The sequence below is a fragment of the Streptacidiphilus albus JL83 genome (assembly GCF_000744705.1).
In the GTDB taxonomy this organism is placed as follows: domain Bacteria; phylum Actinomycetota; class Actinomycetes; order Streptomycetales; family Streptomycetaceae; genus Streptacidiphilus; species Streptacidiphilus albus.
The window spans coordinates 55644-111800 of the sequence record NZ_JQML01000001.1; the positions used below are offsets into that span (position 1 = coordinate 55644).

Genomic DNA, 56157 nt, shown 5'->3' on the forward strand with positions numbered 1-56157 from the left:
CGACCGCCGGATCGACGCCCTCACCGCCGCCGGGTGCCGACGGATCTTCGCCGACAAGAGGTCCGGCAAGGACGACCACCGCGCCGAGCTGACGGCCTGCCACGCCTTCCTCCAGCCCGGCGACACCCTGGTGGTGCCCGCACTCGACCGCTACGGCCGCTCACTGAAGGACCTCGTGAACATGGTCGGCGAGCTACGGGGCCAAGGGATCGGCTTCTCCTCGCTGCACGAGCGCCTGGACACCACCACCCCCGGCGGCCGGCTCGTCTTCCACGTCTTCGCCGCCCTGGCCGAGTTCATCCGCGGGCTCATCGTCTCCGGCACCCGCGAGGGCCTGGACGCCGCCCGCGCACGCGGCCGCGTCGGCGGACGCCCCAGCGTCGCCACCCCCGAGATCATCCGAGCGGCGCGCGACATGCTCCCCAACCCCGAGAACTCGATCACCTCGATCGCCAAGCTCCTCGGCATCAGCCCCGGCACCCTCTACAACCACATCCCCGACCTGCAGGAACTCCGCACTGCCAGCCGCGTTCCGAAGCAGCTCACCTCAGGCTGAACTCCCGCTACTGCTCGTCCCGATCCGCCCCGCAGGCCTTGTCGTGACGGGCCGCTCCGATGTGGGTAGAGGGGACCGTGGGGCCGGAGCTGCCGGTCTCACCACGATCAGGAGGATCTGCCATGCCCCCCCAGCAGCGGTGCCGCACAACTGTTCGTCGACTCCAACTACGGTGGCGCGTCCATGACTCTGGGCGAAGCCAACGACAACATCCAGCACCTGGGCCAGGCAGACAGCGTCGGCAACGATCCAGTATCAGTGGCATCGGCTGCCACGTTATCGACCATCCCACCGATCACTGATCACCATCTCAGTCCTCAAAGACAGGCACTTACGAGTGAACACGCGCTCGCCGCGAACTGCTCGACAGGATCCGGCCACGGGCAGTGCCGCCCGCCCTACCGGGCCTCGGCCGGCTCGACCAGGCGGGCACGCACGCCGTCACGCGCGCAGAGCAGGGAAAGCGGCACTTCGAACGACACGGCCGGGAGGCCGGGGGGAGTGGTTACTGCTTGGTCTCCCCCGGGCGGCGGCGGTTCCAGAGTGCCACCGCCGAAGCGGCCGCGACGAGGAGTCCTGCCCAGCACATCCAGCGGGAGGCCTGCGTCTGGTCGAACGCGATGAGTGCCTCCGCGCTGCCGACGGCGTAGACGAGAAATACGCCCCAGCGTATCTGCTGCTGCGTGGTCACGAAATTACCTGCTCTCCTGCTTCGACTGCGCGAACTCTCCGCAGTCTACCCGACGGGAAGTCGGCGAACCGAATGCTCGATCGCACGGATTCCTCTGCGACGGCGCCGGCCGCGACCGCATTCTAAGGCGGCCGGCGCCGTGGAAACTGTGATAGGGCGAAAATCCCTAGTTGGTTTCCTGCGAGAACCCGGCGACTGAGGAGCGGATCGGAAACTTGACGGTGGAGGTCTGCCCCACCGGCTTCCAGGGGCCGTAGAGCTTGACCCGGATATCGTGCTGGTTCCCCTGGCCTCGTATATCGTCGCACGACAGGACCGATCGGTGATGGTTTACCATCTTTGCCCCCTTCACCTGCGGACCGATGATCATCGTGCAGGTCGAGGCGACCACCCCTCGACCCCAGTCCAACTTGATGTCGAGGCTGCACTTAGCCTGCGTCGCGGCGAGTGCCTCGCCCGGAAGCGCCAGCGTGAGGAACCCTCCCAGGAGCGGCGCCGTCATGACGGCGGCGATCATCCTTCGATTCCGCAGTGCCGACGACGAACGTCCAGCAGTATTCATTGAAATTATCCCCTGACCTGACAACGGCGAGATTCCCACCTGCCCCCCGTAGGACCGGCAATCGAGGTCGGCCGCCATCGTTCTTCTTCGCGTCGCCAGTTCGGCGCGCAGACAGGAAGATATCCGCTCCTGGATGTCCGGCGTTAATTCCGCGTCGCCCGATCAGGGTGCTTGGCGGCCCGCTAGCAGGGTGCTGACCCGGCTCAATCTCCCTGCGCTTCGGGGGAATTGCGGTTCAGATTCCCTCATGCGGCCAGGAAATGGCCTTGACCGACCGGCGTGAAAGGCAGGAATCCTGTCCTGAAAAGCTCGTAAACACGATCGTGCTGTGGCCTTCTTGAGGCGTCGCCAGTAGCAGATGATCGTGCAGCCCGGTGGGACGGAGGCGTAGTGGAGGTCGAGGTGGCGTTCCCAGCGGCCAGGCACGCCAGCAGGTCTCGGTCAGGTCGGCCCCTGCCAGGCGGGTTCCGCACAGGAGTGTCCCGGCCAGGTCGACTCCGAGGACCAGCGCACCCCAGAGCAAGGCAGTCCTGGCCCGCTGCCCGGAACGCGAAGCCACCGCTCGTCCGTGCCTTCGGCACCCTGCTCGCTACAGGCACCGACCGACTGGACACCGATGGTCACCTCGCATCTGACGGCGGGGGTCTACGGCCAGCTCCGGGCGGCGGTTGACCGCCAGCTGCTGCAGCGGGTCTGCGCCCGGCTCACGGGCCCGCTGCGAGGGCCCGCCCGAGCAGGGATCGGCCGGGCACCGATGGCTCGCTAGTGCGGTGACCGGGTGACTTCGCCGGGTTGTGGGTTGTGCAACGGAGAGGAGGGGGCATCCGCCCCAGCGGATGCCTTTCTCGCTGCGGATGCGGGCGCGTTCGCGGCGTTGGGCGGCGAGGACGTCGGGGTGGCGGGCGTGGGTGTTGCGCCATCGCAGGTAGGCGTGCAGGGCACGGGTCTGGGCGGTGTGGTTCGGGTGGTGGAGCAGTTCAGCCAGGCCGCCGATCTCATGCAGACGGACCCAGGCACCGCGGCCCGCATCCTCGACGAAAGCCTGCCCGGGAGAACCCCGCCCTTCTGGCGCAGGAGGAGCAGATCCGCCTGCACACCCTGCTGATGGCCTTCCTGGCCGAGTTCCTCATCAGCGCGCACGGAGCCCACTGGACCTGGACCGGCGACACGGCATCTCCCGGGCGTGGCCGCTGGGGCGTCTCCGGCCTCACTCACCCCCTGGGACACCAGGCTGCGCCAGTCGACGTGGCCGGCCTCGTTGGCAGCGCCCTTGCTACAGGCTCGACGATCAGTTTGACGGCCCTGATCAACGAGGCAGAGCGCAAGCCATGGGAGGTGCCAACGACGCCGATGCCCGGTCAAGGCAGGCGCATGCTCGGACCCGTCGGATTCAGCATTGCGACTTCCCGTTACTGGGGCGTCGTGCCCGAAGGGGCCCCGCCGATCGGCGGGGTACGGACAACCGAAGTGCGGGGTTGTCGCGGTGATCGATTCCGGGAGAGGATCACCGGACGACAAGGCGTGCCGTTGCGGCAGATACCGGGGGTATCGACGGCACCAGGCGCACGCGGGCATCCGGCGGCAAAGCGGCGCCCGTTGTCGATCCGGGGACCACGGCATTCGGGGGGCTGGTATGGACGTTTTCAACGGGGTGGGCGCTTTCGGCACGGTCTTCGGACTGGTGGGCCTCGCCTTCACAGCGATCGCCGTCATCATGATCGTCAGGATCCTGCGCAGAGCCGGCACGACCGGTGCCGCGCTGCGCAGCGGACTGGTGGCCGAGGGGCGCGTGCTCGACGTCTACCAGGCGCTCGAGGGACGCCACGACCACCGCCTCACGGTCCGACACGCCATCATCGGCTTTCGGGCGGCAAACGGGCAGGACTACCGGATCGACGACTCGTCCGGGCAACCACGGATCGTCGGCGACCACGTGCCGGTCAAGTACCTGCCCGGCAGCCCGGATCGGGGCGTCCCTGCCGACGCGCGGGGAGCAGGCACCGGTGGGATGCCAGCCGTCGTGCCGGTCATCATCCTCAGCGTCTTCGGGCTGATGGGCCTCTTCTTCGCGCTGATCGGCTTCGGCCTGGCCGGGATCGGCTTCTCGGTCGGCACCTCGACGCTTCCCACCTCCAACTTCCCGACCGGCTTCCCGAGCGCCGGCGGGTGAACAGCATTGCGGCATCAGCTACTGCGGTTTCAGCACCGGTTCGGCAGAATCACGTTGTCGCCGCGGGTCCGGTCCGGCCGGGTGCGCGGACGCCCGGTCCCGGTGCGGGCCACGTTCAGTGCCTGCACGAGCGGGGTGAACATCGGGCTGTCACCACGCCGGCCGGGCGAGGTCGGCCAGACCAGGGGTCGGCAGCGGTCGTCGGCCAGCAGGTGGACCTTGCTGGTCAGTCCGCCCCGGGAGCGTCCCAGGGCCTCGCGGCCCTCTCTGTCCACGCGTGTTCCGCCCCTTTTTTGGGGGTGGCCGGCCGGCGGAGCATGCCGGGCCCCGGCTGCGTGCTGGTGGGCCCGGCAGGTGGTGGAGTCTGCGTTGACCACCCACGAGCCGTCCGTGCCCCGGGCTGTGGCGTCCACACCGACCTGCAGGGCGCGCAGAATGTTCGACCAGGCGCCGTCGGCCGACCAGCAGCGGTGGCGTTCGTACAAGGTCTGCCATGATCCGTGGTGTTCGGGCAGGTCATGCCGGGGAATCCCGGTTCGCGTCCGGGAGAGCACCCCGTTGACCACGGTGCGATGGTCGGCCCACCGCCCGCCTGGAGCACCGGTCCCCGGCCGGTCCCGCACCGCGCGGACGGCATGGACACCAGCTCGCTGCCCGCGGACTACCAAGCCCGGGGTGTTCCCCAGGAGGGCTTCCCAGGCTGGTCCCGGGTGCTGGAGACGGCAGCTCGGAGTCTGCGCTGGGCATGGGGCCGGGCCTCAGGTCTTGTCCGTGCAGTCTCCGTGGGGTCAGCGGTCGCCCTCGTGGGGACTCTCATCTCATGTCAGCTCCCGGCATGTTGTGATCTTGATCGGTTCCGCCAGGAGTGATTCCACCGCGGCGGCGAGGTGCTGGGAGTGCGCGCTTCGGAAGTGGCGCTGGAGGTCTTCGGTGTGTCGCCACCGCTCGATGGCGATGAATTCCTCCGGGGTTTCGATGCTCTGCTGGATGGAGTAGTGCAGGCTTCCCTCCTCGTTCCGGGTGGGTTCGATGACCGCCTGGAGCAGTTGTGCGAGTTCTGCCTCCTTGCCCGCCCTGGCGACGACCCGGCCCACAACCGTTACTTCACTCATCGGCTTCGCCTCTCTCGGTGTTCCGTTTGCGTGTTGTTCCGTTCGGATGGACGCTCTCCGCCCTTCCTGGCGGACCGGCTCTTCAGGTTCTCCGCTGTCGCCGTCCGACCGCGGGGGTGTGTCCATGGGCAGCGCCGATGGGGAGTGCGGGGAAGACCATGAACGGGTCGTCGAACAGGGAGGAGAGCCGTCGATCGGCGGTGTCGAGCAGACCGTGGTCCTGGAACGACGGTGCGAGGCGGGCGAGCGTGAGCGCGTAGAAGCCGCGTTTTCCACCGGAGACGAGGGGGTGTCGCCGCTGGTGGGTGATGCCCTCCAGACCCTGGGCGGCGAGGAGCACCGGGAGGGTGCTGCCGAGTTCGGGGTGTGCTCCGGCGAGTGTCATCAGCCGGTGCACCGCGGTTGCGAACTCCAGGAAGGCTGTGGCCGCCCTTCTGTCCGGGGCGTGTTTGGCGGCGATGGCGAGTGTCTCGCGACTGACGTCGATCGCTTCGGCGAAGAGCTGCCCGTGTGGTGCCAGCGAGGGGATCAGCCGGGCCAGGACGGATTCGGGGTCCGGCAGATGCTCCAGTACGGATCTGGCGTGGATCAGATCCCAGGAACCTGGTGGCAGAGGGCCTGCGGTGACGTCGTGTTCGATCACTTCGACCCCGGGATGTGCGATGTTCCTCAGAAATCGCGGATCGCTGTCGGTTGCCACCACTCTTCCGGTCTCTCCGGCGAGAGATGCCAGGAGACGGGCGATACTGCCCGCTCCCGCGCCGACTTCGAGGCATGACCACCCGGGCGCCGGGTTCAGCCGGGTGAGGATCTCCTCGGTTCCGGGGTCGTAGACCTGCTCGATCGTGCGCAGGCGGTCGAATTCGAGATCCGCTCGGGCGGCTGAATCCAGAACGTAGGGGGCGGGTTGCGGACGGTCCGGGTCGGTCATGGTCTGCCTCTCTGGTTCCTCCGGGCCCGACGAGCGGTGCAGGGCCGCCGACGCGAGCACGAGCAGCCCGGATCAGGGTCCCGCCGGTCATCCGACATGTATGCCGAGTGAGCGAAGATGGCTGGTCACCTCACTTGGAGTCTCGGTAGCCAGCGAGATGTATCCGTCCGGTCGTACGAGGAACAGGCCGTGCGGTGCGTACGCGCGGGAGGCGAACCCCGCGGGGTCCGAGACGTCGTGGCCGACGCGCACCACGCGGATCACCGCGGGACCCCGGGCGCTGACAGGCTGGATGGGCGCACTTCCGAAGGAAAGAAGGGTGAAGTGGGGTCCGCGGAAGAGGTCGAAGAGACGTACCGGGGCTCCGCCACGGTCGGTACAAGGGGCGTCCGGAGCGCGGTCCCCCGCGTGGAGGGCTTCCTCGACGAGAGCGGGGCGCATCTCCGCGTTGGGTGGAACACCCCGGTATCCGAGTGCCAGATGGTGCGTGGTGCGGTCACGGCGCGCGGCCAGCTCCCTGACCCGACCCGCCCCTTGGTGGATGCGGGTGCTCACTCCCAGCACCTCCGCCGCAGCGGGCCGGCGCTCCGCCTCGTAGGAGTCCAGGAGCGAGGGTGCTGCCTGGCCGGTTGCCGCGAGCGCCAGTTTCCAGCCCAGGTTGTAGGCGTCCTGGATGCTCGCGTTGATGCCCTGGCCGCCCGCCGGGGAATGAACATGCGCGGAGTCACCGGCCAGGAACACCCGGCCGACCCGGAAGTGCTCCGCCAGCGCTGCTCGTGCCCGGAAGACCGATGACCACAGCACCTTCCGCACCGGCACTCCCGTGCGGGCAGCCACCAGTTCGCGGACCCGCTCGGGAGCGGGGTCGGGGGTTCCCGTCGCGAACCGTGCGATGACCTGGAAGTAGTCCGTTCTGGCGACGGGACAGATCGCGGTCATGATGCCGACCGCGTCACCCCAGGTGTGCCAGTGCTCGCGGTCCAGTCCGGGAATATCGGCATCGGCCACGAGCAGCGGCCGGGTGTCCACGTCTTCGCGGTCGAACCTCACACCCAGGATTTTCCGTACGGTGCTGCCGCCCCCGTCTGCCCCGACCAGGTAGTCGGCCGCGATCTCCCGCGTACCTCCGTCGGTCCGGACAACCTGGGCCAGCACGCCGGCCTCGTCCTGGGAGAATCCGTCGAGCCGCGCTCCGAACTCGACACGGTGGCCCAGATGCAGCAGTCGCTCGCGAAGCAGTTCCTGGGTACGCGACTGAGGAAGCATCAGGGGCTCGGCATAGGGCGTGGCCCCGGTGGGCTCGCCACGGGCGATGACGTCCCACTCCCTGACGATCCTTCCCTCCTCCCAGGCCACCATCGGCGGCAGCGGCGCTCCCTCCGCCTGTACGGAGTCGATGATTCCGAGGTCGTCGAAGATCTCCAGGGTGCGCGGCTGGAGACCCTTGCCCCGTGATCCCGGAAAGGGACCCGCGCCGGCGTCGATGATCCGGAAGTCGACGTGCCGACGGGCCAGTTCCACCGCCAGGACCAGTCCGGCAGGTCCTCCTCCGGCAATCAGAACAGATGTGTGGTGGCGATTACTGTCCACGGCATGTCCCCTTTCCGGTCCTCCGTCATCGTGATGTGGAGGAGGTCGCTGCCGGCTGTACGCGGTTTCCCCCTTCTGGCGGTTCAGGCAGCCAGGAGCCGTCCTTCCACGGTGGGATCGAAGGTGAGGGTGAGTGATTCGGGGCCGCGGGAGTAGAAGCCGGTCTCTTCGTAGGAGGCGTCCTCGGGGAAGCCGATGTTCTCCATGAGGGCCAGCAGCATCGTCACGACCGTCTCCAGTTCCCTGCGCGCGAATGCGGCCCCGACGCACGAGTGCATGCCCGCGCCGAACCCGAAGTGGGTAGCGGCGGCGGTGAAGGACCGTTCGGGACCGAGGTCGGTGCGCTGGAGGTCGAAGGTGTCGGGCCGTTCGAAGACACGCGGGTCGCGGTTGGCGGCGGCGAGCATGCACCAGACCATGGTCTCGGCGGGTATGGCGACACCGGAGATCTCGACGTTCTCCGCTGTCCTGCGGGGGATCAGTTGCACCGGCGGTGTGTAACGGAGCGTCTCCGCGATGGCGTTGGTCACCAGTCCGGGATCGCCGCGGACCAGGGCCATCTGATCGGGGTGGGTGATCAGATGCCGGAACAGCAGGGCCAGTGTCTTGTCCGCCGGTTCGGTCGCGGCGAGGAGCACGTTGTGGCACAGAGCGGTGACCTCGTGCAGGCTCATCCTCCCGCTCTCGTACTCCGTGTGGCACATCAGCGAGATCACATCCTGGCCGGGGTTCTCGCGCCGTTCCTTGATGAAGGGCCGCAGATAGTCCTCCAGCCGGCGGGCGCACTGGACGCAATGCCGGTATCGCTCCTCGGTCAGAGTGACGCTCGTCACGAATTCGGCCACGCCCTGGAACCAGGAGTGCACATTCCGCCAGTTGTCCTTGGGCAGTCCAAGACTGTCCAGCGCGACCCAGATCGCCAGCTGCTGTCCGAAGTCCTTCACCAGGTCGAACCGGCCGCGCCGCAGATGGGGGCGGATGAGCTGCTCCACGTTGCGGCGGATGAGCGGGATCTGGTCTTCCAGCATCGGCCCGGTGTATCCGCGGATCATTGTCCGGTGTTTGGCGGTGTGTTCGGCGCCGGTCATCTGTGCCAGGACGCGACCGCGCATGACCGGCTCGGCCCGTTCCCGTAAGGCTTGGGTGGTGAAGGTCTGGTCCTCGGTCAGAACCCGGCGAACGTCTTCGTGCCGGCTCAGGAAGTAGGCACCGATGCCGGGTTCGTAGTGGACGGGGTCGTTCTCCCGCAGCTGGGGATACCAGGCGTACGGGTCCCGGGCGAACTTGTCGGACAGGACGCTGATGATGCGGGCAGTCGGATGCATGGTGTTCTCCTCTCATCGGGTTGGCCGTCACCAGGCCACGGGCAGACAGGCGGGACGGATGAACGTCAGATCATTTCTCCAGGGAATCTCGTGTTCATCCACGGCCAGGCGCAGTTGTGGGAAGCGCTCGAACAGGGCGGGGCAGACGATGGTGAGAACCAGCCTGCTGAGGGCGTCGTCTGCCAGGGGGCCAGGATCCGTGCGAAGGTCTGTGGACCCGGCGTCCGGACGATGGATGTCGAATTTCGCCGGGGTGGGGTAGTGCTCCTCGTCCCAGGCCGCGCCGAGGGGCGAGGCGCATACCGCGTCTCGGGCCTTGATCAGGGTGCCGTGTAGTTCCAGGTCTCTGAGCGCGATATGGGTGGGGCCGAGCACCGTGCCCGGGTGGTAGCGGCGGAGTTCCCCGGCTGCCGCCCGCCACAGCACTGGATCGCGCAGGCACTCCCGTAGCGGTTTGGGGTGGAGCAGGAGAGTGAACGGTCCGGTCAGCAATGCCGAGAAGAGTGACCTCGCGCACCGGACGAGCAAGCCTGTCACCACGGTGTGCGACGGTTCAGTGTCGGCCTCCCGCTGTTCGCGGGCTTTAAAGGGCGTACCGGCGGCATTACCGCGGACGGGGCCATCCCGGAGGTGCTCTGTGAGCGAGTGCAGGACCGGGTGCCCGACAGCCGAATTTCCTGTCGGCTCTTCCTGGATCAGAAGGTTCCGCAATTCCTGGGGATCGAATGACAGCCCGAAGACATCGCGGCACACGGCGGCTGTTAGCGGCGCTGCCAGTTTTTCCAGCAGATCGGCAGGGTTGTTCCCGGTTTCCATGGCGTCCAGGACGAGACCCGTCTGTTTCACGATCGAGGCCCGGTGGGATTCCACCGCCCACGTCGCGCAATACTCGGCGCCCGGCTGCCCGGCCCGCGAGCGCGCTGCCCCGCTGATCCCGGCCGGAGGGGGAAGTGCTTCAGCGGCATCGCTCAGCCGCACGAGGTCCGGGTCGGTGAATACTCGAAGGATGTCGTCCCGGCGGGAGATCATCCACAGCCGGGATCCGCCCGGAAGCTCGACCGGGCAGACCGGCTGCCGTCGGCGTGCCCAGTGGATCACGGGCGGAGGCGTGCCCAGGGGGCCCAGCACGAAGGGAAACCTCAACGGTATTTCCGGTGTCCTCGCCGGCATCGGGAGCTGCCTGAGCTGCCTCATCACGAACCACCCGGCAGTACAGGCTCGGCCACCACGAACCCCTGTTGTGCAGCTGACCGCAGCCCGGTCGCCGGACCGGCGAGCAGGGCTGCGGCGAGCTCGATCCGCCGGTGGTAGACGAACACCGAAGAAGCCACGTCAAAGATCGACGGGCTGTCCACGATCAGCGGCAACTCTGCGATCGGATAAGTGACGCAGGCGTCGATCTGCTCCTCACCGGGCTCCGTATCCGCGATGGACCGGACCGCTCCCCGGGCAACCGCCCGGCAGGCCGCCCTGAGGGCGGGATCGACTCGGTATGCCGCTCTGGCCCGCTCACGCAACGCCACGTACTCGGGTCGGCTCATCAGCTGAGTCCAGGTATGGACGCGCCGTTCCGGCGTGGACACACCGGCACGCGACAGCGCCAGCACCGCGGGATTCCTGAGCTGGTTCACAGCTCGCCGCACACGCCCCACTGCCTCCAGCGGCCTGACGCCCGCAGCGGTGAGGGTATGTGCCGCCTCGAATCCGGGAACGAGAACGTCGACCCTCGTGAAATGTCCGGCTGCCCACTGGACCAACGCCTCCACCCGGCATGGTGTGTAGTAGCCGTTGAACGGGCTCAGACCCACGACGCAGTGGTCGGAGGCATCGGCGATCCGACGGCAATTCTCGCTCTGTGGTCGAATCAGGAAATCCACGGTCACCATCGCTGACCTGCATCTGTATGCCACGTTCTCATGCCAGTACCTTTCCCGGTCGCCAGGTCTGAAAGTCCGCCATGAAGTGGGCGGCCCGAAGAGAGAAGGCCGTCACGCCAGAATTCACACCGAATTCTCTGCCCGAACGGCTCAGGTCATTTTGAGACGAAACCTGTCTTCTCGTCACGGCAGCCCTGCGGGCGGCGCCAATACAACTCGACGGTCGAGCCGTGCGCATCACCCGTGATCACTCCGCAGTGCGCCGACGCCTCCTCGCCGCGCTGCTACACACTACAGGATGTTATGAACATTCGATAGCCCTTATTGCTGTATTAGTTTGGGCCCGGGAGGCCGCCCTCGATGGGCAGTGGAAATCGTTATTGCGTTCTTTGATGACATTTAGTTCGAATACAATTTCCCTCGGCTGCATTTCGAGCCCGTCGGCACGATCCTCGCCATCCACGGATCTTCCTCACCGAGGTCCGCTCGGCTCGGCGGCACCACCCGCACGTCGGCAACCGTGTGGTGATGTCGACGCCTACGCCTGGGGCCTCGCGCCTTGGCACCGGCCGTGCGTGCTGCCCACCGCGCCCCCGATGGCCAGGCCACTTCGGCCCCGACCTCCCCGGGTTGTTCGCGGAACACACCCTCGGCGACGACATCTTCGCCATTCGTGGCGACGGCAGGCACACCGTGCCGCGCTTCCCCGAATGCCGGCCCTTGGGCCGGCTGGTACTCACCGCCTCCGGCGGCTGCAGCGTCGTCCCCACGAAGGAGCGCTTGTGGCCGCTGTCGCTCCGCAACCCGTGACGATCTGCCGCTGATCACAGACGTCCACGCGTTCGGGGTCGCCCGCCCCGAACGCGGGATCGCCTTACCGACTGCTCCGGCTGAGCACCGGAGAACACGCATGCGGCTCGTGCGTGCCCTGATCGTGGCGATCGACACCGCGATCTCCCGCCCGCGGACGATCACCAGAGCACGATCAAGCCCGTGACCTGCCCGAGCACCCTGCCCCTGCACCACGCCGGCGCCCGTGACCTGTGGATTTCAGGATGGAATCAGCTCACTGGGCATTCGTCAGTTCATGCCGACCCACCATGACTGGGCTCATGCCCGGAGCAGCAGTAGCTCCACCATCCGGACAAGAGCCGTCAGACACGGCCCAGGCCCGTATTCCGCGCCCTGAGGATCGTCAAGTCTCCTCGCAGTGACTGGGCTTGATCCGTTTTGACGGACACCTGAGCTCAGGTGCTTCGGTCCACTTGCTCCCCCTCCCTGGCCGGCCTGGTCCGCGGCCTCCGCCGGGGCTTCGCAGCCGCCACCGCCGACCTCGCCCTGGAGTGAATTCCGGCCGAGTCCAGGGAAACCTGAATCGCACCAAACGGATCAAGAAGAGATGGGTATGGTCGCGCGGGCTTCGACCTCCTCCGCCCGCAGATCCTCCACGCCGACTGACCGGACCCCTGGTCATCGCTCCGTATCAAGCGGATCAGAACCACTCCTACTGTCCCTTGACAGTGGCCGATCAGGCAGCGGCGGCAGGGGCAGCAGCGGCAGGGGTCGACGGCCTCGCGTCGGGCAGCCGTCAAGTGTTCCCTTTCAGCTTCTGGGCTTTGCGAGTGGGGCTCGCGGGTCAGGGACCTTTGAGTGAGGGGCGGTGGGGCAGTTGGTCAGAGGCTGCGGGCGGTGATGTCGCCCTGGTTGGTGGTGGCGTGGATGTGGAGTTCGGTGGCGCCGTCGTTCTTGAGGCTGTTGGTGACGCGGCCCTGGGTGGTGCCGGCGTTCAGGGAGGCCGAGACGTCCTTGGCGGCGCCGACCGAGATGCTGCCCGTCTGGGTGCGGAGCGCGACCCGGCCGCGGGTGGCTTCGGCGATTCGGATGTCGCCCCTGGCGGTGCTGATGTCGGCGGGGCCGCCCAGTCGGCCGACCTCGACGTCGCCGTCGACGGCGGCGAGGTGCAGGCCGGCGGCCTCGTCGATCTTGATCTGGCGGTACGCGCCCTCGAAGGCGATCTCGCCGAGGCGGCCGACGGCCCGCAGTTCGGTGCTGGCCGCCTTCGCCTCGATCCGGGAGCCGGCGGGCAGTTGGACGGTCACCTCGATGGATCCGGTCGGGCCGAAGTACTGGTTCTTCGTCGGGACCCCGATCCGCAGGACTCCGTCGGTGTATTCGACCGTGGTCTGCTCGGCGGCCTTGACGTCGCGGCTCTTGGAGGCGTCCGCGGGCAGGACCTCGACCGTGGTGTCGGCCCGGTCGGCGGCGATGAGCTGGACGCGCCCGGAGGGGATGTCGAGGACGGCGGCGATCGGGGCGGGGGTGGCGAACTTCTGCATGATGCTCTCCTGCGAGTCTGCGGCCTGCTGGCCCGGTGTTGCTGACATGGGAAACGCTACGTTGCATTCCAATGTCCAGCAACAAGCTTGTTGCGCGAAAAGGCCATCGCTGCTGGTGAATGGCGCTAAATCGTTGCACTGGCGCTGAAGGTCAATGCAATGCCCCGTCCTTGCGTGTTGCAATGGACTGAGAGTGAACGCTATGCACGGGGCATCGCCGACGCACGACACACGACGCACCGACACACCGATGCACGAAGGACGTCGACCCGCCGGAGGCCGCTACGAAAGCATCCGTCAGCAAAGGACCAACGAGAAGGTGGTCACTGCCAACCGCAGCGTCTGGGCGACTCCTTCTGGCCTGTACCGCTAGACCCCGTTGGCCCCCTGCATCCGGGCGCAGGGGGCCAACACTGCAGGTCCAGCGACAGCTGAGCGACAATCGCACCATGGTCTTGGTGGGCCATCGGCGCGACCCGGGATGGGGTGGGGGATGCGGCATCCGGTGGAGATGTGGCTCGACGATGTGTGGGCACGGACCGTGCTCGTCCAAGTCCTTGGTGGAGGGGAAGGCCACTGCCCTCTGGAAGACCGGCCGATACTGGGCTGGATTGAGGATCCGGAAGCCCTGTCGGAACTGCGTGTGCTGTCGACTACTGGGTCGTTCACTGGCGATGTCTGTCGGTGCCTGGGCAGCTTGACCCTCAGCCTGCACGACGCCGATGGAGGGGCGGTCGGGCATGCGAGCCTGCACGGCCTGGACACAGTCGCGTGGGCCCGTGCTCGTTTCGGGGACGACTTGGAGGTCGCCGACCCGGTGGGTCTGGCGCTGCTGCTGTCCCGGTACGGGGCGTCACGTTGGCTGACCCGTTCTTCCTCGCGTCTCGCGCGGGTCCTCGGGCTCCAGGAGGGCCGACCGCAATTCCGTCAGGCCGGCCATGGCAGAGCCGGAGCTGACCTGCTGGCCGTCCGTCAGGTCCCCGTTGCGCTGCGGCCCGCGTTGGCCAGGGTTTCCGGGCAGGAGGCGGCGGATCTGCCCGAGGAGCAGGTGGACGAGCTCCGGCAGGAACTGGTGAGGGCTTGTCCGAATCCCGACGCCCGCAGTTTGGCTCTGCTTGCCTGGCTCGGGAGCCTGCCCGAGCCGATGGAGGCGGAGTTCGGGGAAGGCGTTCTGGTCCGGCGGCTGCTGGAAGGCCCGTCCCCGCTGGCTTCGGCGAGTGGCTGGCGCCAACCTCTGGAGGGGATGGTCGCCCTGGGTGTGATGCGTTGGGCCGGAAGCCAGTCGCAGGAGTTTCCCCTGGCGGACCTTCTGGAGCCTTGCCTGCGCACGCTTTTGGGCTGATCGCCAGGCAACCCCTGTGCGGCCCTGTGCCAGGGACCTGCCTGTGCAGTTGTGCCCGCACCGATCCGGGCACAACCAGGCGGTCTTGTCCGATGGCAGCGCGATCCACAACGGCATGGGCCGATGGGTCTGCGCTGCGTGCGGTTCGCGCAGGATCGTCGAGCTTCTCACGCCAGCTGACGAGGTCTTCGCGTACTCGGCCGGTGTTGGGGCCCGGGCGGCGCTCGGACCGGGTGCGGCGCGGGGGCGGCGGGCCCGGGACCGGGGCGTACCCGGCGCGGCCCGGTCGGGAACGGCCCGGCGGCGGGCGCCTGTCTTCCGCACCCCCGGGCGGGCCGGGCCCAGCGGTCCGGGCACGGCCCTCCCACACCCGGGGGCGCTGCCGCCCACGCCACCGCGAACGGGCGCCCCGCTGTTCCGGCCCGCACCACCCACGACAGCTTCGCCACGGGGAAACGGCTCATCGCCCGGCGTTCGAGAACCCGCAGCGGCCACCCGTCCGCCGCCACCCACCGGGCCCCGACCGCGCCGGGTCCCTGGTGGAACCCGTCCTGGGGCTTCGCCGGGAAGCAGCAGACCCGGGTGATCACGAACGATGACGACGCGGCGTCACCGCCCCCGGCAGCAGCCTCCCCGCAGCAACAGCAAGGCAGCAACAGCAAGATCGATCGGCGATCCGACCGTCGGCCGCGCACGCGGGTCCGCTCAGTTGGTGCGTGTGGGCTTGAAGGTGAGCGAGACCAGGACGGTCAGCACGGAGATGACGGCCGCGGTGGCCATCGCCGCCGTGGTGCCGCTGGTGATCGCGGTGGCCGGGTGTGCACGGGAGGCGCTGCCGGCGATGGTGACCAGTACCGCCAGGCCCAGGGTGACCCCGGTCTGCTGCAGGGTCTGCATGGTGCCGCCGGCCGCGCCGGCGTCCTCGGGCCTGACGGTGGCCATGATGACGACCATCAGCGGGCTGAACGCCAGGCCCATGCCGAGGCCCATCAGCAGCATCGGGGCCAGCAGGTCGGCGAAGTAGCTGCTGTGCTGGCCGACCTGGGTGAACCCGATCAGGCCGCTCAGCATCAGCACGGTGCCGAGAACGGCCATCGGCTTGGGGCCGAAGCGCGGGAGGAGGCGGGGAACCAGCCGCGACATGGTGAACACCAGTGCGGCCATCGGCAGGAAGGCGAAGCCGGTGCGGACCGGGCTGTAGTGCAGCACGTCCTGGAGGTACTGGGTGAGGAAGAAGAAGGTGCCCATGCCGGCGGCCGGACCCAGCAGGTAGTTGGCGTAGGCGGCGGCCCGGTTGCGGTCCTTGAACAGGTGCAGCGGCAGCAGCGGGTGTTCGGCGCGGAGCTGCAGCAGCAGGAACCCGGCCAGCAGTACCACCCCGGCGGTGATGGGTGCCACGGTGGCGGTGTTGCCCCAGCCGTTGGAGGCGGCGTGGATCAGGCCGTAGACCAGTGATCCGATGCCGGCGGTGGCGGCGATCGCGCCGAATACGTCGAGCTGGGTCTCGTGCCGCGGCGGCTGCTTCAGGTACCGCGGGGCCAGGAGGGTGGCGACGGCGCCGAACGGGACGTTGATGAACATCACCCAGCGCCAGTCGAGTGCTTCGGTGAGCATGCCGCCGAGGATCAGGCCGAGGGAGAAGCCGGCCGAGGACATGCCCGCGAACAGCGACAGCGCCCGCACGCGCGCCTTGGGGTCGGTGAAGGTGCTGTTGAGCAGCGCGATCGCGCTGGGACCCGCCGCCGCGGCGCCGACGCCCTGCAGCACCCGGGTGATCAGCAGCCAGGACGCCGAGGTGGCCAGGCCGCCGGCCAGTGAGGCGAGCGTGAACAGGGCTATGCCGAGGGTGAACAGGCGCCGCCGCCCGACGAGGTCGCCGAGGCGTCCGCCGAGGAGCAGCAGTCCGCCGAAGGTGAGGGTGTAGGAGTCCAGTACCCAGGCGAGCGAGGAGGAGGTGAAGTGCAGCCCGGTGGCGATCCGGGGCAGTGCCACGTTCATCACGGTGGCGTCGATCATGAGCATGAGCTGTGCGGAGAGGATGACGGCGAGGGCGATTCCTGGCCTCGACCTGGGCTGCGCCTGGTGTGTTCGGGTGTCGTGGCCGTGGGTTTCACCACCAGTGGCGGTGGCGGCACCGCTGGCGGCGGTGGTGGCGGTGGGCGCGACGGTTGTCTGCGGCTGGGCCTGCTGGGGCATGGCGAGATCCAAACTGGCGGGAGGCGATGAAATGGAGGTACTCTCCGGTTGATGACACGACGACTATACGGAGACTGTCTCCGTTTGGCAATGGAGACTGTCTCCGTTTGATGAGGAGTCACGGATGCGAGCGGACGCCCGACGCAACTACGACGCGCTGGTGGCCGCCGCCCGCGGCCTCTTCCTCGAACAGGGCTGCGACGCCCCGCTGGACGAGGTCGCGAAGCGGGCCGGCGTGGGCGCCGGCACTCTCTACCGCCACTTCCCCTCCCGGCTGGACCTGCTCTCCGCGGTGTACGTCTCGGACATCGAGGAGTTCTGCGACCGCGTCGAGAAGCAGACCCAGGACCTCGGGCCCGGCCCCGCGCTCAGCCACTACATGGACCTGCAGCTGGAGTCCGGCATGCACAACGGCGGCATGCGCAAGGCCATCAGGGACATGCTGGACGAGGGACTGACCCACCCGCCGGCACTGACCGCGTGCAAGGCCCGGATGACCGACATCGCGGCGACCCTGCTCGACTCGGCGAAGGCCGCGGGCGCGGCCAGGCCCGAGGTCGACGCGACGTCCCTGGTCAAACTGATCCACGGGATCAACATGTCCTGCGAGACGACCCCGGACCTGGCCGAGGCCATGATGGACGTGGTGCGCGCCGGAGTACTCCGCGAGCCGCAGCAGCAGGAGCCGTAGCGTACCCGTCGTCGCAGGTCACCGGCGGCCTGGCCCCGGCCCCGCCCTCTCGGGCCGGCCAGGTAGCCTGCGGGGACGCACGGCCAGGACGACCGAGGGACCACCATGATCAAGCCCGCCACCTTCTTCGGCACTCCCTGGTGGGCAGGCGTCCTCTGGGTGCGCGGCGACGAGGAATGGATCACCGTCCGCGGTCTCCTTCGCAAGCGGCGCGTTGCCCTCGACCGAGTCGTCGCCGTCCCGCGCGGACAGACCATCCTGTGGTGCGACCCGCACGGGCGGATGCGCCGCCGGGGCATCTGGTTCCTCGGACCGGGGCGTGCCGGCACCGGAAGCGACCCGAACTACGCGCAGCGCCACGGGCTGGAGCAGTGGTTCCTCGGCGCCCTGAAGGATCAGCACGGCGGCGGCAAGCGATCCGCGCAGCACCACAGCGAGGACCTGCTTCGCGCCGAACTCCAGGTCGCCCTGCGCGGCGAGCAGTGGGCCGGCCGGCACCACGAGGACCTGTACAGGCTCTGGTCGCGCCGCGCCGCAGTCCTGCAGGCCGAACTCGACCGGCGCAACCGGCAGCGCTGACCGACGCGTGTGCCCGTCGGCCCGTCGGCCCGGCCGCAGCGCCCCGGTGCCGGGCATCCCCACCGGGCGGAGAGGACCAAGCCGGTGCCACACGAGCCCGGCCCGGTTCGGAGCCGCGTCGCACGCAGGGCGCCCCCGGGGGGCTCACCCGGGCCCGCAGCACGGCGCGTGTCCCGGTCGCGTCGTGCCCCGGCTACGGCCGCCGGGGCACGGGCGGTAGCGCCCTGCGCCACGGCGGCCGATCCCGCCGAGCGGCGGCAGCCCTATGCTGACGGTCCACATGGCCGAGGGGACAACCGGGGGACAAGCAGTGCTGATATCGGAGCCGCAGCAGCACGGATACGTACCGCCGCCGTCGCCCGGCACGGGCATCGCGCTGCTCTGCGTCGGACTGGCCATCGCGCTGGCCGCCATCGCCGCCGTGGCCGGCCAGCGGTGGAGCAGGGGCTCCGGGCACGCGGACCGGCAGACCGGGCGCACAGGCCGCTGGTTCGTCGGACTCGGGATCGCGCTGGCGTGCATGGGCGCGGGGCTGCTCGGCATCCGGTACTGGGCCGACCAGGGCGTCACCGACGGCCTGCAGGAGGCAGGGCGACAGGTGATCGGGCAGGCCGTTCAGGCGGCACAGGAATGCGGGACGCTGCCGACCATGGGGCCGATCCCCATGCCCGGCGGCGGGGTGATGACGCCGCCACCGTGCCGCACGAATCCGCGTGGGGCCTTCGCGGGCTCCGGCCTGGACGCGCCGGAGCCGATCGTCAACTCCCACGGCGTCTACGGCGTGCGGCTGGCCGACTCGTACGCCACCAGCGGGCAGGTCCAGATCACCGACACCGACACCGGCCGGACCGTGTGCGTGACGCTCCCGGCCACCACCGCCGGCAGCGGCGGCATCACCAACGGCCCGTGCACAAGCTGACCGGCGAGAACGTCCCCACGGCCGGGAGGCGGGCCGACACCGGCCCACCCCGCACCGGCCGGCCCGGCCGGGTCACTGCCGCCCTGCCTCGCCGTCCCGGTGGCCGTGGCGGACGCGGGTACGGGCGATGCACTCCACGTCGATCTGGTCGGCGGCGTCGCGCAGCGCCGCAGTGAGCAGTTGGAGCGTGTCCCGGTCCAGGACCGGCTGCTCGCCGTCGTGGCCCCAGTCCTGCCACTGGCCGGCCAGGCCGCGCAGCAGGTCGGTGACCTGCTGCGCGGGGATGTAGAGGGTGCCGTCGTCGTCACGCGCGACCCCCAGCCGCATCTCGGGCGGGGTCCGCGTCACCGGTCCGCTCCCCCGGGCGGCGACGGGCGGGGTGGTTCCAGGCGGCGGGCGCAGCGGTAGGCGCAGCGGCGGGGATGCCGCGAGCGGGCCGGCGCCGATTCCTGCTCCGGACGCGGGATGCCGGTGCCGGGCTGCTTCAAGGCGGGCCTGGGCATGACTGCGCTCCTACGGATGTGGAGGACGCAAAGCGTCCCCCTGCTCCGTAGGGCTCCGCTCCGTCCGTGCGGGCCGGATCCCGTCGATGCTATCCACCCGCCGTCGGTGCCGGGGATTCGCCGTCCGCCGGGGACGCGGTGGCGCCCGCCCCGGCGGGTCCCGCACCGTCGGCCTCCCGGCTGCCGGTGCCTGCGTCCCTGACCGTGCGGGGACGCGGGGCCGGGTTCCGACCAGGTCGACGGCCGGCCCGGTGACGGCTCGTCAGGCCGCTCGGCCGGTTCGGGCCCGGCGCCGGGTTCGACGGATCAGGCGGCCCCGGCGGACAGCCGTGTCCGATCGGCTCAAGCCGCGGCCGGCCGTCCCCGCGACGTCCTACTCCTCCGGTTCCCAGGCGCGGAGCAGGTCGATCAGCCCTGCGTCCCCGTCCACGCGCAAGGTGCCGGCCGGGAGGCGGTCGTAGCAGAAGAGGACCAGCTCACCGGCCGTGCCGTGGACGGAGGCGCCTACTGCGTCCGGGGCCTGGCCGGCCGTGGTGCCGGGTGCCGGCACACGGGTGGCGCGCGCGCCGTCGCCGTCGACCGTCAGGCGCCAGGAGCGGCCCTCGGCGGCGTGGAAGTCGAAGGACGTGGGCTCGTGCGGCCATGGACTGGGCGTCGCGCAGACGGTGAGGAGGAACTCCTCGACGCCGTCGAGGGCCGCCTCGGCCGGCAGCGGCTGCGGCGCGCCCACGGCGGCCTGGGCGTCGTAGGCGTGCACCGAGGTCTCCTGGACCCGGTGCCGGGCGATGCCGCCGGCGCTCTGCGGTGACTGCGATGCGGGCCACCACGTCCAGCAACCACTGTCCGGTCCTGCCTGGCGCAGGGCGCCCAGCAGCAGCTGCGTCGACGCGGCCAGCCACGCCACCAGGGCCTCGCGTTCCCGCGGCAGCACGAGGGCGGCGCGCGCGGCGGCAGCCTCGGCCGGGGGCCGTCGGCGGGCCCCGCACCGACGACCGCGGCCCAGAAGCGGTCTCCCCCGCCCAGGTGCTCCACCAGGTCGAACAGCGTCCACTCGGGGCAGGTCGGCACCCGCGCGTCGAGACTGGGCGCGGCGGCGACCGCGGCACGGAAGGCGGTCGACCGTTCATCGATCAGTCGCAGCAGGTCGGGGAACTCAAGATTCTTTTGCACGCCGGATGTCTATCACCGTGCTCCGGCCGCCGGACAGCGATTTTCACCATCCCCACCGGCAGGCCCTGCCGACGCCGCCCTCCCGGGCGACCAACCGGCCCCGGCCCCAGGAGAACCGGCCGAGCCCGGACCGGCGCGGACCGGGCTGCGCCGGGACGCCTCAGGCCGCGGTGGTCACCGGAGCGGCGGCCGGGGCGGACACCGGGGCGGCGGTCTTGATCCGCAGCGCGCGGACGTCGCGCACCGCGAGCATGGCGACCGTGCAGCCGAGGATCACCGCGGCGGACCCGAACAGTGCGGCGTGCACGCCGATCGCGGCGCCGAGCGGGCCGACGGTCGCCTGGGCCAGTGGGACGGCCACGAAGGAGCCGAGCGCGTCGTAGGAGTAGACACGCGCCAGCCGGTCCTGGGGAATCTCCTGCTGCAGGGAGGTCTCCCAGGCGATGCCGCCCTGTTCCACGCCCACGCCGGCCAGGAAGTTCACCCCGGCCAGGACCGCCACGGGCATCCCCAGGGCCAGCGCGAAGGGCAGCAGGGCGCAGCCCGCCATGCACACCACCCCGACCAGCAGCGGCCGTTGCGGGCGCAGCCGCAGCCCGAGCACACCGCCGACCAGCATCCCGGCGGTCTCAGCGGCCAGCACCAGCCCCCAACCGGCGCCGCCGAAGGACTTCTCGGCGATGGCCGGGCCCAGCACTCCCACGGCGCCCGAGTACGCGGCGTTGAGGAAGCAGAACGTGGCCACGATCGTCCACACCCAGCGCCGGGCGACGAACTCCCGCCAGCCGACCCGCAGTTCGTGCAGCATGCCGGTGCCCGCCGCCCCGGGCGGGGCGTCCTGGGCGGGCGCCGCCGTGGGCCCGACCCGGACGCCGGCGAAGAGCAGGCCCGAGAGGGCGAAGGTCGTCGCGTCGATCGCCAGGCCCCAGCCCGGACCGGCGGCGGCCACCACGGCGCCGCCGAGCGCAGCCCCGCCGATCATGGCGCCGTTCGCGGCCATCCTGTTGAGCGCGTTGGCCTGGCGGCGCAGCTCGTCCGGCACGGTCTGCGGCAGCAGTGCGGAGGAGGCGGGCATCGCGAAGGCGGCGAACGTTCCGTTGCAGGCCGACAGCGCCAGGATCCACGGGACGGTCGCGTGATGGGTCAGGACGAGCGCAGCCAGCGCTCCCTGGCTGGCCGCGCTGAGCACGCTCGACCCGACCAGCACCAGGCGGCGCGGCAGCCGGTCGGCCAGGACACCGCCGAAGAGCACGAACGCCACGTTGAAGAGCGAGCGCACCGCGACCACCAGGCCGAGCTGCGTCGGCGAGCCGGTGGTCCGCAGCACCGCGAAGGCCAGCGCGATCGGCGCGCCCCCGTTGCCCAGCATCGCCGCGGCACGGCCCAGGGCGAGCCGTCGGAAGGGGGCAAGGCGCAGCGGGGCCAGGATGGTTGACATCCGGACTGTCTACCGACCCGGTGACCGCGCGGGCAACGGATTTTCGTCGACTGCGGCAGCGGCCCGGCAGTGCGGCAGTGCGGCGGCGCGGGCCGGCGACAGGACGTCGACGCCGCGGACGGGGCTGCGCCGGGAGGCCGCTGGTCAACCCCCGAACGCAGCACCGCCGTGGAGCGCTCCCTGCCCCGGCCCCCGTCAACCCTTCGGGCCCGCCCGGTCAGCCGGGGAGCGGGAGCACTGCCGGGGAGTCCCGACGCAGCTGCTTGATCCGGATGCGGCCCGACCGCGGATGGCCGACGACGGTCACGGTGGGGGCCGCGAGGTCCGGCTGCCCGGCCGCCTTGTTGACGATGTGGGCGGTGTTGGTGCTCGACGCGTCGACACGCACCGCCCAGCCGCGCGGGACGATCAACCGGATGCTGTCCGATCCGCACACCGCCTCGACGGTCACATCCCGGTGCACGCAGACGGCCTGGGTGAAGTCGATCGTGATGTTCAGCATCGTGCACTCGGCGACGATCCGCCGAGGAACGGTCCACTGTCCGCTCTGCTCGATGCTGCCCAGGCGGGTCTTGAGACGGAGCACCTCGGTATCCGGCCCCGCCCCGCCCAACCGCTCCCCCAAGTCCGCGACCAGTTCGTCGAGTTCGCGGTACGTCCTGGCGCCGTACGCCAGGCCGAGCCGCTCGTCCAGCTCCACGAGGTCGATACGGCCGTCGCCTGCGGCACTGCGCAGTCTCTCGGCCACCGCCTCCCGGTCTGCGTCCCCCGCACGTGCTTCCGCTGCGCGGTCCTGTGTCATCCCCACCGGCCGCTGTTCGCTCTTGGCCATGGATCGACTCCAGGGCACAGACGATCTCCAAAAGACGGGCCCTGGCCGGCTCTCTCCCCGTCCCGCGCCAGGTCCGGCGGTCAGGAGGGGATGGACTGGGGGCACTGCGGCAGGCCGTTGTGGAACGCGGCGGCGCCGTCGACGTAAGGGGCGAAGGTCCACGCCGTCTCGTCGTTGAAGTACGCCGCGTTCGGAGTCCCCGGGCCGTTGTAGTCCACCTCGACGGTGTCGTACCAGACGTCGCCGTAGTCGCCGATGCTCTGCCCGGCCTGCCAGCACATGGCCCAGACCGCGTTGCCGTAGCCCGGGACCACGTCGGTGCCCACCTTGCGGGCGCCCGAGGTGGCCGCCGCGTAGATACCGACGCCGTGAACCGTGCTGAGCACGACCTTGGTCGCCGGATAGGCGGCGGCCGGCCCGGTGGCACAGGCCAGCCCCCCGGCTGCGAGAACCCCGACCAACACCGTCCGCGCGCCACGCCGTCCCAACGAGAAACGCATCATCTTCCCCCGAAACTCGCGGGCACCGACCCCGGTGCCCTGGCATGCCGATTGTGCCAGCCGGCCCCGGCGTCCGCGCCGGATTCGCCGATCGGCCCCGTCCGGACCGACCCGCCGGGCCGGGGGCCGGCCCGAGGCCGGGCCGGGGTCAGCGGCGGAGGGCCCGGCGGGCGAGCCAGTTGCCGAGGAACTGGCCGACCTGGACGATGATGATGATCGTCGCCACCGTGATGTAGACGATGGGCCAGTTGTAGCGCTGCGAGCCGTAGGTGATCGCGAAGTCGCCGAGGCCGCCGCCGCCGAAGAGGCCGGCCTGGGCGGACATGTCGACCACGGCGATGAAGATGAAGGTGTAGCCGAGGACCAGCGGGCCCAGTGCCTCGGGGATCAGCACCGTCAGCAGGATCCCGACCGGTCGGGCCCCGGCCGCGCGGGCGGCCTCGACCACGCCGGGGTCGACGGTCAGCAGGTTCTGCTCGACGATCCGACTGATGGCGAACGCCGCCGACAGCGACAGCGCGAAGGTGACCGCATTGGTGCCGATGGTGGTGCCGATGGTGTGCAGCATCAGCGGCTGGATGGCGGTGATGAAGATGACGAACGGCACCGGCCGCACCACGTTGACCAGGACGTTGATGATCAGGAACACCGCCCGGTTGGCGAGCAGGTGGCCCGGTCGTGTCGCGTACAGGGCCAGGCCGAGGACCAGGCCGAGCACACCGCCGACCACCAGCGAGATGCTGACGATGTAGAGGGTCTGTCCGATCGCCTCCCGGTAGACCGGAAGGTTGGTGAGGAACTCGTGCATCTCAGGCTTCTTCCTCTACGAGGTCCACGCCGTCCGCGCGCAGTGCCTCCAGCGCTGCGGCCACGGCGTCGTCGGTGCCGGTCAGGGCGAACGTCAGGCTGCCGACCGGCCGTTCCTGGATCTCGCTGATGCCGCCGAACACGATGTCCGCGGCCACGTGGTGTTCCAGGAACCTGCCGGCCAGCCGGGTCTGGAACCCCGCCTGGTCGCGCACCCGGACCGTGACCAACCGTCCGGCGTGCGCGGCGCGCAGCCGGGCCAGGGTCTGCGGCGACGGGCGGTCGCGCAGCGCGGTGCGCACGAAGCGCGCGGCCTCCTCGGTCCTCGACTCGGCCAGGACGTCGTAGGCGCTGCCGGACTCGACCACCCGGCCGCGGTCGAGCACCGCGACCCGGTCGGCGACCGAGCGGATGACGTCCAGCTCATGGGTGATGATCACGATGGTCACGCCGAGTTCGCGGTTGACCTGGCGCAGCAGGGCCAGCACCTCGCCGGTGGTCTCCGGGTCCAGCGCGCTGGTCGCCTCGTCCGCCAGCAACAGCGACGGCTCGGTGGCCAGCGCGCGGGCGATGCCCACCCGCTGCTTCTGACCCCCCGACAGCTTCTCGGGATGGTCGTGGGCGCGATCGAGCAGCCCGACGAAGTCCAGCAGCCGGGCCACCCGGCGGTCGCGCTCGGGCTGACGCACGCCGGCGACCTTCAGCGGGTAGGCGACGTTGCCGGCGACCGTACGCGACCGGAAGAGGTTGAACTGCTGGAAGACCATGCCGATGTCGCGACGCACCTCGCGCCGGCCGCGCTCGTTGAGCGCCGTCAGCTCGTGCTGCCCCACGTGGACACGTCCCGTGGTGGGTGTCTCCAGGCCGTTGATCAGCCGTACCAGCGTGCTCTTGCCGGCTCCCGAGTGGCCGATGACGCCGAACACCTCGCCGCGGCGGATCTCCAGGTTGACGTCGTCGAGCACCGTCTGCGGCGCTGCCTTGCGCCCCTTGCCGGGGAAGGTCTTGCCGACGTGGTCGAAGCGCACGTGCACCGGCGCGGGCACGGCGGTCGGCGCGGGGCCGGGCACCGGCACGGGATCGGGCACCGGATCGGGCACGGGGGTCGGCGCGGGCACGGGGGTCGGCGGGCTGTCCGCGGGCATTGCTTTCCTTGACTCCGGGGCGGCCCGGGCGTCCTGTGACGGCGAGTCACAGGACGCCGGGCCGAACCGGTCTGCCGGGCGCCCCGCAGCGGGGGCGCGTGGGTGGGACGGGCGTGCTGGACGGCTGCCCGTGCTGGACGGCTACTGCTGGGCGGCCTTGGCCTGCTGCTCCACGGTTGCCAACTCGGCCTGCAGCTGCGCGGCCGGCACGTCGCGGAACACGGCGGTGCCGCCGTTGGCCGCCTGGACGCCCTGCTGTACGGCCGGGTCCTGGTACAGCGCGGCGAGCTTGAGGTAGGTCGGGTCGGTGTCGTCGGCCTTGCGGGCGACGAAGATGTTCACGTAGGGCGCGGCGCTGGGGCTGGCCGGGTCGTCGTGGAAGATCGCCTGCTCGGACGTCAGCTTGGCGCTGATCGCGTAGTCGTCGTTCACGATCGCGGCGGCGACCGAGCCGTTGCGCAGTGCGGCGGCGGTCTGCGAGGCGTCGAGCGCGGTGACGTCGACCCTGTGGGTCACGATGTCGCCGGTGGTGGAGAACGCGGTGCCGCCGTCCTTGAGGGTGAGCAGTCCGGCGGCCTGGAGCACCAGCAGGCCGCGCGCCTCGTTGATGGCGTCGTTGGGGATCGCGACCTTCGCGCCGTCCGGCAGCGCGGACGGCTTGGCGTACTTCAGCGAGTACAGCGGCAGCGGGTAGACCGCGGTGGCGCCGATCGGCTGGAGGTCGTCGTGCGCGGTGACGTTGTAGTTGGCCAGGTACTGGATGTGCTGGAACTCGTTGAGGTCGAGCTGCCCCTCCTTCAGCGCCGGGTTGGGCTGGCTGTAGTCGCTGAAGCTGACGATCTGCACGGTCAGGCCGAGCCGCTTCTTGGCCAGCTCCGTGTAGGTCTTCCAGTACGGCTGGGAGGCGTCGGTGACACCGATGCGTATGGCCTTCGGCCCGCTGTTCGAGCCGCCGGAGAGCGACAGGACCAGGGTCACGATCACAGCGGCGACGACGACCAGGGAGGTCGACGCGATCCACACGGTGCGGCGGCGGCCGTTGCCGCGTGAGGGCAGCTGCGGCTCGTTCGCCGAAGGGGCTGGGGTCCCGCTGGACGGGCGTGACTCAGTCATGACAAGTATCTCCAATGGCTTCTTGAGGGAGGGGTGGTTCGGGGTACGAGGGCATGCGTGATCACGACGCGCCCGAACGCGCCCGGACAGGGGCCGTCGGTGCATCGACTACGGGATCACGAAGGGCGCAGAGACGCGCGGCCGCGCCGGGGGCGGTGAAACCGATCGGCGCGGGTGGTGTCGCGAAGAGGTCAGCGACAGAGAGAGCTGGCGACCTGGACGTAGTCGACCGCTCGTCGACTCGTCAACAGGGCAGAACGCATGTTCCACACGCTAGCAGTTTCCTGAGAGATGCTCGAAATCGGTGCGATGTGGGTCATGCCACACATCGCGGCTGCATCCGCCGGGGTTCATCGCCGCGCCCCACGGGGGCTTGTGCGAACAGGGGCCCCGCGGCGGCCAGGGCGCGTGGCGTTCGCGCCGCCCCGGCGCAGGCTAGGTTGTCCGGATGAACCTCCTCGATGATGTGGCCGAGCGCGACGGCTGGCGATGCTGGGTGTGCGACGAACCGGTCGACCCCGACATGTCGGTGAACGACCCGCGGGGACCCAGCGTCGACAGCCGGACCGCCGACCGGAAGGCCAAGGTCGCCGAGCGGCTCGCGCACCGCGGGTGCAACACCCGCAAGGGCGCGGCCCAGGCGGTCATCGCCTGGCCGGACCGCCTGTACGTGGTCGAACCCGCACCGCTGATCACCGTCGCCGCGAGACTGGAACGCAAGGGCGGCCGTGAGATGGTGGGCCGCTGCCCGACCAGGCAGGACGCCCAGGAGACGGCGGACTGGCTGGTGGACCGCTTCTCCCGACTGGTGCCGGGCCTGCCGGTCACCGCCGACATCCAGGCCGGCGGCGGCCAGTTCCTCGTCATCCTGGCCACCGGCCGCCGCTGACCGGGCGCCTCCGTCCCCGCCGGATCGCCACCACCGGTCCACCGGACACCAACTGTGACCACCGGGCCCGGACTTCACCGCCCCCGGCGCCATCCCCGCGCCCGGGTGGCCGCAGTCACAGGCCCGGGTTCAGTGACCGCTGACCCGGGCCAGAGTCCCCAGGTCGCAAGGAGAGTCGGGGTCGTCCTCAAGGCACAGCAGGATGGCGTGCCCGCGCCTGATCATCTGAATGGAGACGGGAGTATTCCACTGCGCGGACAACATGACGCTCATGTTCAGGTCGACCAGCGCCACACCGCCGTCCCCGCCCTGCTGGACGTCCCAAGTCCCGGAATACGACTCCGGACCCCAACTCCCGTCGGCCAGATCCTGGGTGGGCCAATCCTCAGCCGTGAAAGAGCCGTTCCCGCCGAACTCGATCCGCATCCCCTTCTCGCCCTGCCAAGCGCCGGCGAGGGCTTGCGACGTGACGGGGACATAGTTCGGGCCGCCGAAGATGCTCCCGCCGTGGAGTATGAACAGGAGGGCCAGGGTCCCCACGAAGACCAATCCGAGACCGGCCGATATCGAAACAATGACGACGCGAGCCGCCCTTGGGATCATGTGCCTTCGCTCCCCTCCCACGAGCCGCAACCCGCGACGAGGCCCACTCCCCCGTAGCGCGACCCGAATTGGAATCGAACCGGGGTCATCGTAGCCCGCCGCCGAACAGGCGTACGGGGCACAAGAAGGCGCACCGCAGCACCGGCCCGCCACCATTGCACCACCCCACCCAATTGACCGGCAGGATCGGGTCGTTCCCGGAGGAACCACACGTGGGCAGCCCCCGCAGGGGCCGCCCGTCTGCGGACGGGCCCTGCGGGGGCTGGGATCGGTGGATCAGGGCCGGTGGATCGGGGCCCGGTCCTGGCGGGGTGTCAGCCGGTGGTGGTGGGGAGCTGGGCCAGCAGGGCGGCCGGGGCCAGGACGACGTTGCTGTAGCTGTAGCCGCCGGTGCCGAACTGAGAGGCCGTCAGCAGCTCCTTGTCACCACCGGTGACCAGGTAGACGGCCGAGCTTCCGGAGGCCTGGACCAGCGTCCCGTTGGCGGGTACGGCGGCGGCCGCCGCGGCGAGCCAGGTGCCGGGAACCCCCAGCAGCGGGCGGGTGTTGTAGCCGTTGCCGGTCCACTCCGAGGCGGAGATCAGGGCGGCGGTGCCGCCGACCATGACGTAGCGGTTGGCCGACGTCCCGGCCTGGTCCTCGACGACGGTGCCGTTGGCGGGGGCGGCGGCGACCGCGCCGGCCAGCCAGGTGCCGGGGACGCCCATCAGGGCACGGGTGCTGTAGCCGTCGGCGGTCCACTCGGCGGCGGTGATGTGCAGGGCTGCGCCGCCGATCATGACGTAGCGGTTGCTGTCCGTCCCGGACTGGTTCATCACCACGGCCCCGGCGGGCAGGGTGCCGGCGACGGCGCCGGCGAGCCAGGTGCCGGGGACCCCGAGCAGCGGGCGGGTGTTGTAGCCGTCGGCGGTCCACTCCGCGCCGGAGATCGGCAGGGCGACGCCGTCGACCATCACGTAGCGGCTGGGGTCGGTCCCGTTCTCGTTGTAGACCACGCTCCCCGAGGGCAGGGTGCTGGCGGCGGTGGTCTGGAGCCAGGAGGTGGGGACGCCCATCAGCGGCTTGGTGCTCCAGCCGTCGGCGGTGAACTCGGCGGCGGTCACCGGCAGGGCGGTGTCGTCGACGATGACGTAGACGGTGGCGTTGGCCCCGGACTGGTCCTTGACCACGGTGCCGTCCGGAGGCGTGGCCGGCAGCGCGTTGAAGGCCGCGTCGGTCACGGAGACGATCTTGGACAGGTCGTAGCCGTCGGCGGACACGTCCGAGGCGGACACCGCGATGCCCGCGCCACCGATGATGACCTTGACCTCGGCACTGTCCGGGGACTTGACCAGCGTGCCGGCCGGCAGGGTCGAGGGGGTGTTGTTGAGCGAGGTCACCGGGGCGATGAAGCCGGACAGGTCGACGTTGGAGCCGTCGTCGGTCCACTCGTAGTCGCCCACCCCGCCGGGCATACCGGAGTCCTGCGTGACCAGGCCGCTGGTGCCCTGGTTGCCGCCGATCCAGTTGATGGTGCCGTTGGAGTTGACGGCGGTGACGATGGCCACATGGGCGGCGGAGTCCGAGGACGCGTTGTAGCCGAAGACGACCGCGTCGCCGACCTGCGGCGTGCCGGACAGGGTCCCGTAGCGCCGGCCGTAGTCGTAGAAGCTGGCCGCACCGTCGCCCAGGATCCCGAGGTCGGCCACACCGGCCTGCGCCCAGGCCCAGCCCGCGAAGTCCGCACACCACTCGGTCGGGTTCGCCAGTGAGCCGCCCTGGTTGACCCCGTCGCTGTAACCGGCCCCGTTGGAACCTGTATGGCCGTCATTGAGCTGGCTCTGCACGGCACTCACGATGCTGCTGGGGGTGTCGGCGTGGGCCGGGAGCACCGACAGGCCGCTCACCGCAGCCGCCGCGACCAGGGTGGCGACAGCGGACTTCTTGAGGGAACGGGAATTCATCGACATCACAGGTCTCCTTGGAAAGGGCTTCGCAAAAGGCATGCGGGTGGAATCGACCGGCATCACCGACCGGCGGCCGTCCTGCAGGAACAGCCGACCGGACGACGGCCCAGGGACGACGGCCCAGGGATGACGGCCCAGGGATGACGGCCCAGGGATGAAACCGGGGTGGAGCGCGATGGAGCGGGACAGGGCAGAGCAGAGCAGGGTGAGCGGAATGAGCGGGACGGCTGTCCTGCAGGAACAGCGGTCGTCAAATGCGAGCGGTGAGGGTGCCCCACTGCCGGCGGGTGCCGCCGGCCGGTGTCAGTCCACCGGTCGATCGGGATCCGGCGCGGTCCCGGCGACGGGCGGGGGCAGGTAGCGGCGGCGCCAGACGGGCGAGGCCCGGTGACACCGGGCCAGCAGAGCGGCGGCACGCTCGGTGGCGCAGGGCGCGGCGACGGCCGGGCCACTTCCGGGAGCCAGGACGAGCAGGTACAGCAGCAGGTCCAACCGACTGGACCCGGCATGGCCGCTGACGTGCTCAAGGCCGTCCTCGGCGGTGGCGTGTGCCCACAGCGCGCCCACGGCCTCGGCGATCTCACCCGCCGGATCCGCCTCCGGCGCGGTCCGCCGGTCCAGACTGACGTAGACGATGTCCAAGGCCGTCAGCCCCAGCCCGGGTTGCCCGCGCCGACCGGTACAGCTGGTCCGACCTGCAGGGCCGGCGAGGCCTGCGAGGCCTGCGAGGCCTGCAAGGCCTGCGAGACTTGTGCGGGCCCGGCGGGCTGCACGGCGGCGAGCGCGGCGGCCGAAAACAGGACGACGGTGGCGGTGGCCAGGGCGGTGACCGCGGCGGCCTGGGCGAGACGGGTGCGGATCATGGCAGTGGTCCTTTGCTGGAGAGGTGACGGGTGGTCATCTCCGGATCTGGCGTCCCGCGGTGACGCATCGTCCGGCCGCCGTTCGGGGCTCCCGGTCCGGGCCGTTCCCTGCTGGCAGTGACCAGCTTCGTCGCACACGGACCCCACCGGAAGGACTTCCTGCTGTCGCCAACACGCCAGGCGCGGACCCGACAGCCCATCATGGACATGACATCTCTGGTGCCCAATCCGTCAGGACACCGCGACGGTCGACAACCAGCGGGGATGGGTCCGGCAGCCGCCGGGCCCCGACGCGCGGTGTCCGGCCGCTGCACCGGCCCGCGCGGCACGGGTAGCGAAACCGCACACCCGGCCGCACGGAACTCGCGCCACCAGCGGTACCCCCCAAGCCCGTTCGGGCCCACCCCCCGCACACCGGCAACACCAGCAGGCCACGGAGGGCGCCATCCCACGGGCCCTTCCGCCGACTGCCGTCCGCGAAGGACACGCGGACCGCCACGGAGCAGGCGGGGCGGGGCGGGAGGGGCGAGCGGCCGGGGGTCCGGCCGGCTGTCTCGGGCGGCCGGCCGAACGGACGTCAGGTCCCAGCGGGCGTGGGCGTGGGCCGGGGCGTGGGCCGCAGGTCGGCCCGGTAGCGACCCGGGGTCGTGCCGATGATGTCGGTGAACGCCGCGATGAAGCTGCTGGGATTGGCCCACCCGCAGGCGGCGGCGGTCCGGGTGGTGTCGTGGCCCTCGGCGAGGAGCACCAGTGCGTGGTGGACGCGCAGTTGGGTGCGCCACTCGTAGAACGTCATGCCCAGCTCGTCGTGGAAGAGCCGGCTCAGGGTGCGGGCACCGGCTCCGACCGTCCTCCCGAGTTCGGCCAGTGTGGCGTTGTCCCCGGGTGTCTCGTGCAGTATCCGCGCGACGGCCCGCAGCCGGTCGTCCCGCGGCTCGGGCAGGTGCAGCGGCTGTTCGGGGGCTTCGCGCAGTTCCTCCACCAGGACACGCAGGAGGCGTGAGCGCGCGGAGCGGCTGTAACCGGGCGCGGCGGGCCCGTAGTTGCGGGGGCCGGTCAGGGCGAGCAGGACCTCGCGGGCCAGGCCGGAGGCCAGGAACACGGCGGGATGGTCCGGTACGAGCCGGGCCAGGGACGGCGCGAGGAACACGATCCGCATGTCGGTGTCGCCGTGGGCGCGGTGGCGGTGCGTGAAGCCGGCCGGGGTCCAGGCGACCCGGTTCGCGGGAACGATCGACGTGCCGCGCTCGGTGTGGACCGCCAGGACACCGCTGGCCGCGTACACCAGGTGCCCGCGCGTGTGCGACTGCACCGCACTCGTCCGGCCGGACGGCCGCAGGTGGCGCCCACCGGAGGGCCAGATGTGCGAGGCCGCGCCGGCGGCCGGCAGAGGTTGGCGGTGAACAGGCATCAGTTGGCATCTTAGCGGTGGCAGGCCACACCCCCACCCGGCGAGACTTCCCCCGTACGCAGTGGTCCCGGGCTGCGCGCAGCGCCCGGACCGCGCGCAGCGCTCGCCCCGGCACTACCGCCGCCCGGGACCGCCGCACCCCGAGAGAGAACCCGAGAACCCGAGAGAGAGGGAGAGACCCATTGCAACTTTCGTCCTGGTACCCGGCGCCTGGAAGGGCTCATGGTCGTTCGAGGCCGTCGTTCCGCTGCTGGAACGTGCCGGCCACACCGTCCACGCCCTGACCCTGACCGGTCTACGGCCCGACGACGACGCAGCGACCCTCGCGGCCGCCAACCTCGACACGCACGCCGACGACGTGCTGCACCACCTCGACCGCAACCACATCACCGACGCGACACTGGTGGGCCACAGCTACGCCGGCATGGTGATCACCGCCGCCGCCGACCGCGCCGACGGCCGGATCTCACGACTGGTGCACCTCGACGCCTACGTCCCGCGCGACGGCGAGTCGTGCTGGTCCTCGACGAACGCGCACTTCCGGGAGGTCTTCACCGCCGGCACCGCAGCCACCGGCTACGCCGTCCGACCACCGGACGGCGGCGACCCCCGCCGCCGCCCCCACCCCCTCGCCTCGTTCCTGCAGACGATCCGACTCACCGGCGCCCACGCCCGCGTCCCGCGCCGCGAGTTCGTCTACTGCACCCGGTGGCAGGACCGGACACCGTTCACCGAACTCCGCGACCGCCTCCGGGCCGACCCCCACTGGCAGGTCCACGACCTGCCCACCGCACACGACGCGATGCACGAAGCCCCCGAAGCCGTCGCCGCACTCCTGCTCCGCCCGTGAAAAGACCGCCGCACGACCAGTGACCGCCCTTCCGCACCCACCACCCCGACTACGCGACGGAGCCGTTGCATCGGAAGCTCCCGGTTCCCGCTGCCGACCGTGCCGACCGTCAATGGCTATGAGCCGGACCACAGTTGAGGTTCACCTTAGGTCAGGGTGCAGGCTCGTCGCAGCGGCACCACGCCGAGCGAGGCGCAACCGCAGCAAGTTGCTGCTCGCGTAGCGCCTCTCGTTGTCGCCAGGCTCCGGGGGGTTCGCCGTGGTGGCGGCGGAAGGCGGCGGCGAACGCGTAGGGCGAGCTGTAGCCGATCGTGCGGGCGATGGTCGCCATGCCGAGTTCGCCGGTGCGCAACTGGTCGCGGGCCAGCGCCATGCGCCAGTCGGTCAGGTACTGCATGGGGGTCTGGCCGAGCGCGTCGCGGAAGGTCCGGGCGAAGGCGGCCCGGGACAGGCCACTGATCGCCGCGAGTTCGGGGACCGACCAGTCGCGGCCGGCGTCACCGTGGATGGCCTGCAGCGCGGCGCTCAGGCGGGGGTCGGCCAGAGCCCGGTACCAGCGGGGGGCGGTGGGGCTGCGGCGGAAGTCGCTGCGGATGGCGAGGACCAGGAGGACGTCGAGGAGCCGGTCGAGCACCGTGGGCTGGCCCGGCTCCGGGGTGGCCAGTTCGCGGGAGAGCAGCGCGATCACGTCCCGCAGCGGGTCGCCGACCGCGGCCTGCAGAGTGAGGACCTGCGGCAGCGCCTCCAGCAGTCCGTTGCCGATGTCGCCGGTGAACCGGTAGGCGCCGCAGAGGAACACGGTCGACCGGGGGTTCTCGGCCTGGGCGTCGTGGGCGTGCCGGGCCCGGAACTCGTCCGGTTCGAGGCATTCGGCGCCCGGCTCGTGGCCGATGTGGTGGTCCGGTCCCCCGCGCACCAGCGTCACCTCCCCCGGGACGAGTTCCACCGCGTGGCCCGGGTCGGTGAGCCACAGCCATCCCCGGCCGCGGACCACCGTGTGCACCGCCAGCTGGATCGAGCCGGCCAGCCGCAGCCCCCACGGTGGCTCGGCGACCGTCCGGGCGAAGACCGCGCCGCCGGCGCGCGCCCGCGCCAGGTGATCATGCAGTATGTCCACCCGTCCAGTATCGCAGGACGACTGCTGTCGGCGACGGAGAGAGCGTTTGACGTAAAAGACTGAGCGATTCACGCATTGATCCGCCCCCACCAGCGCGCCCACGATGAACCCATGACTGGATCACCGCATACCGCTCTCGTCCTCGGCGGCACCGGCCGCTCGGGCTCGCTCCTGGCGCAGAGGCTCGCCGAACGCGGCCTGGGGGCCCGCACCGCGGCGCGCCACGGCGCCGATGTGCACTTCGACTGGGATGCCCCGGCCACCCACCCCGGCGCCCTGACCGGGGTCGACCGCCTCTACCTCGTCACCCCCGTCCTGCGCGTCACCTACGCGGACCGGGTCGCCGCCTTCCTCGACCTTGCCGAAGCCGCAGGCGTCCGTCACGTCACCTACCTCAGCACCTACGGCGCCGACCAGGCACCGCCCCAGGTCGACATCAGGGCCGTCGAGGCCGACCTCGCCGCCCGCGGCGGCATCACCCACTGCATCCTGCGTCCCGCCTGGGTGATGCAGAACTTCGCCGACACCCACCTGCCGGTCATCGACGGGGCCATCACGGTCCCCACGGGCAGCGGCACCGAGGCCTTCGTCGACGCGGACGACATCGCCGCCGTCGCGGCCGAGACCCTGCTCGCCCCCGCCGACCACGCCGGCGCCCGCTACGAGCCCACCGGCCCACAGGATCTGACCGTCACCGAGGTCGCTGACACCATCACCGCCGTGACCGGCCGGCCCGTCGCGCACCACGACCTCGACCCCGGGCTGTGGATCGAAGGCGCCATCGCCGCCGGCCTCGTTCCCGCCGACTACGCGGTGATGCTGCGCTGGCTGACCGGCACCATCAGCTCCGGCAACGGCTCCACCCCCAACGACGACGTCGAGAAGGTCACCGGCCGACCTCCGACCGCCTTCCTCGACTTCGCTCGTCGCAACGTCCACGTCTGGGCAGCGGCCCGGTGACCGCGATCGTGGGCGACATCGCCGACTTCGGGGCGCTGGACCCGTTCTTCCGCATCATCCAGGAGGGTCTTGCGGGCCTGGTCGACGGTGAGCACTTCTTCGACCTCCTGGCCGAGGACGTGGTCGTCGAGTACGTGGTCTCCGTGCCCGGCTACCCGCGCCGCATCCAGGGGCGACGGGCCGTAGCCGACCTGTACCGCGGCTACGGCGACATGATGGTCCTGCACAGCGTGGACGGACTCGCCGTCCACCACGACCGGGCAACGTCCGTCGTCGTGCTGGAGTACGCCGTGCACGGGCGGGCGGTCCACACCGGACGGGCCTACGACAACCGCTTCGTCTCGGTGCTCACCGTCAAGGACCGCCAGGTGACGCACTGGCGGGACTACCTGGACCCCGTCGCCGTCTTCCAGGCCCTCGGGTGGCCGGCCGAGCCCCGCTAGAGCCCCGCTGGAGAGTAGCCACGAAACCATCGGCTGGGCGGAGCCGCAGACCCGCCTGCGCCCGCTTCGCAGAGCGGCCACGGCGCAGACGATATCCGCGCTCACCGGAACGCCCGACGGCGAAGGCGACTTCCTCTGGATCACGGTGCCGCTGTCGGCCGAAGACCCACTCAAGTTCCGTGTCCGCCGCCGCCTCCGCAGGCTGTTCGCCCGCTGAGCCGGCAGGGGCCGCCGGGGTCAGTGACCGCCCCGGAAGATCTCGCGTGCCTCGCGTACCGCGTAATAGGTGACCACGTATCCGACGAGCGGATCGGCCCACCAGAATCCGAACAGAGAGTTGAGCACCAGACCGAGCAGGACGGCGGCGGCCAGCACGCCGTCGACGAAGGTGACCTTGCCCTCGGTCTTCAGCACCGGGTTGTCCAGGGCCGCCCCGGTACGGGACTTGCCCACCGCCAGGACGAACATCACCGCGGTGGTGACCGCCGTCCACACGATGCCCAGCGCGGAGTGGTGCGGGTGGAAGCCGACAGCCAGCACCACCGTGGACTGCACCGCGAGGTACACCGCCAGCAGCGCGAAACCCCCGCCGATCAACCGCAGCGCCCGGCGCTGACGGTCCTCGCCGGTCCCCGACAACTCCCAGACCACCACCGTGGAGGCACCGATCTCGATCAGCGAGTCCAGCCCGAACCCGGCCAGTGCCACCGAGCGGGCCGCCAGCGCCGCCACGGCCAGCACCACGATGCCGACCACGTTCCAGCCGAGCGTGGCGTACTCCAACGCGAAGCCCCGGCGAAGCAGGGACGAACGGGCAAGCTCGTGCGAGGTGTCCATCCCGGCAGTCTCCCAGGCCGAGCAGCAGCCACGGCGTGCGAGCCCACCCGCTGCCCCAGCAACGGCCGTGGCCACCACCCTGGTCACGCGGCAGGCCCGGCTTCCGCACCAGGGTGTTGTCCAGCTCCGCGGCCAACCGATCCGCCGTCCCGGCCGCAGTGAGCTGACAGTGGCTGACGTGGCCGGTCTCCGTCCAGTGACACGGACGCGGCGGCCAGGCGCTCCGCCTTCGAGCGCACGCCCTCGACCTTCGCGGGCACCGGTTCCAGCCCGAGCGCCGGTGGCGCGGGCGGGTGACCCACGACATGAGCCGGTCACCCGCCCGGAGCTACGAGTAGAAGCCATCCCAGTAGGTCTCGGCAGGGATGGTGAAGCCGTCGGGTTTTTCGCGTCGCAGCATCTTGTAGCGGGCGCAGAGTCGATCCAATGCCAGGCGAAGGTCGTCCCCGAACTCGGTCCGTATCGCCTGGATGGCGTGCATCTTGCGGCCCACGAAGATCATCGCGTCGATTGCGGCCCAAGGGAGCTCGGCCGCATCGACCGGGGCCTCGTACGCAGCGATGGTGATCTGCAGCCTTTCGATCGCTTCGAGGATCGCCTCGTCGGTCGGCATGGTGACGGTCTCGCCGTCGGGACCCCGGCGCCAGGCGGAGAGCCGGAGCCTCGAACAGATCCCAGAACGCAGCGCATCGAGCTGATCTCTGACGTCATGAAGTTCCTGCTGCACGGCACCAGGTGCATCGCTGTCCATTCCGGCACTCTGCCATGCCCTGCCTCCGTTCGTGTAGTTCGGTACGGGCCGCGAGTGCTCGGCAGGAGAGCGCATGATCACCCGAACCGCCTTCGTGCCTGGTTCGGCGCTTGAGCCAGGTCGGGTGGAGCTCGGCGAAGTCCAGGCTGTACTTGGCGTTCGGGTCTTCCACCCCGGTGGCACGGACGCCGGCGAACCCGTTGCCGATCGGCTTGGGCGGGCGGATCCCGAAGCCGAACCAGACCGGCTCGCCGTCCGCCGAGGCGTCAGGCCGCCTTGCCCGGACCGGCCGCGGCGCTCTCGGCCTCTTCCGCCGGGTCGGCCTGGCGTCCCCGCTGGAGGCCGAGGAAGGCCACGACCGCTGCCACCGCCATCGTCCCGGCCATGATGTAGAGGACGGTGCGGGTGGAGTAGGCGAAGTCGAGCCGGATGAAGTGCGGGATGGTGACGGCGCTGCCCGTCCCGCCCTGCGACTGGGAGTCCCTGGCGGCCTGCGCTGCCGCCTGTCCCTTGGGCATCCCCATCGCCACCAGCGAGCTGGTGACCCGGGAGTGGAACTGCGAGACCGAGATCGTGCCCAGGATCGCCAGGCCCAGGCTGGCTGCGTAGTTGCGGACGGTCTGGGTGATGCCCGTGGCCTCGCCGTAGGAGAGCATGGAGGCCCTGTTCACCGCATCCGTACTGGCGGGACCGAGCATGAAACCCATACCGGCGCCGGCCAGGGCGACGAGCCACTGCTGGGCGTTGAAGTCGAGCCCGGTGACCTTGCCGGCCCACAGGTAGAACCCGACGGCGGACAGGGCACAGCCCAGCACCACCGGGCGCTTGGCACCGCCCTTGTCCAGCATCCGCCCGCCGATCTGCGCGGCGACGACGAAGCCGAGGAAGAAGTAGAGCAGGATCACCCCGGACTCGCCGGCCGACTTGCCCAGCCCGATCTGTGCGTACTCGCTCCCGAAGAAGAACACCGGGATGAACACCAGCATGGCGATGCCCAGCACCAGGTTCTCGAACAGGAACGCCCGATTCCGGAAGATGTCCACCTTCATCAGCGGCGACTCGGTGCGCCGCTCGACCTGGACGAACACGACCAGGAGCAGCAGTCCCGCGCCGATGGAGATCCCGATGCCGGGGTTGCTCCAGCCCCAGATCGTGGCCTGCTGGAAACCGAACACGCTGAGCGCCACCCCGGACGCGATCAGCGCAAGCCCGCGGTAGTCCATCCTCGCGGGCCTGTGCTCGGTCTCCGGCTTGGAGATGAACACCAGCACCAGGGCGATCAGGGCGACCGGGATGTTCACCCAGAAGATCGCCCTCCAGGTCCACTCGGTGAGGTAGCCGCCGAGGACCGGCCCGATCGCGGTGAGGCCGCCGGCGACGCCGAAGAACAGGGCCAGCGCCTTACCGCGTTCCCGCAGCGGGTAGGTCTGCACCACGATGGCGAGCGCGGCCGGGAACATGATCGCTCCGCCCGCTCCCTGGACGGCGCGGAAGGTCACGATCCACGCCTCGGCCAGGCTGCCCTTCGGGGTCAGCCCGCACATCGCCGAGGCCGCCGCGAACAGGACCACGCCGAGCACCACCATCTTCCGGTGCCCGACCGTGTCCGCCAGCCGTCCGCCGAAGGCGAACAGCGCGGCCAGCGACAGCAGGTACGCGTTGACCGCCCACTGCACCCCGGTATTGCTCAGACCCAGCTCCCGCTGGATCTCCGGCACGGCGATGGAGACGATGGTCTGGTCGATGAACGTCATCGAGACGGCGAAAATCATCGCGGCGAGGACGAGGTACTTCGGTCGGCCACCCGATCCGACGGCTACGGTCATGGCTTCTCCTCTGTCATACGGTTCGCACTACGTTGGCCCATCGCCCGGCCCCAGGGCCAGTAGGTTGGGGCCGTCCGGTTCAGCGTCTCGCAGTGATCAGCAGAAGCGTGGGAGGAGCCGCTCCCGAATCCAGTGGCGCGAGGCGACCGGCACCGGATCCGTGACGCGGAGGGCGTCCATGAGGACCGGGGCGGGATCGCCGATCCGGCTGAGCCCCACTGCAGCGTCAGGGTGACGGTCTACGGGGATCCGGTGCACGGCCGCCCGCGCCCGCGCCGCCGGAACCCGGTCCTGGTGAGCTCATCGGAGATCCGGCGGGCGCCCCGGCGCGGGTGGCAGCTGGCGCAACAACCCGCACGAACGGCTTTGGTGGTCGACCCCGGAATTCCTTCGGGGGGTGGTCAGGCTGCCAGGGCGACGGAGGGCTCTCGGTGTCGGTCGACGGATGTCTGTCGAGCTAGCCGGGTCAGCAGATCGATCGTGCCGGAAGCGGCACCACCCGCCGATCAGCGCACCACGGAGCGGGCGAGGCGGAATCCCACGTCGTCGACCCGGAAGGTCGGGTGGCTGCGGCGCCGTACTGAGGCCCGGCAGCTCCAGTGCTCGTCGAACCAGCCACCGCCGCGTAGCACCCGGTAGCTGCCGTAGACCTCGGCGTCGTAGACGTCCCAGCACCACTCCCACACGTTGCCGAGCATGTCGTAGAGACCCAACGCGTTGGGCCGCTTGCGGCCCACCTCACGGATCCGCTCGTTCGAGTTGCCTCGATACCAGGCGATCTCGTCGAGGGGGCCATAACGCGGCCCGGGCGTACCGGCACGGCAGGCATGCTCCCATTCCGCTTCGGTCGGCAGCCGATACCCGTCGGCGGACGCGTCCCACTCGATGCCTTCGCCGCCGGCCTGGAAGTGGTAGGCGGGCGAGAACCCGTCGCGCTCGGACAGGGCGTTGCAGAACCGGACCGCGTCCCACCAGGAGACGCCGTCGACGGGCAACCGGTCCCCCTGGGCGGCGCTGGGACGCCGGTCGGCGATCCGGGCGTACAGCGCCTGGGTGATCGGGTACGCCGCGAGTTGGTAGGGCGCCAGCTCAACCGGCCAACTGCGCTGCGTCCGCCGGTCCGACAGCATGACCTGCCCCGATGGGCAAGCGATCATCTTCTGCTCTGCGCTCGCGTCCATGAGAAGACGACCTTACCGGAACCTGCCCTGAACGACCTGCGGGGAATGGCCCTGCTGACGGCAGTCGAGCCGACTCCGCCGCACGGCCGGGCCGGCCTCACAATCCTCGCCACGGCGGAGCTGCTCGCCCTCGGAGTCGCCCGGCGATCGCTTCGGTCGCGACGCCGGGCCCGGGCCCTGACGGTCTAGCAGGCCGGCACCATCCCAGGGGAAACTTCGCCTTTGTCGCTCAAAATCGAGGTGCCCGCGTCGATGTAGCCGCTTCCGCCATCGTAGGAGATCTTGTAGGACGCGCCGTAGCCCATTCCGTTGCTGTCGACCTGCCCGGCCGCGTAGCACTCCACGGTCACCGGAGCCAAGGTAGTCAGCTCGCCAGTCGGCTGTTGACCGACGGGATCCGCGCTCGGCCAGACCGAGACGCTGTCGTAGTCCTCGATCTTCCCGGCGAGGCCGTCCGCACCGCAGGCGGACAGCAGCAGTAATGCCGCCGCACTGGCCATAGTCGCTGCCACGGCTCTTCCCAACCTCATGTCAGATCCTCTCTGCCGCAATGGACTCCGAAGGGTGCGACCCCGACGCTACGACGCGGTCGGGCAGCGCCCACAGCTCCGCGGATGCAATGGCCGGTGGCCATTGCTGACCGGCCGTCTCCACCTGCGGATTCGCGGTCGAGACGGTCCATGCCCAGGGGGTCCGACCGCAGTCGGGGTCAGTCCGACGGCCTGGCCGTGAGCGCCGTGCCGGTCTGGGTGCGCAGGTGCACGGCCGTACGGCCGGTACGGTGGGTCGTCACCAGCCCAGCGCCCCGCAGAGCGCCGAGGTGCTGGGAGACAGCACCGGCGGTGACACCCAGGCGGGCGGCGAGGTCGGGGGTGCTCAGCGGTTCACCGAGTTCCGCGAGAAGTGCGGCGCGCGTGCGACCGAGGACGGCGGTGAGGCCGGCCGATGTCGGGCGGGGCTGCTCCCAGAGCAGTCCGACACCGGACGCCGGGTAGCGGATGGAGGCTGTGGTGCGTGGGGAGTAGTCGACGATCACGTCCGGCCAGCCGAAGACGGACGGCATCAGCACCAGCCCGTGCCCGTCCGTCTCGACCGTCCACTGCGCACCCGACCGGCGGCGCCCGTGCACCACCAACTCACCATCCCGCCACACCACATCGCCGTGCAACTGAGCGAAGAGCCCCTCCACCCCGCCGTCCACCAGCGCCAGCGCCCGCTTGCCCAGGTCCGCCTCCAACACCGCCCGCATCCGCCCCCAGTGCGGGGCCACCAGTCGGACGTAGCAGCGCACCAGCGCATCAGCGACCCGTTCCAACAGCACCGCCGCCCCAGGCAGTTCCCCCGCCCGGGCACCCAGCGCGGCAGCGCACTCCGCCGCGACGTACACCGGATCCGCCGCCCGCAGGCCCGCCAGCTCGGTGTCGAACACCGGCAGGCGCTCCTCCGGCACCGGGAGCAGGAACGACGGCAGACAGCCTTCGAGGAGCGTGCGCAGCAACGGCAGCTCCGGCTCTCCTGCCAGCACCGGTCGCGCCTCGCGTACCCACGCCCGGTGCACCCCGTGTCCGCCGACACCGAGCGCCGTCCGCACCCCGAGCACCGTCTCGGCCAGCGGCGACACCGCGAGCCGCACCCGCGCCACCTCGGCCGCCGAGAGCCGGATCTCCACCGCCATGCCCGCCCTGCCTCCCATCGTTTAGCCGTGGCTGAACGATAGCCGGGCCCGGCCACCACCCCACAGGCTGTCCGCCATGGAATTCCTCACCTCGTACGACGGAACCACCCTCGCCTTCCGCGCTCTCGGCGACGGCCCCCCGCTGCTCTGCCTCCCCGGCGGCCCCGGCCGCGCCGCCGAGTACCTCGGCGACCTCGGCGGACTCTCCGCGCACCGCACCCTGATCCTGCCCGACACCCGCGGCACCGGCGCCTCCGCACGGCCCGCCGACCCGGCCAGCTGCCGAGTCGACCACCTGGTCGCCGACGTCGAGGCGCTGCGCCGTCACCTCGGCCTGGACCGCATCGACCTGCTCGGCCACTCCGCCGGCGGCAGCCTGGCCATGCTCTACGCCGCCGCCCACCCCGACCGGCTGAACAGCCTGACCCTGGTCGACCCCTCGTTCGCCGCCGTCGGGCTGCCCTCCGACACCGGCGCGGAAGCGGTGATCGCCGCCCGCGCAGCCGAACCCTGGCACGCAGCGGCCGTGACGGCGCACCAGCACATGAGGGCCGCGAACACCTTCGCCGAGGCCGCGCCGTACCGATTCGCCTTCGAGCCGCTCATGTACGGCCGCTGGGACGACGCCGCCCGCGCCCACGCCGCCGCCGACCCCGCCCAGCGGGCGCTGCCCGTCAGCGAGCACTACTACAAGGACTACACCCCCGACACCGAGGCGCTCCGGCATCGCCTGAGCGCCCTGCCCTGCCCGACGCTGCTCCTCGTGGGCGAGCTGGACCTGTGGCCCACCGCCAAGTCCGCCGCCGAGGCCGCGTCACTCTTCCCCCGGGTGAGGCTCGCCGTCCAGCCGGGCGCCGGCCACTATCCGTGGCTGGACGACCCGCAGGCCTTCACGGCAATGATCGAGGACTTCCTCGCCGTGGTCAGCTGATCGCAGGGCCGAGCAGGCTGCCATCCGCGGCCACCGACCTTCGAATCGAACAGCGCCGGGCCGTGTTCTGAACCGTCAGTGGCCTCGGCTCGTTGGCCGTGGGCATCCAGATGGCATCCTCGGACGGCTCGCCGATGCGGTCACCGTCCCGCTGTCGGCGCGGTAGTAGACGGCCACGAATCCTCCATTTGGCACGGGCTGCTGTCACCGGCCGGCATTCCATGCCGGTCCGTCCGGCCTCGCTCAGAGCCACTCGCCGATCACTGCGACCAGCACGGCCGCACGAACAGGGTGCTGATGGTGTCGGTCATGGGCAGGGGCTTCCTGCTCGGTGCGGTCATCGCTCGGGTAGGGTGCCGGGATGCTGGAGAGGGTGGGTGCTGAGGTTCTGGCCGAGCGCGAGCGCATCGCGACCCGGGTGCGGGACGAACTGGTGGCCGCCGGCTTGCCGGTCGTGGCGCCAGGACTGAATCCTGTGCTGTCACAAGGCGTTGAGGTCTCCGTCGACCCGTTCGACTCCGCCGCCGGCGGGGTTTCGGTGGGCTGGAGGTCGAGCCCACGGCTGCAGAGTTGTGTGCTCCGGGCAGTGAAACACCACCTCCTGGACGATCCGGCGCTCGCCCATCAACAGGTCGTACTGGAGGCGATGCTTGCGGCGATCGCCGCAATCCTGGGGTCGGCCGGGTTCACGGTGCGCGACAGCCTCAACGACTACGCGCCCTTCACGTTGGAGGTGCTGACCGGACCCGGTGGCCACCCGTCGTGGGGGCAACGCGAGGAGGAGGTGACCGTGTCGGGCCGGTCGGGGTCCTCAGCGAGGTGATCTGGTACCGCTTCGAGCGGTGGCCTGACTCGCGGAAAGACTGGTTTTGGTACCTTTCCGTTGATCTGTCAGCCACCCCGCGGAACGGCCTCAGCTGCCTCCGGGCAGGGGACGTGTCCCGATAGGGGCCCTTCGCGACAGGCACCGTCACCGTCTTGACCTCCCCGGCCCGGCGACGGCCACCGGTTCCGAGGAGATCAGGTGACAGGCGACCTTGCCAACATCACCCAGCCAACTGCCCCGTGCGAATCGGAATCCGCACGACAGTCGACTGTTTCGGCTGCCCGCGCAGTTTGAAATGCTCAGTAGTTCAGGCGGAGCAGGGGGCATAACCGCCGACGTAGTAGGCAGTGGTCGTCCCGTAGGAAAACGCTCCGCACGGGCCGTTCTGGCGCACCCCGACGAGAAGAGTGTGCTGGGCGTTGTTGTAGTAGTCCACGACATACTCGACGGGCGGCGCTATCCCAGGCTTGGCGTACGCCTGCGCTGCCTGCGCGGGCAGGGCACCCGCCATCGCGGTACCGGTCATGAGCAGTGCGATCAATCCGGCACGGGCAAACTTGCCGACCATCGGACCTCCGGACGCCGTGGCCAGCGACCATCCCGACAGAGGGCATTGCCCGGCAGGTCAGGGAGTCATACGGCCAGCTGAACTATCAGGACTTTGCGCCGCGACGCTACATCGCATGGCTCGAACGGTCAATGGTAGCAACGTAGTTGACGTGGGTACCTGATTCTCTCGTCCGTTCGCCGGGTTCATGCACTGGGGCCAGTCGCACTTGACTTCATGAATGGGATCCCCCGACGGGGCCTGCCCGATCAAGCCCCGAAGTTGCGTGATCGCGGCCAGGATCACCTTGTGGCTTTGTCGGCGAAAGCCGGGCAGTGCATATCGCTGAGCAGCGAGACTGCCATCCGGGGCGGTGGAGCCGCGTTGCCGGGTTCTGACAGCGCGCTGGTCCTTGTTCCGGCTCGCACAGGTGATTCCGCTCGGTCGCCGACTCTGTGCCGACCGGCTCTCCGTCGTGCGGGGGGAGCCGCTGTGCGAGCGCTCATCGTCGGCATCGCGCTCACCGTCGCCGTGACCGCCGCCACCACCGCTCCGGCCTCCGTGGCCCCGGCCACCGAGAGCACCCGTCAACAGAGTCTGCACGCTTGGACCCTCCTCAACGAGCACGGCCCCGGACCCCATCCGGGAGAGCGGCTCACCGCCCGGGCAGACGCCCGTTCCGTCATCGGCAGCCGGGCCCGCGGGCGTGTCACCCCACCAGCACGTGTTCCCGGGCGGCCACATCGTGCGGGACGAGATTGGCGTCGGCTGCCCCACTGCCGACGGCGCCGCCGTCACCCCGTGACCGGGTCTCTCGACTCAACCCACCACGCCGTTCCCGCAGGCGAGAAGAGCCGATTCGCGGGACCCCGGCCGAGCGTCGAACGCAGAATCGTTCGCGACGCCGTGCGTTGGCCGCTCGGTGGTTCAGTTCTCGCCGTGGGCCTTGAACACCGTGAGCACCAGCGGCACGTCATGGGTCGGCACCGCGATGACCCACGCCCGCCCGGCGGCGGTGAGCCGGATCTTCCGGAACAGGTGGGCCTTGACCCAGAATCGGTCCGCGCCGGTGATCTCCTCGACGGACTCGACGATGACGGGCCCAGTCATCGGCTCAGCTGCACGCCAGGCCCAGGACCAGATCCCCGGCTGCCAGGCGATCGGCGTGACGTCGTCCGTGGACCGGAAGAACAGACTGCCTGCGCGCCAGCGCCTCCCGGTCTTGCGGAACGTCGACGTCCTGAGTGACACCCCTTGCTCAAGGCTTGCCAGATCGTCGGCGGGATCCCTGACGGGTTGGCCTTGCAAGACCTTGGTCATGGTTTCCGGATGCGTCAGCGTGTCCCACATCGAATGGGTACCGCTCGTCTTGCGTACCCCCTTGGCGCTCATGGCGGGATCGTAGCGTGTGCCCGGCGCCCCGGCAGCTGCCGCCCCACTGCCCAGCTGCCAAAACGTCGAAACTCGACGCTCACGCAGCTCCCCACCTTGTCGAGGGCCGCGTGGGCGTCCTGAGGGGTCGTCGCCGACTGGCCGGTGGCCTCTGGCAGACTCCACGGCATGGGATTGTTCAAGCGGGCCGAAGAGACGGAAAGTGCTGGTCAGACTGTGGAGCAGGATGACCTGAGGGTACTGCTCCCGCAGGGCGAAGACATGATCGAACAACTGGGTCGCGCACACATGTCCTGGGGCCTGGGATCAGCGGACCGTTGGGATCTCGACCAGACGACGGGCACGATCACCTGGACCTTCCCGGACAAGACGGCCACGGCACCGGCACAGATCCTCGGCAGCTTCAGCCGGGGCTCGGGCTCGTGGCTGTGGGCCTGGGCCAATCAGAGCATCCTTCCCGACATGAGCCGAGACGCGCGCCTCTTCCGGGACTGGGCAGAGGCCAACGGGCATCCCGCTCTCGCCCAGCCGAGGATGGAGGTCGATGAGACGGCCGCTTCGACGCTCGTGGCCTTGGCTGTTCGGGTCACCGAGGCGACCGGCTACTACCGGGGCCCGGGAGGCAACTCTGCCGTGATCATCACCTTCGGTCCGGTCACCCTGACTGCCACGGACGGCAGTGTCTCCACCTTCAACGTCAGCGTCGGCTAGCGCCGACGAGTTGGGCCGGTGTCGGGGCCGATGTGGCCGCAGTCCAGGCGGCCGAGGGCAACCCGGATGGTGATCCGCTTGTGCCGCATCGGACAGCGTTCGCCCTGCAGCGCCGCTGGAACACTCGTCAAAGTAGTCTCTCCGGCGCGGCTGGGGATGGCGCCCGGCGGCCATCTCGCACTCACCAGCTTCGCCGCCGGCGAGGCGGGAACGGGGTCGGAGCTCGCCGACGCGGACCTCTACCGTGAACGTGCGCTGCACGGCGGCCTCGCCTACACACCCGAATCGCTGCGCTGGATCTTCTCCGACCTGGTAGAGGTCGAACTGCGCCGCATGCGAGAAGAACCTCCTGAATCAGCACTGTTCGGCGTGACGTTCCTGTGGACTGCGTTGTTCCGGCGGGGTGCGGCCGCGTCAGGCGACGCTCGCCCTGTTCACGACCTCGCGTAGGCGCTCGTCCCGGGCCTGGCTGCGTCATTGCTCTGATCCTCACTGAGGTGGACGCCGTCATCGCCCGTCATCGCATCGCCCGCACCGCCGCGTCGGCGGACAGCGGACAGCGGACGCCGACCGCCCGACCCACTGCCGGACTGCCTCGGGGCCGTCCAGGACACCGGCCTGCGCGGCATGGTCGGGCCAGGGCGATGCCCATCCACGCCGGGGCCTGGCGGTGGACGCCCCTGGGGCCACGCCGATACCGAGGGCGGACCGGAACTCACCGTTGGCAAGTCCTGCTCCGAGCACCTGGACCTCCTGCTATTTCTGCTACCGCCCAGTCCGGGACGCCCTCCTGACACTGCCTCAATGCAGCGCGCCAAACAGCTGCGCTGCCCCAGTGCCTCAACAGCCTTGCACCACCGGCGTCTACCGCCTGCGTCACTCACCCGAGCCGCCAACTCGTCCACCTGAAACGGTCGATGCCTCCGACGACCGGACCTGCGGGTGGCCCCTCCTCATGCCCCCTGCTGTTGCCTCACTGTTACAACAGCCCCACAGATCAAGGATATTGGGCTGCCAGTCTTCACCCATCGCACTGATCAGCTGCCGAACGTCCGAATCGGATACCGATCAGCCACGGCGGCGCGGCTCCCGCGAACCCCTTCGAACCACCCCCTTCACTCTTGAAAGGCATCACCATGCCTGCTCGTCGGCGTACCCTCGCCGCCACCACCGCCGTCCTGGCCGCCGGAACCGCCAACGCCGCCCCGGCCCCCGCCACTTCGAACGTGCGCATCACAGTCGGCGCCCCGGCCCCGACCGGGGCGCTCGTCCCCGACGGAAGTGCCGAGACCTTCACCGGCACCCCCACCAACAACCTGGGTCCGATTCCGTGCACTTGAGTCCACGGGTGATCAGAGCACCCGCTTTGCGCGGATCAGAGAAGTCATCCGAGGGAAGAGGGCGTCCCCTCGCCATCCTGGCCAGGCCCTGGGTCTTCGCACCAATCATCGGCACCTTAGCCGGTCTGTCCATGGCCATTCGGCTGTTCCTACCTGGGCCGATCGGCATGGCCGACAACGGCGACGGGCCGAGTCGAATGTGCGGCCTGAACCTGGTCGCCCACATACCCAAGGGCTCTGTACGCTGGTTCAAGTTCCTGAACCCCCGGTACGGCTACGGGCCACCCAGCGCCTGCAACGCGACCAACACCTACACCAGCAGCGAGCAGTTGCTGATGCACATCGCGAAACCGCTGAGTCATTACTGGGGCTACCCTGGGGCGTTCGACCTGCGGGCGCTGGGGCTGCTCTTCTGCATCATCGTCGCCTTCGTCTTCACGGTCTTCGCGGCGGCGCTCCGCGGGCACCTGATCGTGCGACTGCTGATCTGCGCGGCACTGTTCGTCGTCGTAGGCGACACCGCCTTCGCCGGCTATGCGATATCCCCGTACAGCGAGTTGGCCGGACTGGTCGGGATCCTGTTCGTGGCCGCCGGGGCCATGCACTTCGGCGGCGGCACCAGGGCCAAGCAGGGCGGCCTGCTGCTGTTCACGGCGGGCGCGTTGCTGGCCGTCACCTCCAAGACGCAGGCGGTGACCTTGATTGTCCCGTTTGCCGCGCTTCTGCTCGTGGTCCGGGTCCCGCTCTCTGGCCTCCCGCTCTCCCGACTACACGGCCGGTTCGCCCCCCGACTGCTGCCGGCCGTCGCCGCGCTGCTGATCGCCGCCTCCGGGGTCTTCACCATGCAGACCCAGATGAAGGCCTTCGAGCCGATCAACCGCACCGAGATGATCTTCGACGGCGTGCTCGGCCACAGCTCCGACCCGTCGCAGACGGCCAAGGACCTGGGCCTCCCCCAACACTTCGTCCAGTACAAGGGCTTCGACTGGTGGGCCGCCCACGCGCCGGAGAGGGACCCGCAGTTCTCCGAGATCGCGAATAGGATGACCTACGGCAACATCGCCACCTACCTGGTCGAGCACCCCGGAGTCGCCACCAGCATCACCCTCGGCGGCATGGACGCCTTCGCCGCAGCCCACCCCGACTACCTCGGCTCCTACCCGGCGTGGACCGGCCACCCGGCCGGCACGCTGGAGTCCCGGCTGACCCTCTTCAGCGACTTCGCCCGGGCATCCGGACGGGCCCTGGTCCCCGGCCTGCTGGCACTCGGAGTGTTCGGCTTCTTCTGGTACCGCAGACTCCGGGACAACCAGCGCCGTGCCGCCTTCGTCGCGGTGATGGTCTGCATGATCGGTGTCGTGGCGGCCCAGTTCGCCTCCGCGGTCTACGGCGAGGCGATCGAGGACACCAAGCACCTGGTCTACGGCATCTTCGCGGGCGGCCTCGCCATCGTGCTCACGGCCGCCGCCGCATTCTGCTGCCCACCGGGAGCCGAACAGGGCCCTGGCAGCCAGAACACCCCCCTGGAAGCACCAGTGCCCTGCACCGTAGCCGCCATCGGCTGACTTCCCGTCAAAGAACGCTCTGTGGCAGGAGCGTCACGGGAACGGGGGCGACGAGGTTCCGGCGGCGGACCGTCAGTAGACCTCTACAGGACGTCGCCGCAGCGTCGGTCGGCGAGCACTGACAAAGTCCTCCCCCGAACTCCTCGACCTCTTGCTCTCCCCACTGCCGCTTCATGCAAACCAGCATCCTGACCCTGCCTCAATCCGGCGCGCCACACAGCTGCTCAACGACTACCACCATGACTCACCCCTGCGTGCCACCGCTGTTGACTGCCCGCGCCACCCACCCGACCCACCGAAGTCGTCCGTCCGAAGCGGCCGATCCTTCCAGCGACCGAACCGGGCGCATGATCCATCCTCACGGCGCCCACTGTTGCCCCGCTGTTACAACAACCCCACAGATCCAGGATATTGGGCTGACAGTCTTCAGCCATCGCACTGAGCAGCAACCGAAAGTCTGGATCGGATCCCGATCGGCCACGGCGGCGCGGCTCCCGCGAACCCCTTCGAATCAACCCCTTCACTCTTGAAAGGCATCACCATGCCTGCTCGTCGGCGCGCCCTCACCGCCACCGCCACCGCCGTCGTCCTCGCCGCCACCACCGCCGTCCTGGCCGCCGGGGCCGCCAACGCCGCTCCGGTTCCTGCCACTTCGAACGTGACCGTCACGCTCGGCACCCCGGCTCCGGCCGGAGCGCTCACCCCCGGCGGCGGTACCGAGACCTTCACCGTCACCGCCACCAACAACACCGCCACGGCCCAGAAGTTCACCGCCGAGGCCGGCGGCATGAGCGCCGGCGTCCTGCCCATCACCGCCGCGGACGTCACCTTCCAGGCCACCGCGATCGGCAGCACCCCGGCCACCGACGGCTCCCTGAACACCCAGGACAGAGGACTGCTCGGCGCGTTCTACCCGGCCGGCGGCACGTTCGGCGACTCCTTCACCATCCCCGCCCACGCCACCTACAGCTGGAAGCTCTCCCTCGCCGCCACCAAGGCCTGGCCCCTCAACGACGGCGACCTGAAGTTCTACGTCATGGGCAACGACGGCGCCACCTACAACTCCCACGACTTCACGGTCGGCAACGGCAAGACCGGCGGCCCGGTCCTGCAGACCATCAACGGCGACAACACCGTCGCCCCCGGACAGCCCGCCTACGAGTACCTCAACGTCACCAACAACACCGGCGCCCCCCTCGGCCGGGACTGGACCGACCGCCTCACCTTCTCCCCGGTCGACCCGACCGGCTCCCAGACCTTCCTCGACCAGGTCACCCTGGAGACCGACGTCTGGAACGGCCGGGCCTACGTCCCCGTCGCGGCCGGCGACCCCCTCCCCGCACCGTCCAAGGACCTCGCCCCCGGAGCCACCACCGTCTACCGCATCCGCGTGGACCTGGTGAAGTACGCCGCCACCGCCGCCAAGGGCCAACTCCGGCTGAGCGCCAACGACACCAGCAAGGTGCTGACCATCAGCCGCGACCCGCAGACCGGCCCGCACGCCTCCGCTTCTGCCTCCGCGTCGCCCACCCCCCACTCGTCCGCCGCCACAACCGGGCCCACCGCGCCGACCACCGCCCTCGCCACTCCCGCCACCGGAGCCACCCTCGCCGAGACCGGCGGCGGCAGCGACACCAGCCTGCTCGTCGGCATCGCCCTCGCCCTGCTCGCCGTAGGCTCCACTGTCATCCTCACCCTCAAGCGCCGCACCAGTCGCCGCTGACCCATCCCCCGCACCACTGAGAAGGTGCCTTCGGCAGGGAGTTCACTCCCCGCCGAAGGCACCTTTCGGAGTTTTCACTGCGCCCGGCTGCTGCAGAATTCGGGGCGAGCGAGCCGCGAGCCGAGCCGTGGACGTCTCGATCAGGCCGCGCACAGCCCGATGACGGCCTCGAAGATCAGCCCGTGACGGTGTTCTGTGCCCGGGGGGAGCACCCCCGGCGAGAGTGTGCAGTTCCTTCATCGCGCCGACGACCTGTCCGACCTCGGCGCCCCCGCCGTCGAGACACACGCGTGCACCGGGATGCCGCCGTCACCGGTGACCGCGATCCCGGCCTCGACCTGCTTCAGGTCGATACGGCGGTCCGCGGGGCGACCGCAGTGAGCCGGTTGACGAACAGAGCCTTGATCATCCGACTGTACGTCAGATACGAACGCTCAGCAGGCAGGCACAGCCCATTGACGATCCCGGCCACGCCCAGCCGGCACAGCGGCGAGCGTCGCGAAGGCGCAGCTGCCCGGGGCCCTTTGGGCTGGGCCCCGGACGATTGCGGGCTCCGGGTCCGGGCGCGTGGTCAGCGGGCGCTGCCGAGGTTCCGGTCGGCTTCGGCGCCCTGCAGCATCAGAGTGGTCTCCTCGATCCGACGGAAGCGCCCGTCGGGGGCGAACTCTCCGAAGAGGTAGACCTCCATGCGGACGGTGGACCCGTCGGTCTTGTCCGCGGTCACCGTGTGGCGGTCGGCATACCGGTCGCCGTCCACGAGTTCGTCGTGCACCTCGACCGAGCCGCCGACTATGACCGCGCGCAGGTGGGCGATGTGGGTGAGGAACTGCGTGCGGTCGTCCCAGCGGCCGTCGGTGCGCTGGCGGTAGTCCGGGGCGAAGTGCCGGTCGGCGGCCTCGTCCAGGTCCAGGCCCGGGGTGAAGAGCAGGTCGGTGAGGGCTGCGGAGACGTTGGTGCGGTCCATGGGGACTCCTTCGATTGGCGGGAAGCACCCGCTCGGAGAGAAGAATATGCGTGCCTTAAGCACGCTTATGACTGTAGCAGCAAAAGCGTGCTCGGCACACGCTAATCTGGAGAGATGACGAACACGACCGGGTACGACATCGCCGACGCACTGGGGCTGCTGCTACGACGGAGCACCCGCGTCCACCTCTACGCCCACCTCACGGAGGGCCTGGGAGAGGCGGTCGACGAACTCACCTACCCCGTCCTCAGCGGCCTGGCCCGGACCGGACCGTGCAGCGCCGCCGACCTGGGCCGCGAGGTGGGACTGGACCGCAGCACCGTCACCCGCCGCGCCGACCGGCTGGAACAGGCCGCCCTGCTGGAGCGCCAACCGGACCCCGCCGACGGCCGCGCCACCCTGCTCGCCCTCACCCCCGAGGGCCACACCACCGTGTCGGCCACCAGGCAACGGCTGGCGGCCAGCATCGAGTCCTCCCTCGCCTCCTGGCCCCAGGACGACGTCCGGACCTTCGCCCGCCAGCTAAGCCAGTTCGTCGCCCAGGGCCCCTTCGCCGCCCCCACCCACTGACGGGGACCAGCACCCGACAACGGCGGCCTCTCACCCCGGCTCACGCCGTGGACGCCGTGGACGCCGAGCAGTACGCCCGGGATCAGGAGAAGGTCCACGACGAGCTGACCATGTTCTCCTCACACCTGTTCTGCCACGCCGACAACGGGGGTTACTACGTGCCGGTGGACATGAGCGAGCCGCTCTTCCTGCCCGAGGAGGACGAAGTCCTGCACCGCCAACCGGTCCCCGAGTCATTACGGAACCATGGCGACGCCCAGCAGCCGGGCCATCGCGGGAACCGGCAAAGACGGGTTGCCGGCGGCCGCAGCCCGAACCCGCTCGTACGGGTGGTCCAGACAGAGCTGCAGCGTCTCCGGGGTCACGGAGCGGTGCTTGGCCATTTCGACCAGCGTGTCGTGGGTTGTCGCGGTGGTGACGGCCATGGCGTGCAGGAGGTCGGGCGGACAGTTCGGGTTGCGGGCGAGCGCGGGGTACAGGGTCGGGCCGTGGCGTTCGGCCAGTGCGTGTAGCCGGTGCGGTGTCAGTGCGGGGTGGCGCGCCAGCCGCTTGGCCACGGACGGATCGGGGTCGCCGGCGAGGGTGGTGACGAGGTCGATCGGAAGGTCGGGGTGGGTCGCGACCAGGGCGCGGAGCTGGGCCGTGGTCGAGTGGGCGAGGTCGTGAAGCTCCTCGGGTGATGCGGCGGCGATGCGGGGCCACAGCTCGGTCCCCATCCGCACGGCGGGTGCCAACTGCTTCAGCAGGGACATCGGGAGGGCCGGGTTGGCCGCAACGGCATTGCGGACGGAGCGGTCCGGGTCGGCCGCAAGAGCGCGGATCAGTGCCTCGCCGACGGCGGGGTTGGCCGCGGCCTCCCGGCGGACCCGGCTGTCGCGGTCGGCGGCGAGGCGGCGGTAGGCGTCGTCCGACAGCTCCGGTCGCCCGGCCAGGGTGGCTCTCACCCAGATGTCCGGGGAACCCGGAAACCGGTCCAGGCCGGCGGCCGGGGTGGACGGGTTCTGCAGCGCTGCCATCCGAAGTCTCTGGACCCCGGCCTCGTGGTCCCCGCAGCCCTCCGCGAGGTCCTCGCACCGGTTGCACCGCTCGACCGGCGGGCTTCCGCCGTCGGCCAGCAGCACGGCCAGGACATCCGGCGGGGTCGCCGCGTTCCGGGCAAGGGCGTCCCTGATCCGTAGGTCGGGGTGCGCGGCCAGGCGCCGGGCCAGGTCTGCCGGGAGCCCGGCGTGCTCGGCAACGGCGCACACCACGCCGGTGTGGGAGTCGCCACTGAGCAGATACAGCAGTTCCTCGGAGTGCCCGCCGAATTCGACGAGTTCGATCCGGAGCGACACGTCGGTACCGCGTGCCAGGTCCCGGATCCACGAAGCGGGAACGTCCGTACGCCCGGTCGCCGCGACGACCAGCCACGGATCGTCCTGCGGTATGTCCTGGAGCGGAACCACTCCGTCGGCGATCAGCCCGCGCAACGTCCACGGGCTGCACCGGACGGCCAGGTTGCGTACCTGCTGGAGAGTCAGGCCGTCCCGCTGCGCGAGGTCCTCGCAGAGGTCCTCGTCGGCGACGGCGGTGAAGTGGTCCAGCAGCTGCTGCGGCAGACCCGGGTTCCCCGCCAAGCCGGACAATTCCGGGCTGTAGTCCAACATCGCCCCATGATCGGGCCTCCGCCCCATTCGGACCACCGATTTCGCCCACACATGCGGACGGGACCGCATCGATCAGTTCCAACACGCCGCCACCGAGAACAGCGCCGCCCGTGTCCAGGGCGATGGGGGCGCAGTGGTCATCGGGCAGGTCAACGTGGACATCGACGGCGTGCTGGTGCCGGGGCACTCCGAGAAGCAGGATGCCACCGCGACCAGGCGGATACGACCCGAAACGCTTGTTCAGCTGGAGAGTGCTTCTCTCCTGCCCGGACAGGGCCCTCGACAAGTCCCGTCGTCGCAGGTGAGAAGCACTCTCCAGGCCATTCGGCCAAGCCCCGGACAGGCCCGGTGGCTCAGTTCGCCGGTGCCAGCACCGGGCTGTTGTGGTAGGCGGCGATCAGCCACTGGCCGTCCCGCTTCTCCAGTACCCAGGTCGCGTTCACCCTGCGCTGATCCGGGACCTCGGTCTCGCCGGCGAACAGGATGCCGGACTCGCTGACGACGATCGCGCCGTCCCTGCCGAGGAAGCGGAGGCTGAGCTGCTTGTTGCAGGTCGAGCTGCCCTTGAGCGGCCCGTCGAAGCCCAGTGCCATGTTCTGGCGGATCACGTCACGGCTGTCGCGGAGCGAGCCGGTCATGATGGCGGTCGCATCCGCGGTGTAGTCGGCGACCATGCCGTAGGCGTCCCCGGCGTCCCACGCCCGGTACGAGGCGGCCAGCAGGGCCCTGATCGCGGCCACGTCTTCCGCACGACTCTCTGACATCGGATTCTCCCTGGTGAACGGCTCGCTCGGGGTGTTCCGGGCGAGCTCGTCAGTACATACCGGCGCCAGGGTCGAAACTCATCGCGTCCGCGGTCAGGAGATGTCGTCGAGTTCGGTCGGCAGGCCGAAGGCCGCGAAGACCTCGGGATCCTGGAAGACCGAGTTCCGGCTGATGCCCTCGGCGGTGACGGTGAAGACCTGAAGCGTGTGCAACCGGTAACCGTCACCGACCCGCTGGTAGGCGGCGAACCCGGGCTGGCCGCCGTTGGCGGTGACCGCCCTCAGCCGCCAGTCCGTTCCGGCCGCCCCGAAGACCCACTCCATGAACAGTCCGTAGTTGTCGCGGCCGGTGAACCAGTTCAGCATCGGCGGCATCTCCATGAGCACGTCCTCGGTGAGCAGCCGCTTGAGACCTTCGACGTCGGCCTGCTCGAACGCCTTCATATAGCGGTCGACCCAGGCGCGCTGCTCGGCCGCGGACGGCTCGCTGAGACGCCCCTGCCCGACCCCGGTCTCCTTCACCCGGGTACGCGCCCGTTGCAGCGAACTGTTCACCGACACGGTGGTGGTACCGAGGATCTCCGCCGCCTCGGACGCGGAGAAACCGAGCACGTCACGGAGGATCAGCGCACCGCGCTGACGCGCCGACAGATGCTGCAGGGCGGCGGCGAAGGCCAGGCGCAGGCTGCTGCGGTCGATCGCGGTGCCGGCTGGATCGCCCACCGCCACCAACGAGTCCGGCAGGGGCTGGAGCCAGGGGTTCTCCCCCCGGACCAGCGGCCCGAGCGGGTCCGACGCAGCCACCAGCCCCGAGGGCAGGGGACGCCGGCCGCGCGCCTCCAGAGCGGTCAGGCAGACGTTCGTCGCGATCCGGTAGAGCCAGGTGCGCAGCGAGCTGCGGGTGTCGTCGTACCGGTCCCGCGCCCGCCAGGCCCTGAGGTACGTGTCCTGAACCAGGTCCTCGGCGTCGTGGGCGGACCCGAGCATGCGGTAGCAGTAGGCCAGCAGCTCCGTGCGGAACGGTTCGAGCCGACGGTCGAAGCCGTCCTCTTCTGGCGTCACACCCACGCTCCCTCTCCGCTGCTGCCAGGATCAGCTTAACGACTCGGCCCGCGATTGCTGACCGAGCGCGGTCGAGCCGCGACCCTTTGGTCGGCACCACAGCTTGTCCGACCGCAGGTCGACCTCGTGGCGGCGTGCTTGGGGCGTGCAGGACCTGGCCCACCCTTGTCGAGGTCTGATCGGGCGGCAAGGATCGGTTCGCATGAGCCGTGCCTACGACGATGAGCGACTGGCCCATTCGCCGGCAGGGGTCGGCTCGGCATCCGGGTAGCCCTCCCGAACCTGGCGCAGCACCCACCCGCTGGCTGTGCATATGTCCCAACTCGTGCTGTCGAACTCTCTCAAGATCACCACGAGCTCGCCGCCCGAGTAGCATTTG

Annotated in this window: 55 protein-coding genes and 3 pseudogenes (1 of these 58 cut by a window edge); 19 read left to right on the top strand and 39 right to left on the bottom strand. The window is 70.2% G+C overall.

Annotation, left to right across the window (positions count from 1 at the left end; genetic code table 11):
* Positions 1-556, top strand: the 3' portion of a protein-coding gene (locus tag BS75_RS00300; protein WP_034086729.1) for a recombinase family protein. 68 nt of this gene lie to the left of the window's left edge; 556 of the gene's 624 nt are visible here — the last part of the coding sequence; its start codon lies off the left edge, out of view; it ends in the stop codon at positions 554-556.
* 505 nt (positions 557-1061) lie between these two features.
* On the opposite strand, the gene BS75_RS00305 is transcribed toward BS75_RS00300, so the two are convergent.
* The 3 genes and pseudogenes from BS75_RS00305 to BS75_RS52025 form a co-directional block, all read right to left on the bottom strand.
* Positions 1062-1247 (bottom strand): hypothetical protein, encoded by a 186-nt coding sequence (locus tag BS75_RS00305; protein ID WP_034086730.1) that lies wholly within the window; start codon positions 1245-1247, stop codon positions 1062-1064.
* Between the two features lie 166 nt (positions 1248-1413).
* On the bottom strand, positions 1414-1764 hold the full coding sequence (locus BS75_RS00310; RefSeq protein ID WP_034086731.1) for a hypothetical protein: 351 nt from the start codon (positions 1762-1764) through the stop codon (positions 1414-1416).
* 868 nt (positions 1765-2632) lie between these two features.
* Positions 2633-2779 (bottom strand): annotated as a pseudogene (locus tag BS75_RS52025) (IS630 family transposase); the annotation flags it as partial.
* 663 nt (positions 2780-3442) lie between these two features.
* Here BS75_RS52025 and BS75_RS00320 point away from each other — a divergent pair.
* A complete protein-coding gene (locus BS75_RS00320) occupies positions 3443-3979 on the top strand; it encodes a DUF3592 domain-containing protein (protein ID WP_034086733.1) in 537 nt (178 codons plus the stop codon).
* Between the two features lie 29 nt (positions 3980-4008).
* Here the strand turns inward: BS75_RS00320 and BS75_RS45795 are convergent, their stop codons facing one another.
* The 7 genes from BS75_RS45795 to BS75_RS00355 all read right to left on the bottom strand — a co-directional run bounded on the left by BS75_RS45795 (position 4009) and on the right by BS75_RS00355 (position 10823).
* Positions 4009-4602 (bottom strand): IS5 family transposase, encoded by a 594-nt coding sequence (locus BS75_RS45795; RefSeq protein WP_267970545.1) that lies wholly within the window; start codon positions 4600-4602, stop codon positions 4009-4011.
* A 195-nt stretch (positions 4603-4797) separates the two neighbouring features.
* Entirely contained in the window at positions 4798-5091 is a 294-nt protein-coding gene (locus tag BS75_RS00330) for a putative quinol monooxygenase (protein ID WP_034086734.1), read from the bottom strand.
* Positions 5092-5173: 82 nt separating this feature from the next.
* A complete protein-coding gene (locus BS75_RS43820; RefSeq protein ID WP_052069065.1) occupies positions 5174-6022 on the bottom strand; it encodes a class I SAM-dependent methyltransferase in 849 nt (282 codons plus the stop codon).
* Between the two features lie 87 nt (positions 6023-6109).
* Positions 6110-7612, bottom strand: coding sequence for an FAD-dependent monooxygenase (locus BS75_RS00340; RefSeq protein ID WP_034086735.1), 1503 nt, complete (start codon positions 7610-7612; stop codon positions 6110-6112).
* 83 nt (positions 7613-7695) lie between these two features.
* A complete protein-coding gene (locus BS75_RS00345; protein ID WP_034086736.1) occupies positions 7696-8937 on the bottom strand; it encodes a cytochrome P450 in 1242 nt (413 codons plus the stop codon).
* 27 nt (positions 8938-8964) lie between these two features.
* Positions 8965-10035, bottom strand: a complete 1071-nt coding sequence (locus BS75_RS00350) for a cytochrome P450 (protein ID WP_160312320.1) — start codon at positions 10033-10035, stop codon at positions 8965-8967.
* A gap of 95 nt (positions 10036-10130) precedes the next feature.
* Positions 10131-10823 carry a tRNA-dependent cyclodipeptide synthase gene (locus BS75_RS00355; protein ID WP_034086738.1) on the bottom strand — a complete coding sequence of 231 codons (693 nt, stop codon included), beginning with the start codon at positions 10821-10823 and terminating at the stop codon, positions 10131-10133.
* 621 nt (positions 10824-11444) lie between these two features.
* On the opposite strand from BS75_RS00355, the gene BS75_RS00360 reads away from it, so the two are divergent.
* On the top strand, positions 11445-11624 hold the full coding sequence (locus BS75_RS00360) for a hypothetical protein (RefSeq protein WP_034086739.1): 180 nt from the start codon (positions 11445-11447) through the stop codon (positions 11622-11624).
* A gap of 863 nt (positions 11625-12487) precedes the next feature.
* On the opposite strand, the gene BS75_RS00365 is transcribed toward BS75_RS00360, so the two are convergent.
* Complete coding sequence (locus BS75_RS00365) at positions 12488-13150, bottom strand: DUF4097 family beta strand repeat-containing protein (protein ID WP_034086740.1); 663 nt, start codon at positions 13148-13150, stop codon at positions 12488-12490.
* Between the two features lie 493 nt (positions 13151-13643).
* Here BS75_RS00365 and BS75_RS49020 point away from each other — a divergent pair, with 493 nt between their 5' ends.
* Positions 13644-14492 (top strand): hypothetical protein, encoded by an 849-nt coding sequence (locus BS75_RS49020; protein WP_063771612.1) that lies wholly within the window; start codon positions 13644-13646, stop codon positions 14490-14492.
* Positions 14493-15197: 705 nt separating this feature from the next.
* Here BS75_RS49020 and BS75_RS00375 read toward each other — a convergent pair.
* Positions 15198-16688, bottom strand: coding sequence for an MFS transporter (locus tag BS75_RS00375; protein WP_152646274.1), 1491 nt, complete (start codon positions 16686-16688; stop codon positions 15198-15200).
* 124 nt (positions 16689-16812) lie between these two features.
* On the opposite strand from BS75_RS00375, the gene BS75_RS00380 reads away from it, so the two are divergent.
* The 3 genes from BS75_RS00380 (at position 16813) to BS75_RS00390 (ending at position 18877) form a co-directional block, all read left to right on the top strand.
* Positions 16813-17379, top strand: a complete 567-nt coding sequence (locus tag BS75_RS00380; RefSeq protein ID WP_034086742.1) for a TetR/AcrR family transcriptional regulator — start codon at positions 16813-16815, stop codon at positions 17377-17379.
* Positions 17380-17484: 105 nt separating this feature from the next.
* On the top strand, positions 17485-17958 hold the full coding sequence (locus BS75_RS00385) for a hypothetical protein (protein ID WP_034086743.1): 474 nt from the start codon (positions 17485-17487) through the stop codon (positions 17956-17958).
* Positions 17959-18238: 280 nt separating this feature from the next.
* On the top strand, positions 18239-18877 hold the full coding sequence (locus BS75_RS00390; protein WP_156164190.1) for a hypothetical protein: 639 nt from the start codon (positions 18239-18241) through the stop codon (positions 18875-18877).
* Positions 18878-18949: 72 nt separating this feature from the next.
* Here the strand turns inward: BS75_RS00390 and BS75_RS00395 are convergent, their stop codons facing one another.
* From BS75_RS00395 to BS75_RS00430, 9 genes and pseudogenes are all read right to left on the bottom strand, one after another.
* On the bottom strand, positions 18950-19225 hold the full coding sequence (locus BS75_RS00395) for a DUF6213 family protein (RefSeq protein ID WP_052069066.1): 276 nt from the start codon (positions 19223-19225) through the stop codon (positions 18950-18952).
* Positions 19226-19753: 528 nt separating this feature from the next.
* Positions 19754-20287 (bottom strand): maleylpyruvate isomerase N-terminal domain-containing protein, encoded by a 534-nt coding sequence (locus BS75_RS43090; protein ID WP_408022580.1) that lies wholly within the window; start codon positions 20285-20287, stop codon positions 19754-19756.
* A pseudogene (locus BS75_RS52030) lies at positions 20170-20550 on the bottom strand (maleylpyruvate isomerase N-terminal domain-containing protein); the annotation flags it as partial. The pseudogene BS75_RS52030 and the gene BS75_RS43090, both read right to left, overlap by 118 nt.
* A 160-nt stretch (positions 20551-20710) precedes the next feature.
* Complete coding sequence (locus tag BS75_RS00405; protein WP_034086745.1) at positions 20711-21988, bottom strand: MFS transporter; 1278 nt, start codon at positions 21986-21988, stop codon at positions 20711-20713.
* 217 nt (positions 21989-22205) lie between these two features.
* Positions 22206-22736: a DUF1707 SHOCT-like domain-containing protein gene (locus BS75_RS43825; RefSeq protein ID WP_231607635.1), complete on the bottom strand. Its 531-nt coding sequence runs from the start codon at positions 22734-22736 to the stop codon at positions 22206-22208.
* A gap of 164 nt (positions 22737-22900) precedes the next feature.
* Positions 22901-23284, bottom strand: coding sequence for a hypothetical protein (locus tag BS75_RS00415; protein ID WP_052069067.1), 384 nt, complete (start codon positions 23282-23284; stop codon positions 22901-22903).
* A gap of 184 nt (positions 23285-23468) precedes the next feature.
* On the bottom strand, positions 23469-24128 hold the full coding sequence (locus tag BS75_RS00420) for a methionine ABC transporter permease (protein ID WP_034086746.1): 660 nt from the start codon (positions 24126-24128) through the stop codon (positions 23469-23471).
* Between the two features lies 1 nt (position 24129).
* Positions 24130-25272, bottom strand: coding sequence for a methionine ABC transporter ATP-binding protein (locus BS75_RS00425; RefSeq protein ID WP_081982012.1), 1143 nt, complete (start codon positions 25270-25272; stop codon positions 24130-24132).
* 141 nt (positions 25273-25413) lie between these two features.
* A complete protein-coding gene (locus tag BS75_RS00430; protein WP_152646273.1) occupies positions 25414-26385 on the bottom strand; it encodes a MetQ/NlpA family ABC transporter substrate-binding protein in 972 nt (323 codons plus the stop codon).
* Positions 26386-26833: 448 nt separating this feature from the next.
* On the opposite strand from BS75_RS00430, the gene BS75_RS00435 reads away from it, so the two are divergent.
* The gene (locus tag BS75_RS00435; protein WP_034086747.1) at positions 26834-27274 is read left to right on the top strand and encodes a hypothetical protein; all 441 of its coding nucleotides are present in this window, start codon (positions 26834-26836) and stop codon (positions 27272-27274) included.
* Positions 27275-27403: 129 nt separating this feature from the next.
* Here BS75_RS00435 and BS75_RS00440 read toward each other — a convergent pair whose 3' ends face one another.
* The 5 genes from BS75_RS00440 to BS75_RS00460 form a co-directional block, all read right to left on the bottom strand.
* Complete coding sequence (locus tag BS75_RS00440; RefSeq protein ID WP_034086748.1) at positions 27404-27877, bottom strand: hypothetical protein; 474 nt, start codon at positions 27875-27877, stop codon at positions 27404-27406.
* Positions 27878-28191: 314 nt separating this feature from the next.
* Entirely contained in the window at positions 28192-29826 is a 1635-nt protein-coding gene (locus tag BS75_RS49780; RefSeq protein ID WP_034086749.1) for a CHAP domain-containing protein, read from the bottom strand.
* 300 nt (positions 29827-30126) lie between these two features.
* Complete coding sequence (locus BS75_RS00450) at positions 30127-30465, bottom strand: hypothetical protein (protein WP_034086750.1); 339 nt, start codon at positions 30463-30465, stop codon at positions 30127-30129.
* A gap of 5 nt (positions 30466-30470) precedes the next feature.
* Positions 30471-30686, bottom strand: a complete 216-nt coding sequence (locus BS75_RS00455; RefSeq protein WP_034086751.1) for a hypothetical protein — start codon at positions 30684-30686, stop codon at positions 30471-30473.
* 577 nt (positions 30687-31263) lie between these two features.
* Positions 31264-32097: an AraC family transcriptional regulator gene (locus BS75_RS00460; RefSeq protein WP_042440603.1), complete on the bottom strand. Its 834-nt coding sequence runs from the start codon at positions 32095-32097 to the stop codon at positions 31264-31266.
* Positions 32098-32158: 61 nt separating this feature from the next.
* On the opposite strand from BS75_RS00460, the gene BS75_RS00465 reads away from it, so the two are divergent.
* On the top strand, positions 32159-32947 hold the full coding sequence (locus tag BS75_RS00465; protein WP_408022509.1) for an alpha/beta fold hydrolase: 789 nt from the start codon (positions 32159-32161) through the stop codon (positions 32945-32947).
* Between the two features lie 151 nt (positions 32948-33098).
* Here the strand turns inward: BS75_RS00465 and BS75_RS00470 are convergent, their stop codons facing one another.
* Positions 33099-34064, bottom strand: a complete 966-nt coding sequence (locus BS75_RS00470; RefSeq protein ID WP_042440602.1) for an AraC family transcriptional regulator — start codon at positions 34062-34064, stop codon at positions 33099-33101.
* Positions 34065-34175: 111 nt separating this feature from the next.
* On the opposite strand from BS75_RS00470, the gene BS75_RS00475 reads away from it, so the two are divergent.
* Positions 34176-35024 carry an NmrA family NAD(P)-binding protein gene (locus BS75_RS00475; RefSeq protein WP_034086752.1) on the top strand — a complete coding sequence of 283 codons (849 nt, stop codon included), beginning with the start codon at positions 34176-34178 and terminating at the stop codon, positions 35022-35024.
* Positions 35021-35467, top strand: a complete 447-nt coding sequence (locus tag BS75_RS00480; protein ID WP_034086753.1) for a nuclear transport factor 2 family protein — start codon at positions 35021-35023, stop codon at positions 35465-35467. The genes BS75_RS00475 and BS75_RS00480 overlap by 4 nt, the downstream gene beginning before the upstream one ends.
* 237 nt (positions 35468-35704) lie before the next feature.
* Here BS75_RS00480 and BS75_RS00485 read toward each other — a convergent pair whose 3' ends face one another.
* The 6 genes from BS75_RS00485 to BS75_RS00510 all read right to left on the bottom strand — a co-directional run bounded on the left by BS75_RS00485 (position 35705) and on the right by BS75_RS00510 (position 41737).
* Complete coding sequence (locus tag BS75_RS00485; RefSeq protein WP_034086754.1) at positions 35705-36304, bottom strand: cation transporter; 600 nt, start codon at positions 36302-36304, stop codon at positions 35705-35707.
* A 328-nt stretch (positions 36305-36632) separates the two neighbouring features.
* Positions 36633-37055 carry a hypothetical protein gene (locus BS75_RS43830; protein ID WP_052069068.1) on the bottom strand — a complete coding sequence of 141 codons (423 nt, stop codon included), beginning with the start codon at positions 37053-37055 and terminating at the stop codon, positions 36633-36635.
* A gap of 266 nt (positions 37056-37321) precedes the next feature.
* Positions 37322-38881: an MFS transporter gene (locus BS75_RS00495; RefSeq protein WP_034086755.1), complete on the bottom strand. Its 1560-nt coding sequence runs from the start codon at positions 38879-38881 to the stop codon at positions 37322-37324.
* 506 nt (positions 38882-39387) lie between these two features.
* A complete protein-coding gene (locus BS75_RS00500; RefSeq protein ID WP_034086756.1) occupies positions 39388-40062 on the bottom strand; it encodes a formylglycine-generating enzyme family protein in 675 nt (224 codons plus the stop codon).
* A gap of 185 nt (positions 40063-40247) precedes the next feature.
* A complete protein-coding gene (locus BS75_RS00505; protein WP_197091877.1) occupies positions 40248-40574 on the bottom strand; it encodes a hypothetical protein in 327 nt (108 codons plus the stop codon).
* 197 nt (positions 40575-40771) lie between these two features.
* Positions 40772-41737 (bottom strand): ArsR/SmtB family transcription factor, encoded by a 966-nt coding sequence (locus tag BS75_RS00510; RefSeq protein WP_052069069.1) that lies wholly within the window; start codon positions 41735-41737, stop codon positions 40772-40774.
* A 76-nt stretch (positions 41738-41813) separates the two neighbouring features.
* On the opposite strand from BS75_RS00510, the gene BS75_RS00515 reads away from it, so the two are divergent.
* Together BS75_RS00515 and BS75_RS00520 are read left to right on the top strand one after the other, a co-directional pair.
* Complete coding sequence (locus BS75_RS00515) at positions 41814-42668, top strand: alpha/beta fold hydrolase (RefSeq protein ID WP_034086759.1); 855 nt, start codon at positions 41814-41816, stop codon at positions 42666-42668.
* A 361-nt stretch (positions 42669-43029) separates the two neighbouring features.
* Positions 43030-43491, top strand: coding sequence for a hypothetical protein (locus BS75_RS00520; RefSeq protein WP_034086760.1), 462 nt, complete (start codon positions 43030-43032; stop codon positions 43489-43491).
* A 310-nt stretch (positions 43492-43801) separates the two neighbouring features.
* Here the strand turns inward: BS75_RS00520 and BS75_RS00525 are convergent, their stop codons facing one another.
* Together BS75_RS00525 and BS75_RS00530 are read right to left on the bottom strand one after the other, a co-directional pair.
* Positions 43802-44062: a hypothetical protein gene (locus BS75_RS00525; RefSeq protein WP_034086761.1), complete on the bottom strand. Its 261-nt coding sequence runs from the start codon at positions 44060-44062 to the stop codon at positions 43802-43804.
* Between the two features lie 906 nt (positions 44063-44968).
* The gene (locus tag BS75_RS00530; RefSeq protein WP_152646271.1) at positions 44969-45433 is read right to left on the bottom strand and encodes a hypothetical protein; all 465 of its coding nucleotides are present in this window, start codon (positions 45431-45433) and stop codon (positions 44969-44971) included.
* A gap of 168 nt (positions 45434-45601) precedes the next feature.
* Here BS75_RS00530 and BS75_RS00535 point away from each other — a divergent pair, with 168 nt between their 5' ends.
* The 5 genes and pseudogenes from BS75_RS00535 (at position 45602) to BS75_RS43835 (ending at position 50772) form a co-directional block, all read left to right on the top strand.
* A complete protein-coding gene (locus BS75_RS00535; protein WP_034092130.1) occupies positions 45602-46144 on the top strand; it encodes a DUF6882 domain-containing protein in 543 nt (180 codons plus the stop codon).
* Between the two features lie 156 nt (positions 46145-46300).
* A pseudogene (locus BS75_RS00540) lies at positions 46301-46594 on the top strand (class I SAM-dependent methyltransferase); the annotation flags it as partial.
* Positions 46595-47280: 686 nt separating this feature from the next.
* Positions 47281-47484 (top strand): hypothetical protein, encoded by a 204-nt coding sequence (locus BS75_RS00545; RefSeq protein WP_034086763.1) that lies wholly within the window; start codon positions 47281-47283, stop codon positions 47482-47484.
* An 8-nt stretch (positions 47485-47492) separates the two neighbouring features.
* Positions 47493-49049 carry a glycan biosynthesis hexose transferase WsfD gene (wsfD, locus tag BS75_RS00550; protein ID WP_456243015.1) on the top strand — a complete coding sequence of 519 codons (1557 nt, stop codon included), beginning with the start codon at positions 47493-47495 and terminating at the stop codon, positions 49047-49049.
* A gap of 541 nt (positions 49050-49590) precedes the next feature.
* Positions 49591-50772, top strand: a complete 1182-nt coding sequence (locus tag BS75_RS43835; protein ID WP_052069070.1) for an LAETG motif-containing sortase-dependent surface protein — start codon at positions 49591-49593, stop codon at positions 50770-50772.
* Between the two features lie 571 nt (positions 50773-51343).
* Here the strand turns inward: BS75_RS43835 and BS75_RS00560 are convergent.
* Complete coding sequence (locus BS75_RS00560; protein ID WP_034086765.1) at positions 51344-51736, bottom strand: nuclear transport factor 2 family protein; 393 nt, start codon at positions 51734-51736, stop codon at positions 51344-51346.
* A 114-nt stretch (positions 51737-51850) separates the two neighbouring features.
* On the opposite strand from BS75_RS00560, the gene BS75_RS00565 reads away from it, so the two are divergent.
* Entirely contained in the window at positions 51851-52306 is a 456-nt protein-coding gene (locus BS75_RS00565; RefSeq protein WP_034086766.1) for a MarR family winged helix-turn-helix transcriptional regulator, read from the top strand.
* A 236-nt stretch (positions 52307-52542) separates the two neighbouring features.
* Here the strand turns inward: BS75_RS00565 and BS75_RS00570 are convergent, their stop codons facing one another.
* The 3 genes from BS75_RS00570 to BS75_RS00580 form a co-directional block, all read right to left on the bottom strand.
* Positions 52543-53952, bottom strand: coding sequence for a variant leucine-rich repeat-containing protein (locus tag BS75_RS00570; protein WP_034086767.1), 1410 nt, complete (start codon positions 53950-53952; stop codon positions 52543-52545).
* Positions 53953-54305: 353 nt separating this feature from the next.
* On the bottom strand, positions 54306-54716 hold the full coding sequence (locus tag BS75_RS00575) for an SgcJ/EcaC family oxidoreductase (protein WP_034086768.1): 411 nt from the start codon (positions 54714-54716) through the stop codon (positions 54306-54308).
* A 93-nt stretch (positions 54717-54809) separates the two neighbouring features.
* Positions 54810-55778, bottom strand: coding sequence for a sigma-70 family RNA polymerase sigma factor (locus tag BS75_RS00580; RefSeq protein WP_034086769.1), 969 nt, complete (start codon positions 55776-55778; stop codon positions 54810-54812).
* Positions 55779-56157 lie beyond the last annotated feature (379 nt).

Bases quoted from the DNA above. Each gene is read 5' to 3' on its own strand.
- BS75_RS00310 (WP_034086731.1), bottom strand. From the start codon at position 1,764: ATGATCGCCGCCGTCATGACGGCGCCGCTCCTGGGAGGGTTCCTCACG.
- BS75_RS00320 (WP_034086733.1), top strand. From the start codon at position 3,443: ATGGACGTTTTCAACGGGGTGGGCGCTTTCGGCACGGTCTTCGGACTG.
- BS75_RS00330 (WP_034086734.1), bottom strand. From the start codon at position 5,091: ATGAGTGAAGTAACGGTTGTGGGCCGGGTCGTCGCCAGGGCGGGCAAG.
- BS75_RS43820 (WP_052069065.1), bottom strand. From the start codon at position 6,022: ATGACCGACCCGGACCGTCCGCAACCCGCCCCCTACGTTCTGGATTCA.
- BS75_RS00345 (WP_034086736.1), bottom strand. From the start codon at position 8,937: ATGCATCCGACTGCCCGCATCATCAGCGTCCTGTCCGACAAGTTCGCC.
- BS75_RS00355 (WP_034086738.1), bottom strand. From the start codon at position 10,823: ATGGTGACCGTGGATTTCCTGATTCGACCACAGAGCGAGAATTGCCGT.
- BS75_RS00365 (WP_034086740.1), bottom strand. From the start codon at position 13,150: ATGCAGAAGTTCGCCACCCCCGCCCCGATCGCCGCCGTCCTCGACATC.
- BS75_RS49020 (WP_063771612.1), top strand. From the start codon at position 13,644: ATGCGGCATCCGGTGGAGATGTGGCTCGACGATGTGTGGGCACGGACC.
- BS75_RS00375 (WP_152646274.1), bottom strand. From the start codon at position 16,688: ATGCCCCAGCAGGCCCAGCCGCAGACAACCGTCGCGCCCACCGCCACC.
- BS75_RS00380 (WP_034086742.1), top strand. From the start codon at position 16,813: ATGCGAGCGGACGCCCGACGCAACTACGACGCGCTGGTGGCCGCCGCC.
- BS75_RS00385 (WP_034086743.1), top strand. From the start codon at position 17,485: ATGATCAAGCCCGCCACCTTCTTCGGCACTCCCTGGTGGGCAGGCGTC.
- BS75_RS00390 (WP_156164190.1), top strand. From the start codon at position 18,239: ATGGCCGAGGGGACAACCGGGGGACAAGCAGTGCTGATATCGGAGCCG.
- BS75_RS00405 (WP_034086745.1), bottom strand. From the start codon at position 21,988: ATGTCAACCATCCTGGCCCCGCTGCGCCTTGCCCCCTTCCGACGGCTC.
- BS75_RS00420 (WP_034086746.1), bottom strand. From the start codon at position 24,128: ATGCACGAGTTCCTCACCAACCTTCCGGTCTACCGGGAGGCGATCGGA.
- BS75_RS00425 (WP_081982012.1), bottom strand. From the start codon at position 25,272: ATGCCCGCGGACAGCCCGCCGACCCCCGTGCCCGCGCCGACCCCCGTG.
- BS75_RS00430 (WP_152646273.1), bottom strand. From the start codon at position 26,385: ATGACTGAGTCACGCCCGTCCAGCGGGACCCCAGCCCCTTCGGCGAAC.
- BS75_RS00435 (WP_034086747.1), top strand. From the start codon at position 26,834: ATGAACCTCCTCGATGATGTGGCCGAGCGCGACGGCTGGCGATGCTGG.
- BS75_RS00440 (WP_034086748.1), bottom strand. From the start codon at position 27,877: ATGATCCCAAGGGCGGCTCGCGTCGTCATTGTTTCGATATCGGCCGGT.
- BS75_RS49780 (WP_034086749.1), bottom strand. From the start codon at position 29,826: ATGTCGATGAATTCCCGTTCCCTCAAGAAGTCCGCTGTCGCCACCCTG.
- BS75_RS00455 (WP_034086751.1), bottom strand. From the start codon at position 30,686: ATGATCCGCACCCGTCTCGCCCAGGCCGCCGCGGTCACCGCCCTGGCC.
- BS75_RS00460 (WP_042440603.1), bottom strand. From the start codon at position 32,097: ATGCCTGTTCACCGCCAACCTCTGCCGGCCGCCGGCGCGGCCTCGCAC.
- BS75_RS00475 (WP_034086752.1), top strand. From the start codon at position 34,176: ATGACTGGATCACCGCATACCGCTCTCGTCCTCGGCGGCACCGGCCGC.
- BS75_RS00485 (WP_034086754.1), bottom strand. From the start codon at position 36,304: ATGGACACCTCGCACGAGCTTGCCCGTTCGTCCCTGCTTCGCCGGGGC.
- BS75_RS43830 (WP_052069068.1), bottom strand. From the start codon at position 37,055: ATGGACAGCGATGCACCTGGTGCCGTGCAGCAGGAACTTCATGACGTC.
- BS75_RS00495 (WP_034086755.1), bottom strand. From the start codon at position 38,881: ATGACCGTAGCCGTCGGATCGGGTGGCCGACCGAAGTACCTCGTCCTC.
- BS75_RS00500 (WP_034086756.1), bottom strand. From the start codon at position 40,062: ATGGACGCGAGCGCAGAGCAGAAGATGATCGCTTGCCCATCGGGGCAG.
- BS75_RS00510 (WP_052069069.1), bottom strand. From the start codon at position 41,737: ATGGCGGTGGAGATCCGGCTCTCGGCGGCCGAGGTGGCGCGGGTGCGG.
- BS75_RS00515 (WP_034086759.1), top strand. From the start codon at position 41,814: ATGGAATTCCTCACCTCGTACGACGGAACCACCCTCGCCTTCCGCGCT.
- BS75_RS00520 (WP_034086760.1), top strand. From the start codon at position 43,030: ATGCTGGAGAGGGTGGGTGCTGAGGTTCTGGCCGAGCGCGAGCGCATC.
- BS75_RS00525 (WP_034086761.1), bottom strand. From the start codon at position 44,062: ATGGTCGGCAAGTTTGCCCGTGCCGGATTGATCGCACTGCTCATGACC.
- BS75_RS00530 (WP_152646271.1), bottom strand. From the start codon at position 45,433: ATGAGCGCCAAGGGGGTACGCAAGACGAGCGGTACCCATTCGATGTGG.
- BS75_RS00535 (WP_034092130.1), top strand. From the start codon at position 45,602: ATGGGATTGTTCAAGCGGGCCGAAGAGACGGAAAGTGCTGGTCAGACT.
- BS75_RS00545 (WP_034086763.1), top strand. From the start codon at position 47,281: ATGCCTGCTCGTCGGCGTACCCTCGCCGCCACCACCGCCGTCCTGGCC.
- BS75_RS43835 (WP_052069070.1), top strand. From the start codon at position 49,591: ATGCCTGCTCGTCGGCGCGCCCTCACCGCCACCGCCACCGCCGTCGTC.
- BS75_RS00560 (WP_034086765.1), bottom strand. From the start codon at position 51,736: ATGGACCGCACCAACGTCTCCGCAGCCCTCACCGACCTGCTCTTCACC.
- BS75_RS00565 (WP_034086766.1), top strand. From the start codon at position 51,851: ATGACGAACACGACCGGGTACGACATCGCCGACGCACTGGGGCTGCTG.
- BS75_RS00570 (WP_034086767.1), bottom strand. From the start codon at position 53,952: ATGTTGGACTACAGCCCGGAATTGTCCGGCTTGGCGGGGAACCCGGGT.
- BS75_RS00575 (WP_034086768.1), bottom strand. From the start codon at position 54,716: ATGTCAGAGAGTCGTGCGGAAGACGTGGCCGCGATCAGGGCCCTGCTG.